Origin of the sequence: Sporosarcina cyprini, from assembly GCF_022048975.1 — a bacterium.
In the GTDB taxonomy this organism is placed as follows: Bacteria; Bacillota; Bacilli; order Bacillales_A; family Planococcaceae; genus Sporosarcina; species Sporosarcina cyprini.
The window spans coordinates 1-57,671 of sequence record NZ_JAKMHX010000025.1 but is presented as its reverse complement, the minus strand read 5'-3'; the positions used below and the strand labels follow the sequence as shown (position 1 = coordinate 57,671).

The 57,671-nt window shown below is 43.9% G+C and carries 63 protein-coding genes, 1 tRNA gene, 1 rRNA gene and 1 pseudogene (1 of these 66 running past the window's edge); 11 read left to right on the top strand and 55 right to left on the bottom strand.

What is annotated here, in order from left to right:
* A protein-coding gene (locus L7D49_RS10575) for a DUF2207 domain-containing protein (protein WP_238080806.1) crosses the window boundary here: on the bottom strand, positions 1-291 show its 5' end (the start). 1,647 nt of this gene lie to the left of the window's left edge; only the first 291 of its 1,938 coding nucleotides appear in the window; it begins with the start codon at positions 289-291; the stop codon falls past the left edge of the window.
* A gap of 349 nt (positions 292-640) precedes the next feature.
* Here L7D49_RS10575 and L7D49_RS10570 point away from each other — a divergent pair, with 349 nt between their 5' ends.
* Complete coding sequence (locus L7D49_RS10570) at positions 641-1,318, top strand: hypothetical protein (RefSeq protein WP_238080805.1); 678 nt, start codon at positions 641-643, stop codon at positions 1,316-1,318.
* 218 nt (positions 1,319-1,536) lie between these two features.
* On the opposite strand, the gene L7D49_RS10565 is transcribed toward L7D49_RS10570, so the two are convergent.
* The 5 genes from L7D49_RS10565 to L7D49_RS10545 form a co-directional block, all read right to left on the bottom strand.
* Entirely contained in the window at positions 1,537-2,814 is a 1,278-nt protein-coding gene (locus L7D49_RS10565; RefSeq protein ID WP_238080804.1) for a DUF4179 domain-containing protein, read from the bottom strand.
* Positions 2,807-3,334, bottom strand: coding sequence for an RNA polymerase sigma factor (locus tag L7D49_RS10560; RefSeq protein WP_238080803.1), 528 nt, complete (start codon positions 3,332-3,334; stop codon positions 2,807-2,809). The genes L7D49_RS10565 and L7D49_RS10560 overlap by 8 nt, the downstream gene beginning before the upstream one ends.
* A 229-nt stretch (positions 3,335-3,563) precedes the next feature.
* Positions 3,564-5,012: an S-layer homology domain-containing protein gene (locus L7D49_RS10555; protein ID WP_238080802.1), complete on the bottom strand. Its 1,449-nt coding sequence runs from the start codon at positions 5,010-5,012 to the stop codon at positions 3,564-3,566.
* 50 nt (positions 5,013-5,062) lie between these two features.
* Complete coding sequence (locus tag L7D49_RS10550) at positions 5,063-6,163, bottom strand: S-layer homology domain-containing protein (protein WP_238080801.1); 1,101 nt, start codon at positions 6,161-6,163, stop codon at positions 5,063-5,065.
* A gap of 164 nt (positions 6,164-6,327) precedes the next feature.
* Positions 6,328-6,816, bottom strand: coding sequence for a hypothetical protein (locus L7D49_RS10545; RefSeq protein ID WP_238080800.1), 489 nt, complete (start codon positions 6,814-6,816; stop codon positions 6,328-6,330).
* Positions 6,817-7,606: 790 nt separating this feature from the next.
* Between L7D49_RS10545 and L7D49_RS10540 the strand changes: the two genes are divergently transcribed.
* Complete coding sequence (locus L7D49_RS10540; RefSeq protein WP_238080799.1) at positions 7,607-8,047, top strand: YybH family protein; 441 nt, start codon at positions 7,607-7,609, stop codon at positions 8,045-8,047.
* Positions 8,048-8,140: 93 nt separating this feature from the next.
* On the opposite strand, the gene L7D49_RS10535 is transcribed toward L7D49_RS10540, so the two are convergent.
* The 17 genes from L7D49_RS10535 to L7D49_RS10455 all read right to left on the bottom strand — a co-directional run bounded on the left by L7D49_RS10535 (position 8,141) and on the right by L7D49_RS10455 (position 25,791).
* Positions 8,141-8,554, bottom strand: coding sequence for a MarR family winged helix-turn-helix transcriptional regulator (locus L7D49_RS10535; RefSeq protein ID WP_238080798.1), 414 nt, complete (start codon positions 8,552-8,554; stop codon positions 8,141-8,143).
* A gap of 202 nt (positions 8,555-8,756) precedes the next feature.
* Positions 8,757-10,022, bottom strand: coding sequence for an MFS transporter (locus tag L7D49_RS10530; RefSeq protein WP_238080797.1), 1,266 nt, complete (start codon positions 10,020-10,022; stop codon positions 8,757-8,759).
* A 740-nt stretch (positions 10,023-10,762) separates the two neighbouring features.
* Positions 10,763-11,848, bottom strand: coding sequence for a LolA family protein (locus L7D49_RS10525; RefSeq protein WP_238080796.1), 1,086 nt, complete (start codon positions 11,846-11,848; stop codon positions 10,763-10,765).
* Complete coding sequence (locus L7D49_RS10520) at positions 11,845-13,299, bottom strand: sensor histidine kinase (protein WP_238080795.1); 1,455 nt, start codon at positions 13,297-13,299, stop codon at positions 11,845-11,847. Before L7D49_RS10520 ends, L7D49_RS10525 begins: the two co-directional genes overlap by 4 nt.
* On the bottom strand, positions 13,296-13,997 hold the full coding sequence (locus L7D49_RS10515; protein ID WP_238080794.1) for a response regulator transcription factor: 702 nt from the start codon (positions 13,995-13,997) through the stop codon (positions 13,296-13,298). The genes L7D49_RS10520 and L7D49_RS10515 overlap by 4 nt, the downstream gene beginning before the upstream one ends.
* A gap of 214 nt (positions 13,998-14,211) precedes the next feature.
* The gene (locus L7D49_RS10510) at positions 14,212-15,510 is read right to left on the bottom strand and encodes a polysaccharide deacetylase family protein (protein ID WP_238080793.1); all 1,299 of its coding nucleotides are present in this window, start codon (positions 15,508-15,510) and stop codon (positions 14,212-14,214) included.
* 280 nt (positions 15,511-15,790) lie between these two features.
* The gene (locus tag L7D49_RS10505) at positions 15,791-16,510 is read right to left on the bottom strand and encodes an ABC transporter permease (protein ID WP_336246389.1); all 720 of its coding nucleotides are present in this window, start codon (positions 16,508-16,510) and stop codon (positions 15,791-15,793) included.
* A 5-nt stretch (positions 16,511-16,515) separates the two neighbouring features.
* On the bottom strand, positions 16,516-17,244 hold the full coding sequence (locus L7D49_RS10500) for an ABC transporter ATP-binding protein (RefSeq protein WP_238080791.1): 729 nt from the start codon (positions 17,242-17,244) through the stop codon (positions 16,516-16,518).
* The gene (locus L7D49_RS10495; protein WP_238080790.1) at positions 17,241-17,675 is read right to left on the bottom strand and encodes a helix-turn-helix domain-containing protein; all 435 of its coding nucleotides are present in this window, start codon (positions 17,673-17,675) and stop codon (positions 17,241-17,243) included. The genes L7D49_RS10500 and L7D49_RS10495 overlap by 4 nt, the downstream gene beginning before the upstream one ends.
* A 473-nt stretch (positions 17,676-18,148) precedes the next feature.
* Positions 18,149-19,408 carry a peptidase U32 family protein gene (locus L7D49_RS10490; RefSeq protein ID WP_238080789.1) on the bottom strand — a complete coding sequence of 420 codons (1,260 nt, stop codon included), beginning with the start codon at positions 19,406-19,408 and terminating at the stop codon, positions 18,149-18,151.
* A gap of 12 nt (positions 19,409-19,420) precedes the next feature.
* A complete protein-coding gene (locus L7D49_RS10485; RefSeq protein WP_418895876.1) occupies positions 19,421-20,332 on the bottom strand; it encodes a peptidase U32 family protein in 912 nt (303 codons plus the stop codon).
* 670 nt (positions 20,333-21,002) lie between these two features.
* Complete coding sequence (locus L7D49_RS10480; protein WP_238080787.1) at positions 21,003-21,563, bottom strand: lysozyme inhibitor LprI family protein; 561 nt, start codon at positions 21,561-21,563, stop codon at positions 21,003-21,005.
* Between the two features lie 121 nt (positions 21,564-21,684).
* Positions 21,685-22,203, bottom strand: coding sequence for a DinB family protein (locus L7D49_RS10475; RefSeq protein ID WP_238080786.1), 519 nt, complete (start codon positions 22,201-22,203; stop codon positions 21,685-21,687).
* Between the two features lie 272 nt (positions 22,204-22,475).
* Positions 22,476-24,095, bottom strand: coding sequence for a M56 family metallopeptidase (locus L7D49_RS10470; RefSeq protein ID WP_238080785.1), 1,620 nt, complete (start codon positions 24,093-24,095; stop codon positions 22,476-22,478).
* Positions 24,092-24,472 carry a BlaI/MecI/CopY family transcriptional regulator gene (locus L7D49_RS10465; RefSeq protein WP_238080784.1) on the bottom strand — a complete coding sequence of 127 codons (381 nt, stop codon included), beginning with the start codon at positions 24,470-24,472 and terminating at the stop codon, positions 24,092-24,094. The genes L7D49_RS10470 and L7D49_RS10465 overlap by 4 nt, the downstream gene beginning before the upstream one ends.
* A gap of 181 nt (positions 24,473-24,653) precedes the next feature.
* Positions 24,654-25,304 (bottom strand): zf-HC2 domain-containing protein, encoded by a 651-nt coding sequence (locus L7D49_RS10460; protein ID WP_238080783.1) that lies wholly within the window; start codon positions 25,302-25,304, stop codon positions 24,654-24,656.
* On the bottom strand, positions 25,285-25,791 hold the full coding sequence (locus L7D49_RS10455) for an RNA polymerase sigma factor (protein ID WP_238080782.1): 507 nt from the start codon (positions 25,789-25,791) through the stop codon (positions 25,285-25,287). Before L7D49_RS10455 ends, L7D49_RS10460 begins: the two co-directional genes overlap by 20 nt.
* 374 nt (positions 25,792-26,165) lie before the next feature.
* On the opposite strand from L7D49_RS10455, the gene L7D49_RS10450 reads away from it, so the two are divergent.
* Genes L7D49_RS10450 through L7D49_RS10430 form a run of 5 tightly spaced genes read left to right on the top strand, consistent with a single transcriptional unit; the run spans position 26,166 to position 30,094 of the window.
* Entirely contained in the window at positions 26,166-26,882 is a 717-nt protein-coding gene (locus L7D49_RS10450) for an SDR family NAD(P)-dependent oxidoreductase (protein ID WP_238080781.1), read from the top strand.
* Positions 26,882-27,910 (top strand): S-adenosylmethionine:tRNA ribosyltransferase-isomerase, encoded by a 1,029-nt coding sequence (locus L7D49_RS10445; protein ID WP_238080780.1) that lies wholly within the window; start codon positions 26,882-26,884, stop codon positions 27,908-27,910. The genes L7D49_RS10450 and L7D49_RS10445 overlap by 1 nt, the downstream gene beginning before the upstream one ends.
* Positions 27,911-27,923: 13 nt before the next feature.
* On the top strand, positions 27,924-28,271 hold the full coding sequence (locus L7D49_RS10440; protein ID WP_238080779.1) for a VOC family protein: 348 nt from the start codon (positions 27,924-27,926) through the stop codon (positions 28,269-28,271).
* Between the two features lie 34 nt (positions 28,272-28,305).
* Positions 28,306-29,424 carry a GAF domain-containing sensor histidine kinase gene (locus L7D49_RS10435; RefSeq protein ID WP_238080778.1) on the top strand — a complete coding sequence of 373 codons (1,119 nt, stop codon included), beginning with the start codon at positions 28,306-28,308 and terminating at the stop codon, positions 29,422-29,424.
* Between the two features lie 28 nt (positions 29,425-29,452).
* Positions 29,453-30,094, top strand: a complete 642-nt coding sequence (locus tag L7D49_RS10430; RefSeq protein WP_238080777.1) for a response regulator — start codon at positions 29,453-29,455, stop codon at positions 30,092-30,094.
* Between the two features lie 52 nt (positions 30,095-30,146).
* On the opposite strand, the gene L7D49_RS10425 is transcribed toward L7D49_RS10430, so the two are convergent.
* From L7D49_RS10425 to L7D49_RS10410, 4 genes are all read right to left on the bottom strand, one after another.
* Positions 30,147-30,701 (bottom strand): biotin transporter BioY, encoded by a 555-nt coding sequence (locus tag L7D49_RS10425; protein ID WP_238080776.1) that lies wholly within the window; start codon positions 30,699-30,701, stop codon positions 30,147-30,149.
* Positions 30,698-32,077 (bottom strand): adenosylmethionine--8-amino-7-oxononanoate transaminase, encoded by a 1,380-nt coding sequence (gene bioA, locus L7D49_RS10420; protein WP_238080775.1) that lies wholly within the window; start codon positions 32,075-32,077, stop codon positions 30,698-30,700. The genes L7D49_RS10425 and bioA overlap by 4 nt, the downstream gene beginning before the upstream one ends.
* Positions 32,074-32,766: a dethiobiotin synthase gene (gene bioD / locus L7D49_RS10415; RefSeq protein ID WP_238080774.1), complete on the bottom strand. Its 693-nt coding sequence runs from the start codon at positions 32,764-32,766 to the stop codon at positions 32,074-32,076. Before bioD ends, bioA begins: the two co-directional genes overlap by 4 nt.
* A gap of 192 nt (positions 32,767-32,958) precedes the next feature.
* Entirely contained in the window at positions 32,959-33,396 is a 438-nt protein-coding gene (locus L7D49_RS10410; protein ID WP_238080773.1) for a cell wall hydrolase, read from the bottom strand.
* A gap of 174 nt (positions 33,397-33,570) precedes the next feature.
* Between L7D49_RS10410 and L7D49_RS10405 the strand changes: the two genes are divergently transcribed.
* Positions 33,571-35,226 carry a transglutaminase domain-containing protein gene (locus L7D49_RS10405; RefSeq protein ID WP_238080772.1) on the top strand — a complete coding sequence of 552 codons (1,656 nt, stop codon included), beginning with the start codon at positions 33,571-33,573 and terminating at the stop codon, positions 35,224-35,226.
* 99 nt (positions 35,227-35,325) lie between these two features.
* Here the strand turns inward: L7D49_RS10405 and L7D49_RS10400 are convergent, their stop codons facing one another.
* From L7D49_RS10400 to groES, 16 genes and pseudogenes are all read right to left on the bottom strand, one after another.
* Positions 35,326-35,835, bottom strand: coding sequence for a GNAT family N-acetyltransferase (locus L7D49_RS10400; RefSeq protein WP_238080771.1), 510 nt, complete (start codon positions 35,833-35,835; stop codon positions 35,326-35,328).
* 72 nt (positions 35,836-35,907) lie between these two features.
* Positions 35,908-36,741, bottom strand: a complete 834-nt coding sequence (locus tag L7D49_RS10395) for an ROK family protein (RefSeq protein ID WP_238080770.1) — start codon at positions 36,739-36,741, stop codon at positions 35,908-35,910.
* A gap of 119 nt (positions 36,742-36,860) precedes the next feature.
* The gene (locus L7D49_RS10390) at positions 36,861-37,295 is read right to left on the bottom strand and encodes an SMI1/KNR4 family protein (RefSeq protein ID WP_418895875.1); all 435 of its coding nucleotides are present in this window, start codon (positions 37,293-37,295) and stop codon (positions 36,861-36,863) included.
* A gap of 42 nt (positions 37,296-37,337) precedes the next feature.
* Positions 37,338-37,538 (bottom strand): hypothetical protein, encoded by a 201-nt coding sequence (locus L7D49_RS10385; protein ID WP_238080768.1) that lies wholly within the window; start codon positions 37,536-37,538, stop codon positions 37,338-37,340.
* Positions 37,539-37,812: 274 nt separating this feature from the next.
* Positions 37,813-38,097: a hypothetical protein gene (locus L7D49_RS20360; RefSeq protein WP_336246386.1), complete on the bottom strand. Its 285-nt coding sequence runs from the start codon at positions 38,095-38,097 to the stop codon at positions 37,813-37,815.
* A gap of 99 nt (positions 38,098-38,196) precedes the next feature.
* Complete coding sequence (locus tag L7D49_RS10375) at positions 38,197-38,613, bottom strand: SMI1/KNR4 family protein (RefSeq protein ID WP_238080767.1); 417 nt, start codon at positions 38,611-38,613, stop codon at positions 38,197-38,199.
* Positions 38,614-38,751: 138 nt separating this feature from the next.
* The gene (locus L7D49_RS10370; protein ID WP_238080766.1) at positions 38,752-39,012 is read right to left on the bottom strand and encodes a hypothetical protein; all 261 of its coding nucleotides are present in this window, start codon (positions 39,010-39,012) and stop codon (positions 38,752-38,754) included.
* A gap of 227 nt (positions 39,013-39,239) precedes the next feature.
* Positions 39,240-39,473, bottom strand: a complete 234-nt coding sequence (locus tag L7D49_RS10365; RefSeq protein ID WP_238080765.1) for a hypothetical protein — start codon at positions 39,471-39,473, stop codon at positions 39,240-39,242.
* A gap of 138 nt (positions 39,474-39,611) precedes the next feature.
* Positions 39,612-39,962: a hypothetical protein gene (locus L7D49_RS10360; protein WP_238080764.1), complete on the bottom strand. Its 351-nt coding sequence runs from the start codon at positions 39,960-39,962 to the stop codon at positions 39,612-39,614.
* Between the two features lie 232 nt (positions 39,963-40,194).
* Positions 40,195-40,611: an immunity 70 family protein gene (locus L7D49_RS10355; RefSeq protein WP_238080763.1), complete on the bottom strand. Its 417-nt coding sequence runs from the start codon at positions 40,609-40,611 to the stop codon at positions 40,195-40,197.
* Between the two features lie 13 nt (positions 40,612-40,624).
* A pseudogene (locus L7D49_RS20440) lies at positions 40,625-40,999 on the bottom strand (hypothetical protein); the annotation flags it as partial.
* Positions 41,000-41,758: 759 nt separating this feature from the next.
* Positions 41,759-42,202: an SMI1/KNR4 family protein gene (locus tag L7D49_RS10345; RefSeq protein ID WP_238080761.1), complete on the bottom strand. Its 444-nt coding sequence runs from the start codon at positions 42,200-42,202 to the stop codon at positions 41,759-41,761.
* 529 nt (positions 42,203-42,731) lie between these two features.
* Complete coding sequence (locus tag L7D49_RS10340; protein WP_238080760.1) at positions 42,732-43,163, bottom strand: YrhA family protein; 432 nt, start codon at positions 43,161-43,163, stop codon at positions 42,732-42,734.
* A 10-nt stretch (positions 43,164-43,173) separates the two neighbouring features.
* Entirely contained in the window at positions 43,174-45,078 is a 1,905-nt protein-coding gene (locus L7D49_RS10335) for a T7SS effector LXG polymorphic toxin (protein ID WP_238080759.1), read from the bottom strand.
* 406 nt (positions 45,079-45,484) lie between these two features.
* Positions 45,485-47,110, bottom strand: coding sequence for a chaperonin GroEL (gene groL, locus L7D49_RS10330; protein ID WP_238080758.1), 1,626 nt, complete (start codon positions 47,108-47,110; stop codon positions 45,485-45,487).
* A 58-nt stretch (positions 47,111-47,168) separates the two neighbouring features.
* Positions 47,169-47,450, bottom strand: a complete 282-nt coding sequence (gene groES / locus L7D49_RS10325; RefSeq protein WP_238080757.1) for a co-chaperone GroES — start codon at positions 47,448-47,450, stop codon at positions 47,169-47,171.
* 178 nt (positions 47,451-47,628) lie between these two features.
* Here groES and L7D49_RS10320 point away from each other — a divergent pair, with 178 nt between their 5' ends.
* A complete protein-coding gene (locus tag L7D49_RS10320) occupies positions 47,629-48,369 on the top strand; it encodes a CPBP family intramembrane glutamic endopeptidase (RefSeq protein ID WP_238080756.1) in 741 nt (246 codons plus the stop codon).
* Between the two features lie 40 nt (positions 48,370-48,409).
* On the opposite strand, the gene L7D49_RS10315 is transcribed toward L7D49_RS10320, so the two are convergent.
* On the bottom strand, positions 48,410-49,018 hold the full coding sequence (locus L7D49_RS10315; RefSeq protein ID WP_238080755.1) for a YIP1 family protein: 609 nt from the start codon (positions 49,016-49,018) through the stop codon (positions 48,410-48,412).
* Between the two features lie 218 nt (positions 49,019-49,236).
* Positions 49,237-49,845 (bottom strand): Yip1 family protein, encoded by a 609-nt coding sequence (locus L7D49_RS10310; protein ID WP_238080754.1) that lies wholly within the window; start codon positions 49,843-49,845, stop codon positions 49,237-49,239.
* Positions 49,846-49,945: 100 nt separating this feature from the next.
* Here L7D49_RS10310 and L7D49_RS10305 point away from each other — a divergent pair, with 100 nt between their 5' ends.
* The gene (locus L7D49_RS10305) at positions 49,946-50,425 is read left to right on the top strand and encodes a metallophosphoesterase family protein (protein WP_238080753.1); all 480 of its coding nucleotides are present in this window, start codon (positions 49,946-49,948) and stop codon (positions 50,423-50,425) included.
* A gap of 42 nt (positions 50,426-50,467) precedes the next feature.
* On the opposite strand, the gene tatC is transcribed toward L7D49_RS10305, so the two are convergent.
* From tatC to L7D49_RS20220, 4 genes are all read right to left on the bottom strand, one after another.
* Positions 50,468-51,262 carry a twin-arginine translocase subunit TatC gene (gene tatC / locus L7D49_RS10300; protein ID WP_238080752.1) on the bottom strand — a complete coding sequence of 265 codons (795 nt, stop codon included), beginning with the start codon at positions 51,260-51,262 and terminating at the stop codon, positions 50,468-50,470.
* Positions 51,263-51,279: 17 nt separating this feature from the next.
* Positions 51,280-51,474: a twin-arginine translocase TatA/TatE family subunit gene (tatA, locus tag L7D49_RS10295; RefSeq protein WP_238080751.1), complete on the bottom strand. Its 195-nt coding sequence runs from the start codon at positions 51,472-51,474 to the stop codon at positions 51,280-51,282.
* Positions 51,475-51,539: 65 nt separating this feature from the next.
* Positions 51,540-52,193: a redox-sensing transcriptional repressor Rex gene (locus L7D49_RS10290; protein ID WP_238080750.1), complete on the bottom strand. Its 654-nt coding sequence runs from the start codon at positions 52,191-52,193 to the stop codon at positions 51,540-51,542.
* A 2-nt stretch (positions 52,194-52,195) separates the two neighbouring features.
* Positions 52,196-52,321: a hypothetical protein gene (locus L7D49_RS20220; RefSeq protein ID WP_269135946.1), complete on the bottom strand. Its 126-nt coding sequence runs from the start codon at positions 52,319-52,321 to the stop codon at positions 52,196-52,198.
* A 51-nt stretch (positions 52,322-52,372) separates the two neighbouring features.
* On the opposite strand from L7D49_RS20220, the gene L7D49_RS10285 reads away from it, so the two are divergent.
* Positions 52,373-54,313, top strand: coding sequence for an ABC-F family ATP-binding cassette domain-containing protein (locus tag L7D49_RS10285; protein WP_238080749.1), 1,941 nt, complete (start codon positions 52,373-52,375; stop codon positions 54,311-54,313).
* 302 nt (positions 54,314-54,615) lie between these two features.
* Here the strand turns inward: L7D49_RS10285 and tsaD are convergent, their stop codons facing one another.
* The 6 genes from tsaD to rrf all read right to left on the bottom strand — a co-directional run.
* Positions 54,616-55,638, bottom strand: coding sequence for a tRNA (adenosine(37)-N6)-threonylcarbamoyltransferase complex transferase subunit TsaD (gene tsaD, locus L7D49_RS10280; RefSeq protein ID WP_238080748.1), 1,023 nt, complete (start codon positions 55,636-55,638; stop codon positions 54,616-54,618).
* A complete protein-coding gene (rimI, locus tag L7D49_RS10275; RefSeq protein WP_238080747.1) occupies positions 55,635-56,087 on the bottom strand; it encodes a ribosomal protein S18-alanine N-acetyltransferase in 453 nt (150 codons plus the stop codon). The genes tsaD and rimI overlap by 4 nt, the downstream gene beginning before the upstream one ends.
* Positions 56,084-56,791, bottom strand: coding sequence for a tRNA (adenosine(37)-N6)-threonylcarbamoyltransferase complex dimerization subunit type 1 TsaB (tsaB, locus tag L7D49_RS10270; protein ID WP_238080746.1), 708 nt, complete (start codon positions 56,789-56,791; stop codon positions 56,084-56,086). Before tsaB ends, rimI begins: the two co-directional genes overlap by 4 nt.
* Positions 56,788-57,240 carry a tRNA (adenosine(37)-N6)-threonylcarbamoyltransferase complex ATPase subunit type 1 TsaE gene (gene tsaE, locus L7D49_RS10265; protein WP_238080745.1) on the bottom strand — a complete coding sequence of 151 codons (453 nt, stop codon included), beginning with the start codon at positions 57,238-57,240 and terminating at the stop codon, positions 56,788-56,790. The genes tsaB and tsaE overlap by 4 nt, the downstream gene beginning before the upstream one ends.
* 160 nt (positions 57,241-57,400) lie before the next feature.
* Positions 57,401-57,476 (bottom strand) — tRNA-Asp (locus L7D49_RS10260).
* A gap of 99 nt (positions 57,477-57,575) precedes the next feature.
* Positions 57,576-57,671: ribosomal RNA gene (gene rrf, locus L7D49_RS10255) — 5S ribosomal RNA — on the bottom strand; the annotation flags it as partial.

The following is a 57,671-nucleotide window of genomic DNA, read 5'->3' as shown; positions in this document are numbered from 1 at the left end:
CGGTGCAAACGTGCTATTGTCATAACGCGTCAGGTCCGTATCCATCGGTACAAGATAGCCTTCGAAATACTGGACGCCCGCGTGGTTTTCGTTCCCGATCGTTCGCGTGGTTCCGTTATATGCGCCTGAAAAGGTATATGTGAATAATTCTTCAACGTACAGATCACCATTATCCAACACATATGCGTTGATATCGACCTGATCGATTGAAAATGATTTCGCGCTTGCAAACGGTGATCGGACGATCGTCAATAAAAGAAGCAGACATAGGACGCTAACTATTTTCTTCAATTCATCCCTCCTCCCTACTTTTTCATACGAGACAACAGGCAACATAGTTTCACTAATCATTGAACACTCTCTACTGCCCGACAAGACAGCTGAGTGGTTCCTTTTCTTATGTACTTTTGCCGGTTAACCACTCGTCAGGAGGCAGGAATCGTATTGTCTTTCATATAGTAAACGTCTAAGATAGAGATATCAGTAAACGTTTCCAATATTTTAAAAAGGGGCGCGGTACATGAAGATCTTCACCTTATTATCCGTTCTTTTCATATGCGTGGGTTGCAGCACAGTTTCAGATAAATCTTCGGAAGTAGCTATAGATATGCTACCGCCTTCAAACATAACTGGAAACTTAGTGAAAGAAGTATCTTTCGAAGATGGCAAGGGGTCTGGTGGAGAGATTACAGATAACGTCAACATTCGTACCATTACGTTAGAAAAAGATGAGCACGTCGAGCATATTCATATCGGTTTTACGCAGCGAAGTGATGCGTCAACTCAGAAACCACAGCTCGTTGCCCCTTATTTCAATGTGAGCGTACAAGAACAACCGTACACCATGTCTTTTACGATGCACGGCGTACGAGCGTTTGACGCTAGGGATTTTTCAGCTTTACAGAAAAGTGATTTGGTTGAAGATGCCTATTGGGTTATGACGCACGATGACTCCGCTTGGCGTTTTGTGATTGTGTTTAGCGCCCCTGTCCATTATCAGATCCGCGAATATGCAGATCCAGCAGAAGTAGTTGTAAGTATTCTGCAGCTACCTGTTGAAGAAGGAAACGATCCTTTCTATACGATTCGGACGGACGCCTATCCACTCGGACATGAACTTGGCAATATGGAAGAGAGGGTCTATGAAGAAGAAGGGATCCGCTACTTGCGTGAAAGCGGTGATCCTTTTAATACAGAGGAGAGCAGCTTTTATATGGAGCTGGGTACTTATGAAACAATTGAAGAGGCTGAAGCAAAGCTTGCTTCCTTCCAAACGATTTTTGAACACGACTTCCCTGTTTTTATTGAAGAAAAATGAATCCCCCAGCTTGCCAGCAGGAAAAGTGCCAGGTTCCTTTGTTTCTTAAGAACCTGGCACTTTTGATGACCGACTTTTCGTTATCGGCCGATTTTCTTAATATCCTCAATCAGTTGTTCAACGTTTTTCCTTATTGCACTCGACTTATTTTCATTAGAATTGGTTGAATATGAATGTTTCTGGCACATGTACCCGCATACAAGCCTACAAGCTTTCTGCTACTCCACCAAAATCTCAACCACCTCATCAACCAACTTCATATGATGCATCCCCTTCACACTCAACGTATCCGGCACGACATCCGTCTCGAACAACAAAGTCCGCTCCTTAACCATCCTTCCATCATCAAGCTCCTTATAATCTTGACGAATCGTCGTTTTCAGAGGAACCTCCCCTCCCTCGCCCTCGATCGTTACGCCGTCCAAGAGGACATCTACATCAGAGGCAATCGTAATGAGAACTCCTTCTTCCGTTTTCTTCACGTCTTTCACCCATAGGTCTTCTCCTTTCAATTGAAAGGCTTGATTTTGAATTGGGTGTAGCGGAATGGTTTCATCGACTTTTGTGTAGCCGACGAATTCCTTGACGACGAGTTCTAAGGAATCGACTTTCTTTGGCAGCGCATCGAAACTAATTTCAAATTTGGTGCCGCCTATGGAAGAGTGTGTTCCGGTACCTATTTGTTGTACTTCTTTTCCGTTGGCACGCAGGACCACTTGTTCAAACGGGAGTTGGACCCGGTCGAGATTTTCTACGTTCACTGATCCTTTGATGATGGTGATGGTCGGGGTGGCAGTGATTGTTTTAAAGGTGATGGTTCCTTTGTCGACTTTCACTTTCTTCATTAACTTTTGTTTGATTTCGGTTTGCATGGCTTGGTTCGGATCATATGGGAATGTGATTGTGCTCGTTACCCATTGGCCGTCATCCGTCGATTTCTCCACTTCCAAGGTCAGTTTCTTCGCAAACGGGCTGACCGGGTCGAAAGAGAGCTGGCCTTTAATTTCAGATTTCTCTTCATTGAAGCTCGACATTCCATTCCCTCTGTTGGAATCCGTTAAGAAACCTGTAATTTTCCCAAAGGAGATGTCGTGCTCCATGTCTTTCACGTTCGAAAGCGTGTAATAGAGAATTAATTGATTAGCGTCTGTCATAATGCCATCGACCTTCAAAGTTGTGCCGTCCTCGAGCTGCACCTGTTCTCCGATCGTCTGCCCCATTCCTTTGTCATTCAGTTCGGCCAATGTGCCGCTCATAAGTTCATCAAATCCTATGATTTTCTTTCCGTAATAGGCCAATCCATTGTAGTTATAGCCAATGAGACAGACGAGCAGGAACGCAGCAACTGCCATAGGCCATTTGGGTTTCGGCTTCTTTTTGACGGGAGCAGGAGCTGCTTCTAATGCCTGCCAGAGCCGTCCTTCCAATTCCGGTGGCGCCGTTACCGATTCCATGCGCTGTCTCTCTTCCTTTAATCGTTTTTCGAATTCATTCATGGGTCTCACCCCTATACTGGTCTCTTATTTTCTTCAACCCTTGAAAGATCCTCGACTTCACGGTTCCAATCGACACATTCGTCATGCCGGCAATTGTTTCGTAGTCCAGGTCATGAAAGTATTTCAACTCGATGGCTTCTTTCTGGTAATCATTCACTAGCAGTAGCATCTCCTGCAGTTCCATATGCTGTTCCTTTTGTTCATACGGATTATGTACATCTGCAGATGCTGGCTCCCATTCATCTATGAGCACTACTTTTTGCTGTTTCTTCAGCATTTGCTTGCAGCGATTCACCAGAATGGTTTTGCTCCAGCTATAGAACGCCTCTTCCTTTTTCAGCTGGCCCATGTTCGCGTATAAGCTGACAATCATCTCTTCCATTGCATCCATGGCGTCATGGGCATTTCCCATATAGGACAGGGCGAGTCGATAATAGTCATCCTGCTGCGCCATAATCAGCTCCAGCAACGCTTTTTTGTTCCCTTTTTTCGCTTTCCTCACTAACTGAACAACCTTCACGATCTCACCTCTCCCCTATAAGAGTCAGCATGTCGCTGAAAAGTTCATTTTTGTTTTGAAATTAATTACGCTGCTTCACATAGTATTTGAATCCTACCAACTTTTATATAAGATGATACAGGAAATGATGGAGCACGGATGGCTTTGCTTATCGAAACTGCTTAAATAGATTTAACTTAAAAAAACACCAGGCACCTATTAACTAGGTACCTGATGTTTTAATTTTTTCTTAATGATCAATCTCCGCATCCCGCTTTACGAACACATTCACAATGGACCCCATCTGCTTGACTCCAACAATTAGACCTGACCAGGCAGAGAAGTAGCACTCCGTATCATCGCACGACTTTTCGGTCAGCCTCTGTTCATAGTCAACGTAGATGGTACCTTCTTTTTTGCCGGTTGCCTTAATGTGAAATGTATTTGTATCCGCGTCAAACGTGATTTCAGCAATATCCGCGGAATTTGCACTAAGTTTGTATTTGCCTTTGTACTCTGCTATTTCTTTGTACACGGCTGACGGTTCTTCCTTGAGTACCGTGATGTCGTAATAGGTTTGTTCTTTCTTCGCTTGTGCTTCAATTCCATATCGGACTTCTTTCCCGTCTTCAAGCTTCAGCGTCGCAATATATTGGCCAGGTTGATCGATCGTTATGGAAACAGTAGAGAATTCTTCTTCCTTAAATGGAACTTGGTCGGACAGTTGTTTCCCTTCCATCGTTGATAAGGCGATTGTTTTGACTTTCCCTTGATGGCCATATAATTTAACTTCCGTCGCTGCCATTTCCTCAGTCTCTTCCAACGTTAGCTGCAGCTCGCCGTTTACCTTTTTCACATGTACATTGTACTTCTTATAATCCTTCACATTAGAACCTTTAATCGGTGTTCCTAGCAAGTTTAATAGGCCAGTCCCTTCTTTCAAGGGGACGAGCTGGATTTTATCCTCGGTATATCCTTCTTTGCCATTCACTTTAAACACTTTGAAGACACCATTACCCGTGTCCGTTTGCCCAACCCGTACGGATGTCCATTTTAAATCACTCGCCTTGAGCGTCAGCATTGACGGTTTCGCCTCTTCCGTTGCTTTCAGCATCTTCGCAGCCTGCCCTCTCGTGATTGGCGCGTTCGGGCTGAACGTAGTTGGAGTAGTTCCCGTCGTAATGCCAAGTGCATAAATGGCCAGGATGTTCTCTCGGTGAGATAGCGAATTATCAATATCAGTAAATGGATTGTTCGTAACGGATTCGCGAGGCAAATCGAATGCTTTAACGAGAATCGATGCCATCTGTCCCCGCTTAATCGGGTCATTCGGTCCAAACTTGCCATCACCGTAGCCGCTAATAATTCCATTCTCCGACAAGGCTGCGATCGCTTTGTATGAACCGTTTGATGTCGTGACATCTTTGAAACCTGGATTTTTGACATTGTCCATGTCTAAATTGGTCATCTTTGCAATGATGGCGGCGGCCTGCCCCCTTGTAATCGGATTGCCCGGCTTAAATGTCCCGTCCGGATAGCCACCAATTATATTGCGGTCTGCAAGATCGTACACGGCTTCTGCAAAATGCTTCGTTGATGGCACATCCGAAAACTGTTTCGTGCTTGCGGCAAAGCTGGCTACAGGCAGGCTTCCTGCGAGCAGAAGTGCACCTGCAATCGTTAGTAGTCGTTTCTTCATCTTTTTAATCTCCTCTCCATTGTGTTTGATTCACATTAAACGCTTTACTCTCACTTCGCCCCCCACTGTTCCCGGTGACGCTGCAAGCCTTCCTCTCCAAACAACGTCCGAACAAAATACTCTTCTGCCCGATTCGTTCGGATATTGTAGTTCCTATCACATATAGTACAGTTGCTGTATTCCTGATTGTAGATGTATTGCAGATCTTCATAATCTTTTATCACTTGCGAGAAATCACCTTGGAGCCATTTATTCAATATAGCTTCTTCCATTGAATCTTTCTTCGCAAATCGTTTTAAGTAGAGGATGTTTTCCTCCGCCATTTGTCCGAAAGAGTTGCCAGCCCAGTACACTTCTCGCCATCCATCCTCCAGCTCGTCAAGAATAAGATAATCTGAAGGACTCATTGTCACCTTTTGATGCAGCATAGACGACATGGCCTCCGCCACCATGGTCGGGTCGCTTTCCAGTTGCTCTGGTGAAAACTTTGCGAGCTGCCCGCGGATTCGTTGCGCCGGTTCAGATGGATCAATCGGATCGTTCATATGCAATAGCCGTTGTAAGAAAACAGCGTAATGCATTCTCGTCACCGGTTTGTCCGGCTCATAGAAACCATAATTCCCTGTTGTGATGCCATTGGAATTAAGCGCATGAATATACTTGCTGGACGGGTGAGTCTTCGGTACGTCCATAAAATCGAGATTCACTTTTACTTTCAGGTCAAAAGCAATCGTCAGCACCTTGGCCATCTCAGCCCGGGTAATCGGTTCATTTGGATTCAAATTGCCTTTTGCATCCGGTTCATAGATACCCGCTTGCTGTAATTTCTTGATGTCATTATAGAAGGCGTTCTTCGGGGAAACGTCCTTGAACGGAACGAACTTCTTCGTGGCAGGCAATTTGACGGCCCGGTTAACGAGCGCAGCCGCATGTTTCCGCGTAATCACTTCAGTCGGCCTAAATTCTCCGTTCTCGTAACCACTAATAATATGACGGTCCCGCATTTCATGGATGAGTTCGTAATACGGGCTGTTTTTGGACACATCTGTAAATGGATTGATTACATCCGCCTCTGCCCGTATCGGAACAATGAGGGCGGGGACTAATATAGCAGCCGCTGCCACCATGCTCACTATCTTGTTTTTCTTCAATGAAAAACCTCCTATCACTACCTCTACTACTATATAAGCACTGTACAGACGGAGATTTTCAAAAATAGTTTCAAAATTTCTTACACAAACTTCCCCAAGAACTCTTTCAAACTGACGAAATCGGCTTCACTCCGTTCGTTTTGATCAGCAACAAAGGCGATTACTTAGAAATCCTTCGTCAACGACATAACATGTTCTTTAACTGCTTCCTTTTCTTCATCCGTCATTGAAGAAGTTAAGCTGAAATATTCTAACACCATCGTATTCTGTGCTTGAAAGTTCTCTACGTCCTTGTCAGTAATCAGTATCGTTGACGGATGCTGAAGCTGCTTGTCGCGAATTTTCGTGTTCCCGGTTTGTGTCACTTTGGATGTCGTAGTGGTTACATGCTTCACTTCGGTATTCAAATAATTCCCCTGTAAATCATAAAAGTCTTCAATTGTTTTACTGTCTGATTTTATATAGTTCTTCCCTTCCTCACTCGTGGTAATCGCATTCACCCTCACATAACCGTTCTTTTCAAATAAACCATTCTTACCTTCTTCGGATGTTTCAGTGAAGAATGCTTCTATATGCTGGATCCTTTCCACTTCACTGCATCCAACTAATAGAAAAATGCTTAAAAGTAGAAAGACTATTATATTTCGTTTCAAATTCATTCCCCCTTCGTGACGGAATGATGGCGCACCATGGAAACATCTCCCGATGCCTCATCTGATCGCCATCGCAAATAACGGCATTTCAACTTCCACCTTGTTCTTTTTTTAGTAATGAATTCCGTTATAACATTCGGAATATAAGTTTAGAATTATCTAACATTATAACTTGAGTGAATAGTAATCTCCAATGTTAACCAACCAATCTTATTCTCCCTATGCATATATATAAGTTTACCTAATTATTTTTCCTGTTCACTTAGTTGATTGGAGTGCAGAGCGGCGACTCCAGCGAACGTCGTTACGAAGAACGACGTTTGCGAGTAAAAGCGTAGCGTTACGAGCAGGAAGTGAAGGCTGCCTTAATTTCTGTAAAAGCAAGAAATACGGCAAATCGAGCCCTTCGTTGTTCGGTTGGCTGAAGCCGTGCCCGCGGAAAGCGTCCGTTCGGAACGGAAATCAACGGTTAGAGGAAGTTATTTATTTCAACTTATATAGAAACAAATTTAAGTTCCCTATACAAGAACTTTGGAAAACGACAGCCGGTACCCATTAAGCTACTGATTGATAGTAAGTATGAATTGGAAAAATAGTTTGAATTAGATGTTCATTTCTCGTATTATAAAACTTACATTAAATTGCTGTAACTGGCGGAATGGAAAATTAGAGGTAATTGCATTTATCAGACAAGCGAAACGGATCGAACTGCCGGCGAATATCATAGGTTTTCTGCTGAACGGATAATTAAGTCTCTGCCAAATCGAAATGAGTAAAGGGGATTAACTTAATGACGAAGAATTTTATTACAATACAGGACGTACTCGACAATTATCAAACAGCGATTCTAGAAAAAGATGTCGAGAAGTTCTTATCCATGTACACTTCTGAAATTCATATTTATGATTGCTGGGGGAACTGGGAGAGCAAGGGTATTTCTTCGTGGAGGGGAAATGTGGAAGAATGGTTTAATGGATTGACTGAGAATGGCGTTTTACTAAAAGTTGAATGGAATGATGTCGTCATTGAGGAAAATTCAAATCTCGCATTTGTTCATTGTGCTGTTACTTTTGCTGCCTACCAAGAAGATTCTGGAGAAAAACTTCGCCAAATGACGAATCGTTTCACATTCGGTTTAAGAAAAGAGAATGACACTTGGGCAATAGCACATGAACATTCCTCCTTACCTATTGACTTGGAAACCGGTAAGGGACTATTCAACTCGAAGTGAGAAATTCTTTGGATGCCAGGTTCTATAAGAGAACCTGGCTCCAATTCAAAGCCCGTTACTTACTCGATACAAACTTCGAAACAACTCACCTATTCATGAATTCAACTTCTTGTAAATCCGAAGCATTTGTTGCTGTTCCTCGGGCGATAATTTTTCGAATAGCTTTTTGCGCAGAACTTGCCCTTCCAGGTTGGCACGTTTCACGATTTCGATCCCAGCGTCTGAGATGGATAAATACACAATGCGGCGGTCCTCCTCATCTGTAGAGCGGACGGCCAGGTTCTTTTTCACAAGCTTTTCTGTCAGATGCGTGACAGTAGGGGGCGTCAGTCCGAGCACTTTCGCGATATCGGAAGGACGGCTTTTCCCGTGTACCATTAAGTGTCCGAGAAGAAGGATATGAGAGACGCCTAACTCCTCATTGAATGTTTTATTCCATTGGATGATTAAGTTATTCGTGAATTTATCCATGTTATGAATGATCTCAAAGATTGTTTCTTCCTTCATACTTCTCCCTGCTTTCCAGATGTAAGTTCCTTTATCATACAGAACTTTCTCTATAAAAATAAGCCCAGTTTAGGAAAAACCTAATGTGGGCTTATTTTCTCTTATCTTAGTTTAATTGATCCGTCTACCATGGTTCTGCCGAGATCGTTCTCCGAATCTGCGGCATGACGCACCCGAATTTTACTTTCCCTATGCTATGCTATTAATTTGTCCAAAGCCCTCGGTCAATCAGCTTCTTTTTATTCGCAAATGCAATGAAGACACAGACGATGTTCACAACGATCATGATGATCAGCGCGTACAGTACAGATGTGTAGCTTCCTGTTGCATCATATACGAACCCGTAGGCCGGCAATGCAATGATGGAGGAAATGGCAAGTCCTAATGAAGCAGTGGAAAAGATTTCACTATACGCCTTCTTGCCAAATAGATCTGTTGCCAGTGCCGGTGCCACAATACCGATGCATGAACTGACCAATCCGAAAATCCCGACAGCTGCTGTAATGACTGTTGTACTGTTGTTTGCAAAGAGAAGCAGACTGATTGCGACAGCACCCGCAACCATGGCAAAAATGGCTGTCATTTTGGATCCCAGTTTATCAACTAAGAAGCCGAGTATAAGTGAGCCAATTAAGATACCAAGCATATAAGTTCCCATTACATTTCCTGCAAACGAAATATCAAATCCTTGATTGATAAGATATTTTGGAATATGCATGGAGAAACTTGCAATTGATGTAATCAGGAAGAAGAAGACCATCAGTGCATAAAGAGCGACTGATTTTTTGGCTGTCGCCAAGTCAATGCCAGCTTCTGCGCCAGCTTGTTGTGGATTGCCTTCTGCTGTTGTCGCTTCCTGTGCACCGTAAGGCAAAATGCCTTTTGCTTGAGGGGAGCGTTTGATGAGCATCATAGCAACCGGCACGACGATCAGAATGGCTGCGACACCAATTATCATATAAGCCGAGCGCCAACCAAGATTTCCAATTAAACTTGCAGTGATTGGCTGGGCAATTGCACCAAGCCCGCCTCCAACCGCACTTAGCACACCTAACGCCAGCCCATTACTTTTCCTGAACCATTGGTTAATGACAACAGGTCCTGCGATAACAGTAATGAATACTCCGCCCATCGCGAGAGGAATGGCCAATAGATACCAGCCCCAAGCGGAACTCATGAAACCGAATAAAGCATATGCTCCTGCCTGCAAGACGATAGCAGCTGACAAGACAAGACGTGTGTCATACTTCGCCATAAGTTTTCCGGCAATCGGCAAGAAGACCATGGTCACGACTGCAGAAATACTGAAGTAGAGGGATAATTTCCCCATCCCGATGCCAAGATCATTGGTTACAGCCGTCAGGAAAAGTCCAGCTGTGTTATTAACAGCTCCTTTACCAATCCCGACGATCAAACTGATCGCAATCAGAATGATCCACGCGTAATGAAATTTCGATGTTTGTTTCATTTATTTTTATCCTTTCTGAACTAACTTTTAATGGCATTGCCTAAAAATCTATTTGCCTCTAAAAGGCAAGGCTGTTTAATTCATTTCTAAAAAACCTTAAATGTTATTTAGATATAACATTGTTTCATTCAAGACTCTATCGTAATTCCCGTGCAACTCTATTACAACGGATATCGTGTTTTCCGTATTACGTACCGAACCATCTCGTAAGCAAACACTCCCGCTTTCAACGAACTAAACAAAAGCTAGTCTTAGCTTTATTTCCAATACTAAATCAATACGATCTATTACAATAACCGAAGGAAAATGATATCACTTACGTTTAGTGTGAAGGAAATAGAGATTCCTACTCCTCCAAATCATTTATACCTTCTAATAATTAGGTACCTAACTGTTTAATACTTTGCTATTGTAATAAAACTATCGATGCTATGCAACCAAAAAAGGCTATTTTGTGACAAAAAAATTTTTTTCTACTCATTTTCACGCATAATTCTTTGACATTTCACCCCATTTTACATAGCACACACGTTGTATAACATGGTGTCTTATAACAAATCATCCGGCTGCCGACATGCAAAATAAAAGTATTCCTGCACAAGTGGAGGAAAGCTTCCTTGCTAGTACCATCTCTTTCTCTACTAGCCACCTAAGCTAGTTCTTCCTTTTTTTACGGACACAAAAAAGAACACACGCCCCCAAGCGTGTGTCCCTGCTCAAGCTTACTATTCAGATCATGCTCACTCCACGACTACCATTTCTTCTAAATAGGCTTCCACTTCTTCAAACCCAATATCAGGGTTTTCCAGTAGGACGACATATTGCAAACCGTCCTCTTCCCAATCCAATGTACGGAATCCTTTGGTATCTATTTTTGAGCCTTTCAGTCCGCGAATCGTGATTTCTTCTTCAGCAGGCAGACCTCCAAAGTCTGTCACATCCGGCGATAGCTTAAAGACGCTAACGGAGAAAGCCGGTTCACCTTCTTTCGAATAGTCGAACGAGAACTCCTGACGTCCTTCAAAGCCATCTTCGACGGTAATACGATCGAGTTGCAAGCCGTCCGTCTCGGAAATTTGAAAGTATGCGCCAAGTTCCTTTTTCACTTCTTCCTGAGTCGTTTCATCTGGAATCATGCTTTCTTCATCAAACGCTTCAATATTCGCGTCTTCCGGAATATCCAACACAAAGAGATCGTCCGTTATTTCCGGCTTGAAATCAATTAGGGTGTACTCTTGCGTCATGGAGACACCATTGCTTTCGGAGAAAGATTTTAGCACAATCCATGTTTCTTTATCGATCCACATTTCATATTTGCCGATTATCGTTTTGTCATCTTTAGGTTCCGCTATAATATGAAACGTGTTGCGTCCAGCGATTTTCTCTTCTTTCCCTACAGAGAGGTCGTGCGTGTCTTTGACAATTTCCAGAAGCATTTCGGCTTGCTCGCGTGGTGATTGATGATTAAAAGTGCGTAAGCTATCTTCGTTCATTTCCATAATCATCGCCGTGTTGCTAGCCTCATCATAGAAGGATAGTTTCTGGCCGTCATTCACAGCAGTCATGACTTCCGCACTTTCACCCGTTTTCATTTCAATACGACGCTTACCTTCTGCTGAAGCCCATTCCTTCGCTTTTATTTCATACTCATTTTCCGAAATCATTACGTATTCCCCATAGTATTCGAGTGGCCCGTTTGCTTCCTTCAACACTTCATTGATGACTTCCTTCGGTGAAAATTGGCCTTCCTCCGAGCTGCATGCCGCGAGCCCGATGGCAAAAAACAGCATGACACCAATAGTTACAGTTGTCTTAATCCAATTCATTTTTCTTCTTCCCCTTTCCTTTCAGGCAGCCAGCAAATGACTGCTGTTCCAATGTTCTGGACAGAGGCCATTCGCACGATGCCTCCATGTTTTTCGATAATTTGTTTCGTAATGCTTAAGCCAAGACCCGTCCCTCGTTCTCCTGCTTTCGTCCTGGCTTGGTCGGCTTGATAGAGCGGCTGGAAGACTTGCTCTATTTCCTGTTGGGACAGTCCCGCTCCTCCGTTTTGGACGATCAAGTACATTCCGTCGTTTTTCTTTAGTTCACTCGTTACAAAGTCCAAGCACCATGCAGGCGTCTTGCCTGCTTGAACCGCAGCAAGGCCAATTGCTCCGCCGGGCTCCGTATGGGCGATGGCATTCGACATCAGGTTGTCGACAACCCGCATCAGTTGCTTGGAATTTACGTTGTAGTCGCCTGATACGTCACATGATACTAGCAAATCAATCCGCTTTTCCGCGCAAAGCGTTTCGTAGCCGGACACAAGCATTTCGAAAAATTCTTCCCCGTCTACAGGCACGAGTTCCATTTCATACGTGTTTGATTGCAGCAAGGTGTACATAAGCAGGTCATCAAGCATCTGTCTCATATAATTTGATTTAGCGATGATGATGTCGTGGTATTCTTGTTGGTCGTGCGTTGAAGACCCTGCCTGCAGTGCTTCTGCATAGGCCCTGATGGATGTCAGGGGCGTCTTCAGATCATGTGAAATACTGGCGATCATGAATTCCCGCTGCTGTTGTTCCGCCGCAAGCCTCCGGTTCGCCTCATCGAGCTCCACCCGCATTGATTCGAAGCTATCGGCCAATTCCCCAATTTCGTCATGGCGCTTCGGTATTGTTTGGACAGGCTCTCCTTTTGCAAATGAATTCATTTGTCCCATCAAAAGATGAAGCGGCCTGTTTAATTTCTGGTTGACGAGCCAGACGACAGCCCCAAACAGCAGGAGGAAAAAGGCTCCAAAGACTGCGGTCACAAACCAAGTCCGCTGTTCCACACCGGCTACCCATTCATCCCGGATCCATATAATCTCATAGACACCTACGATGTTTTTCCCTTCCCAGACAGGTTCCTTATACGAGTATCGGCCGAAGGAGTGCTGAAGCTCATAAAAATCTTTATAGAGCTTTTCTTTGTTATCAATTAACAAATTCCCCTGCTTGAGCGGGTTGGAGGAATAGAGCATTAATCCGGAGTTAGTATACAATGTGATCGAAAGCCGGTCTGTGGCAAGCTTTCCGACCTCCGACCAATCCGCATCCTTCTGATAGAGGGAAGGCTCCCGGACGACAGACTGCACCGCATTCAACTCGATCCAATTATCTACGTGCTCGGCCACATTGCGGTCGTGATGATAGTTGTTAATCCATGCGAAGAGGCCATATGCCGCACCGAGCGGCAAAAGCATGACGATGAAAAAAGAGAGGAGCAGCCATGTCCTGATTTTCATTGCGCTTCACCAATGAAGCGATAGCCTTTGCCCCATATGGTCTGGATAAAATGCGGCGTCTTCACGGGATCGTTCAATTTTTCCCGGAGTGATTTAATATGCACGGTCACAGTATGCAAATCCCCAATTTCAGACTGCTGCCAGACATGACGATACAGTTCATTCTTTGAAAAGATATGCTCGGGATTCCCAGCAAGCAGCTTGAGCAGTTCAAATTCTTTGATTGTCACCAGCACTTCTTCACCGTTCAAAAATACCTGTTCCCGCTTCCAATCTACCTTCAATCCCTTTGCAAACGACGAGTGTTCCATCTCCTGCGCTTGGCCATTGTAGCGCCGCCACCTCCGCAGATGAGAAGCAACGCGGGCTTTTAATTCCGCCAGGCTGAATGGCTTGGCAAGGTAATCATCCGCCCCGGTGTCCAGCCCCTCGACTTTGTCTTCATCTTCCTTCCGAGCACTGATCATAATGATCGGCACATCGCTCTTCCACCGGATGTTTTGGCAAAGCGTAATGCCGTCCATTTCAGGCAGCATCCAATCGACAAGCACTAAGTCGAACGCAGTTCGCTGGAAATCCTCCCATCCTTCCAGCCCGGTCGTTGCCCAAGTTACTGTATAGCCTTCCTGCCGAAGCGTATCCCGGATAATCCGAGCGATTTCCGCATCATCTTCCACTAACAACAGCTGTTCCTCCATCGCCTTACCTCCTGACTCCAATGTATCATCGTTTTTCTATATCTCTCGGAACTTTATAAAAGCTTTATATCTTCCAACTAGTATCCTTGTATCCATCCTACCATTTTTGGGAGAATTAAAAAAAAGACCAGCGTCCGGAGGGGTCGCGAGTCTTTTCATCTTCTCTTTTGTTTGGGTCTGGCCGGAGTTGCGTAGACCCCATCGGAAGGTATCCCTACTCCCACTCCATCTCTCCATTTACATACTGGACAAACTGAGCAAACGACTTCTTCTCTGTTATCCCATAACGGCATACTTCATAATTGGATGCGCGTCGGTCCGCATATCCCTCATTTGTCGTAAAGCCGATGAGCAAACCGGTTTCTTTCGCTGCTTCGAGGAAGGCCTCATCGTAATGGCCAAACGGATAGGCGATCGTGATAGCGGAAGGCAAGTGTTCCTTGTTTTTCTGTAAATCTTCCATAATCCTTTCTTTTGAAAGACCTAGAGCAATACCGACATTCCCTGCCTCTGTCTCCTCCAGTGCATGGAGTTCGTGGGTATGCGCTTCGTATTGGAAAACGTCTCTCATGTCAGCCATCTCTGCTGCAGTCAAAAACTGCAGGGGCCCGTTTGCATCAAATAGCTGCGTTCCCTGTGCCCTATCAGTACGAGAGGAAATGATATGCTGCATCGCTTGGAAACCGTATTGTTTCAAGATAGGGTATGCGTATTCCTTCGACGACAGCAAGCCATCGTCAAACGTGATGACAACAGCACGACTCGGAACGATCAGCCGCCCCTCCAAATAATCATAAAGCTGCTCCGCTGTTAGTGTCTTAAAACTCTGATCCGCTAAATATGATATCTGTTGTTCGAAGGATTCAAGGGAAACCGTACTGGCAGTCGTAGTCATCAATTCACTCGGCAAAATATGGTGATAGACAAGCACAGGCAAGCCTTCATCTGGCACTACGGACTGTTTCGCTATATACCCCGGCCGCTCACCCATTTTGATCACATACCAGTCATCTGTCTCCTGAATCACCGGATACCGGAATCCTTCCTCGATTTGCAAAAAACGCTTACTGTGCTTGTCAGCCCGTTCATACACGTCTGTCCGTTGTACGGTTTTGACAGCAACCAGCTGATCGACATGCGTGGAGACAAGCAATTTCATCGAATCCACCGTGCCGTGCCCCTTGGGAATAAAGGCAATCGTCTTTCCGAACCGTATGGAATAGTACGCTTCGTCTTCCCCTTCAATCGCTACAGGCTGATTCGCTTCCAACTCCCCGATTTGAACGAGTGTTTCCCCTCGCATATAAATCGGCTGGCGTTTTTCCAACGTCAGCACTCGTTCCATTTTCATCTTCTTAACTGAAGCATCACCTTGTATCAATTGTGCAAATGCTTTTCCATGCGATCCACTTAGAAAGGAGAATCGAGTCGATCCGTTAAGCACAAACAAAAATAAACTGCCCAATAAAAGAATAGTAACTAGTATATGCCTGCTATTATATATTTTTCTCATACAACCACCCCCGCCATCATGTAAGCAACCTACAGACGGAGATTATAGGAAAAAGTTTCAAACTTCCTCAACAGAATTTTTTGCGCCAAAAAAGCCCGCTACAATAGCCATGCGGGCGTTCTATTGTGGATTGATTAATAAATGTTATCGATACAACCTGCCCTTTGGATATGTATGGTGAGCCTCTACATTCCACAAAAGCTGGTTACAGGCCTCCAACTTTGATGATTCTCTTTTTAGAAGCCTTTGGACAGGTAGCAACACTCTGTAGATCAGTGTTCTATTCTTTAATTCTTCTTGAAAAAACATAAATAGCAAGCACCGTTATCCCGATACCGTAACCAAGCACCCACCAGAGATGAGGCAAAATACCAGCATTATTACCTTGCATAACGGCTTTCCCCATTTCGACCGAATGGACAAACGGCAAAACATATGCGATTTTCTCAAACCAACCGCCAACAAGTTCTAAACTGAACCATGTCCCCGATAACCAGGCAGTCAGATTGGTGAGCAACGCCCCGCAAATTGCTGCGACCGCTTTTTCATTGAAGAGGCTGCCACATAACAATCCGATCCCTATAAACAGAACAGTAACTGGCAAGATGGTTATGATAGCGATTGGAATCTTCCACGTTAGCTCCATCCCGAGCAGCAGGGAAACACCATAACAAATGACGGTTTGCATAATCGCCATGGGAATGAGGGGCAGCGTGTATCCAGTGATGAAGTCCTTGGCTGTCATGGGGGTCGTGAATAACCGTGTTAATAACTCACTGACTCGATCTTTTGCAATCATTTGTGCAGAGAATAAAGTCATGAAAGACAAGCCAAAGACCGCGATACCAGGCGTTAGATTGGTGATAGAGAAAACAGCGTCCGGGATATTTTGATTAATTAGCGTCAGCAACAGCAAAAGAATTATCGGAAACGCCAAGCCAAAAAACAACGTCAGCGGATCACGGATCATTTCTTTTGTAGTCCGGGAAGCAAACATCATCGTTCTCAAACCGCCACCTCTTCCACTAATGCGACAAAGGCATCATCAAAAGAAGTTGAACCTGTTAGTAATTTTAATTCCTCCGCTGTTCCAGTGGCCTTGACTTCACCGGCCTTCAGAATACAAATGCGGTCTGACAAACTCTCTGCCTCTTCTAAATAATGCGTTGTCAGAATGATAGTGACCTTTCCCTTCAACTCTGAAATCACGCGCCATAGCTCGCGTCTTGCCAAAATATCCAATCCTAATGTCGGCTCATCTAAGAATAAAATTTCCGGTTCGCCAATCAAGGCCATTGCGATGCTTAAGCGTCGCTTCCAGCCGCCCGAAAGCGTCTTGCTCCGCTGCTTCGCATATGGAGAAAGGGAGAATGCTTGCATCATGTCGGCCACTTTTCGCTTACGCTCACTTTTCGAAAAACCATGCACACCCGCCATCAGATCCAAATTTTCATAGACAGATAAATTCGGAGCAATTGCCGTTTCTTGGGGAGAGACCGCGATAACCTGTTTTACTTGATCGGACTCTTTTACAACATCATGTCCTAAAATGACCGCTTTCCCACTAGTCGGCAACAACAATCCGGTCAGCATCTTAATCAGGGTAGATTTTCCGGCTCCGTTAACACCGAGCAGCGAAAACAATTCACCTTTTTCGATCGACAATGACACGTCGCTAATCACAAGTCGACCACCATACTGTTTGGTCAGATGATGCAATTCAATAGCTTTCATTTTTCATCCCCCTCCGGATCAAGAAGGACACCCGGTGGAAAAAATCCTTGCATATATTGTTGCGGCACAATTGCTAATCCCCGGTCCTCATCTCCCACGATAATAAGCGTATCGCCGGCTTCGATTCGGAATAACTCCCGCGCTTTTTTCGGTATGACGATTTGGCCCCGATCACTGACAGTCGTTGCACCGAAGAAATGCTTTCCTTTCGGCGGCACCGCCACGCCCGCCTGTTGCTCGTCATAATTCACGAGATTATCCAGCGTCACATCGTACAATTCTGCAAGCCGGACGCAAAAATGCAAATCAGGCGTCGACTCGCCTCTTTCCCACTTCGCAATGACCTGGCGGGAAACACCCAATTGCTCAGCCAGTTCCTCCTGTGTATACTGATGCTGCTGCCGCAGCCGTTTCAAATTCATACTTATCATATATTTCACACCTCCTTCCTCAGTATGATTAGATTTCTAGCTATCGTCTATCAACAACGTGTAACACCGATGTTCGAATTTGTATACATCCCGACCCTAAAACCTCAAAACGCCTTTTCCCATTTGGACCGCATGGACAAAAGGCAAAGCATATGCGATTTTTCAAACCAACCGCCAATAAGCCGAGATGAACGCCATTAACTCGGGCTGTACGCCATTAAAGCCAGACGAACGCCATTAACTCAGACTGAACGCCAATAAAACCAGACGAACGCCATTAACTCAGACTGAACGCCAATAAAACCAGACGAACGCCATTAACTCAGACTGAACGCCAATAAAACCAGACGAACGCCATTAACTCAGACTGAACGCCAATAAAACCAGACGAACGCCATTAACTCAGACTGAACGCCAATAAAGCCAGACGAACGCCATTAAGTTGGGCTGTACGTCTGGCTATGCCTTTATTCTCAGCGTTGCTTGCGCATCATATCATACGGACGGACAGGCTGCAGCACGCGCAGCTTCACTGTCATCATGGCGTTGGGAGCCCGGTCGATCGGCTCGTCGTCTTCATTCCACATTTCTTCGATCGTCTGCTCGAAATGCGTGAATCCCGGTCCGTAGAACTCGATGGCATCCCCCTGGCCAAACACATTGCGCTGCTGAATGGTCGCTATCTTCGTTTTCTCATCGTACGCTAACACCTGGCCGATGAAGCTGTACGCCGGAATCTTGCGTGGTTTTCCAAAAAGCTGCTCCTCTTCACTCGGTATTCCGTAATAAAACCCGCTCGACAATTCACGCTGGGCGACTTTCCAAAGTTCATCTTCCCATTCCTCGTTGAACACATAATTGTCCGGATCATTACAATAGGCATCGATCGCCTGGCGATATACATTTGCTACTGTCGAGACATAATGGATGGATTTCATACGCCCCTCAATTTTCAAACTGTCAACGCCGTTCTCGACAAGCTCCGGAATATGCCGGATCATCGCCATGTCGACTGCACTCATCGAGAACGCCTCTTCTATCTCGCCTGACTCACCACCACCGAGCAGTGACGTCCGCTCCGCCGCTTCATCCATTTCAAACAAACCGTATTTCCAGCGGCATGATTGCGTGCAGCCCCCGCGGTTCGCATCGCGATCTGCCATATGATTCGATAGCGTGCAGCGGCCCGAATAGGAAATACACATCGCCCCGTGGATAAACGCTTCAATTTCCACGTCGGTCTTCTGGCGAATTTCCTTGATCTCCTCCATGCTCACTTCCCGTGCCAGGACGACACGCTCGAGGCCTTCCGATTTCCAGAAATTCAGCGTTTCGTAATTTGTTGCAGAAGCCTGTGTCGACAAATGGATTGGCAGCCCTTCCGCTTCCATTGCACAGATTTCGATAAGCGCAGGATCCGATACGATGACTGCATCAATGCCGATGTCCCGCAGTGTCCGGAAAAAGTCCCCCGCGCCTGCAGTATCGCCTTCATGCGCAACCATATTGGCAGCGACATACACTTTCGCATGATACTCCCGCGCAAATGCCACACCTTCCGCCATCTCCTCATACGTGAAGTTGCCCGCACGGCTTCTTAACCCGTATGCATTGCCGCCGATAAACACCGCATCCGCCCCATAACGGATTGCCGTCTTTAGTTTCTCCAGCGTCCCCGCAGGCGCCAGCACTTCTGGTTTCTTTGTAATAACTCGCTTAGTCAATGTTGTCATATTGGTTTCTCCTTACGCTATGTCCTCTGGATTTTTCACGAAAAAGCCTTCATCAAGTGACCGTCCGACTGGGTGGTGGAGCTGGATCTCTTTCTGTAGCCGTGCAGCTGCATCCATTGTCCATTGGCCCGCTTCGAGCAGCTTCTTGGCTTCATTGAACTGCTCCGCGATTCGTACGAAAGCATCCCCTTTTGTAAATAAACCATCCAGCTTCCACTTCAGCAATCCCCCTTCATTCAACACATCCAGCTGTCCTGCAAGACTAACGTCATTCGTCGCGAAGATATGCGTACCGTTTCTGTCCTCGTAAATTGAATAATGGGTATCTTCCTTTTTCGGCTCCGACAAAAACAGCGTACGCTCCTGCCCCGATGCACCCTCACCGACATAATTAAAATAGTTCTGCACGAGTGGCCGCTTCGATTGGTGAATGCATGTCGCACCATACACAAGCACTTCCACCGGCACTTCTGCCTTCCTGCCGATCTGCAGCAATTCCTCTTTGGTCAGTTCCCGAGCCAGCACGGCTCCAACCGCTCCCCGCTTCGCCCAAAAATTCACCTGGCTCGCGCTTGTCACCATTGTCTGCGCATCATAGAGATATGGCAAATGAATTCCATGCTGCGCCATCAAGTGAATGACACCGGGATCACCGATTGTCACCGCATCTGCCCCGGCCTCTGCCAGAAACTCCAAATAAGGCAGTACTGCTTGGATCCGGTCATTATGCAGCAGAGCGTTCAACGCCACCGTCACCTTACGCCCCGCATCGTGGGCCAATCCAATCATCTCTTTCTGTTCGTCACGGCTAAAGGAAAACGGCAGCCTTAGCCCGAATTCATCTTCTCCTATGTATAAGGTATCCACATTCTCCAGCAGCTTTTCGGCTTGTCCCATCGATTCAGCTGTTGCAATCAGTTCAATCATCGGTTTGCATCCTTTCGTCCCGCTAGACAGCGGCTGTAATAGATTTATTATATAAAGCCAATGGAGCAAAGGCGTGTCGAAGTCATGACTCTTTTGACTTTAAGCAAAAAAATAGGGAATTCCCTATGTTTTTAAGATGCTCTTTATTTACCTTCTTTTTGTCTTCTTTGCTTATGCACCAGTCAAGGAGTTTGGAGAGTACAGCACAGACGCACCACTCCATTTGTAAGCTAAATTGGTGATGGCAAGGTATGGAATTGATAGAAACAGTAGCTTTCTTAAAGCTCAACATGACAAAGAGCCATGCCTTTGAGGACATGGCCCTTTCTAAATAAATCGTTACTCCCCTGCCTGTTTCGCGGGATTCCACTTTTAGCGGTGTCAAGTGCGGCAATTCCCAAACTCATCTTGAAGTAGCAGGCATGGCCTGAAGCGAAACTGGATGCCAGTGTTCTCCTGACACGCCCAAACAGCCCTTACCTGCATAGTCTATGGATTAGGATAAATAAATCTTTATGACAACCGCCGTCCCGATCGCTCCTGCAATTTGACTGACCGTATTGTTGACGGCTGTACCGTGTGTAACCAGATGCTTCGGTAACGTATTAAGGCTCGCACACATCGACGAGCCCATTCGTCCATTACAGCAATATAGAAATTTGGAAATTTAATTCACATACTTCGCCACTAGCTCATAGCATCTTTCTTTCGTCATGCTTGCTTGCGTCGCCACATATTCCAAGGCTTCCATCGAGCCGCCCTGATAGGCGAGCGAGGCTTTTTTGGCTTTTTCATCACGCTGTTGAATCCATTCCCGCTGCTCTTTTCGTAGCTGCTCCATCTGTTCCGAGCTGAGCTGTTCCTGCAGCAATCCGTAGATATGGTTCAGTTCATTGTTCCATTTTTCAAACCGCTCCGTTTCTTGGTTCTCAAGCTCTACCGTCGTCGTACCCACTTCTCCGTTTCGATCTTCCTCTTCCATCTCATTAAGTTTTACGAGGTACTGTTCTTTTGTCAGCGATGAATTATCCTCGTCAGCCTTCCCAGTGGACGGTTTCGTCTCAGGCTCAACTTCTTCATTGGAAGCGTTAGGGTCGGATTCATTTTGGGTTTGTTTCGAAGAATCATCCGGTTTTGCAGTTGGCTCCTCCGAAGTGTTCCCACATGCCGTAACTATCCCTAGGCTTACTGTCAGCAGTATCATCGAAAAGGTGCGGTTCTTTTTCACTTGCAAAACAACCTTTCTTTTTCTAGGATGAGATCTTGTTTACATTCTAAAGAGTGTGCTTTACAAGTTCAATGATCAGGGTTCATTAAAAAAACGCCATTACAATATGGCGCTTGTCCTACTAGTTCGTTGAATTAATTTCATACAGATAATAAATATAATCCGTCGGGACACCCGCCTCTCCTTGCTGGCGAATCATCGCGGATACATTCCCCCTGTGATATGTACCATGGTTGACGACATGATGAACGAGCTCAGCCAGATTCGTTTCCAGCCGGCCAAACTTGGGATGCTCCGGGAAGACTTCCTTCTGCATATCACCTACTTCAGCGAAATATGCCCGGTATGCAGTAGCCGATTCTCCAAACAGTGATTCTATCGTATCCAATCGCTTATCGCCGATCTTCTCTTGCGCTTCACGCATGGAAGCTTGAATGACATCCATCGCTTTGCCCTGCATGACGCCTAGCCAGATTGTGTCTGTCATGAAAATATGGACCAGCGTATCCGCGATGGACGGAAACACACTTTCAATCTTTCTGTCATAGACCTCCTTCGGCAGTTCCCTCAATCGAGCAAATAGGCGGTTGTTCGCCCACACATGGTAATCATACATTTGTGCAGCAGGGTGCTTTTTCATTACTCATCGCTCCTTCAAAAATGCATTTCTCCTTGTATTATTTCGCATGAATCGGTAGAATCCTTTATTTCCTGCGTAATTTATTCATATTTAAGATGACCCGACAGAGAGGAAGAAGCAGAAAGTATTCACGGACTACTGTAAATTTAAAATAACCACCTCTCTAGTTACAGAGAAATGGTTATTACTTATCAAGCAAATCACCAACAGAATGCCATATAATGCATATTTATATTCCGCCTAGCAGGCTTTGGAATTCAATGTCGCAGCTGCTATTCCTTTAAGTAAAGCGCTGTTCCTTCTTCCATATCTTTTGGAATGTCATTGCTAATAATCGCCGTGCCAGCAATGCCTTCCACTCCTTTTAGTACCTTACCGTCGTTTACACTATTGTATTTCCCATTCTTTGCAGTGAGCTTTACATAATTACCTTCTGCACCCCCACCACTGTTCAACACAACAATCTCCTTGTACCCATTTGTAACTTTATCACTAATAATGATTGGCGTTTGGATAAGCGTCAAATCTTGTTTAAGCTGCAATTCTCCTGTCTCGGTTTCAGAGACAAAGAGTGCTGTACTTCCGCCCGATCCGCTGGAGTATGGGCCCATGACGACTGCCAGAATCTCGTCTTTCCCATTTCCATCTAAGTCCACATAATTATAGTAGTATTTGGTAGTCCCCAGCTCGTCCTCTGGAATCTCAAAATGTTTACTAATCAACTGTTCTAACGCTGCATTCCGTTTGGATTCTGCATAGATACCAACAATATTTCCTAGAGATTCTTTCGAGGGACTTACAGCGGCCCCTCCCTGTGTGTCGACAACACTTACGCTCTGCCCCTGTACATCTTCCAATTTGGAATCCGTTTGGTCATCTGAACCAAAAACGATGAGAGAACTTGAAACCAAGCAACCAATAGAGAATACGGTTAATGACACAATTCCTTTCTTTTTACTTCCACTTAACACGATGTTTTGAAATCTTTTTTTCACAACTTTAATGCCTCCATTATAATTCGACGTGAACAGATTCGATTTACGTGTTTGCTGTTCAACCGAACGTAGAATCGTTTCCATATATCTTTTTTTATACATTTTATCTTTTCCGCTTATGACGGATTCATCACATATTTCCTCAATGGTTTCATTGAATTTCTTTGACATTAGATGCACGAGCGGATTAAACCAGTGAATGGCTCGGACGGCAAATAATACAGATTTAATTTCAATATCATGCCGCTTCAAATGCGTTAACTCATGTTTGAAAATCAAATAGATGTCTGTCTCTGAGTATTCGATATCCGGAATGAGGATCACCGGTTTTCGAATCCCGTATAACAAAGGGCTTTTTTCTACTTTTGAACGCCGTAAAGCAACCTGTCGCGCTATCCCCATGTCCGCTTTCACTCTCTCGAACAAGAGTTGCTGTTCGGGAGTCGCCTCAAGCGACCATCGTTTGCTTTTTCGGATAAAATGAAAATACCCTAGTGCGTGGTAGCATACAAATAATATTGTCCCAGCCAGCCATAAGATGCTCATCATTGAAAGAAATGATAAATTACCAAATGAACTTCCCTTTGTTTCATCTTGTCGTTGAATTTCCGCCGGACTATGTATTCCTTCATTCACTGCTATGTTTGATAAAAAGTCGGCCTGCATTGTAGTAAAATCTTGAAATGCATCACCCTGCTTTATTTGAATTGGAGCATCGGGTAATGAGATCGGAATTGGAATGAGGAGCCGAATTGTAATCCCTAGCCATACAATATATTTCCATTTCGCCACATACTTCTTTTCAACAATGGGCGACATCAAACAAACAAGTAAAATGAGTACTGACGTGATGATTGAAACTTCTACTAGTTGAAGAAATACTTTTTGAACCATCATTTAGAATCCTCCGATGGTAAGTTATCCAGAAACGCCCTCAGTTCCTCAATCTCCTCTTCGTCTACAGCTTTACTATCATTTAAATGGGCTACAAAGTTTTTTACTGAGTTTCCAAAGAACCTTTCTAATACTGTTTTACTTTCATTGTGCGCATACGTTTCATGACTCACAATTGGATAGTAGTAATTTGTCTTCCCTTCCTTTTCAATTCGCAAAAAACCTTTCGACGTCAACCTTGATAAGAATGATAGGATGGTAGTGGGCGCAAGAACTTTAGATTTTTCCAATTGCTCTTGAATATAGCTGCGAGTAACTGCTCCATTGGCTTCCCATATAATTAACATGATTTCCAACTCTGCATCAGGTAATCTTTTCATTTTATCCTCCTTCCTCTACAAATGTAGAATGTTTATATTTATATTCTACATTTGTAGTATGAAAAGTCAATGCTATATTTGATAATTAATTTTTGGCACTAAATGCGTGCCATCTCGCAAAAAAACCACTCCCTACACTGAGAAGTGGTTTAATTTAGTATTCCTCATACACTCAGTACGATTACTTGTTTTGCGGCTTATACAGATCCTTCAATAAAATCTCTTCCGTTCTATCCTTATACTGGATATATAGTTTATCTTTCTCTGTCAGCTTTCTTTCTTTCCCGTTGTGGAGTAACAATGTATTTTCATCCACAAAAGTAAACCTGACATTACTGCCATCCTGCAAAAGATTCGAGGCCTCAGAAAAATCATTCCATTTTTCATAAACCACAATCATATTTGAATCAGCTCCCGAATGTTCAATCGGAATGATAAAACGATTGTCATGTTTCGTGTGAAAAGATAACGTAACCGTTTGATCCTGCTGGGTGACTGCTAGTTTTACATCCTTTTCATTCACAATCCACATATGAACAAATATGATGTACCAGCCAATTCCAATAATCAAGAAAATGGATAGGAGCGATCCCACAATGGTAAGCAACTTCTTCTTATTTCTCGACTTCACCTTTTTAAAATAGTCGATATTTCTCTTCTCTTTTCTTTGCTCCTCCGTACGTTCCACTGATAACTCCTCTTGCATTTCATTCAGATATTCCCGGCAAGCCTCGCACTCCCTCATATGTTCTTCCATTTGCCGATTGGTTTCTTCACTCGTCAGGTTTTCAATATAACTCGGTACCAAATCTCTAAAAACGTGATGATTCATCTGTCCGATCACCCTTTCGTATTTGTTGTTTTGCCCGATAGAATGTGACACGCGCCCAGTTTTCTGTCTCTCCAAAAATAGAGCCGATTTCCTTGAAAGATAAATCCCCTAATAACCGGAGATACAGTATTTCACGTTTCACTTCATCAAGCTGATGCGCCAGTTTGAAGAAATGTATTTTGTCTTCGTTACGAAAATATTCCTCTTCCAACGTATGAGACACGCTATTTTCGCCCTTTAGTGAACCCAGCAGCTGCTGCTTTTTCTTCTGGCGATTCACTTCTTGCAGCCACATGTTTTTGGCGATGGAGCATAACCAGGTGGAAAATTTCGCTTTTCCGTCAGGACGAAAGTTATCAATTGACTTAATGGCCTGGTAAAACGTCTCTTGTGTTAATTCTTCCGCAGCCTCGCTATCCTTTGTAAGGGTCACTAAGTATCGAAAAATAAAGTCTCCGTATTCTTCATAGATCTCTTCTTTTTTCACTATGTACCTCCTCTCACTGTCAGACTTACGTTCAATCTGTTCCTATGAAAAATTGAGACTTTGAAAGTCAAATCATCTATATATCATGAAACCTATCAATTCGTTACAATGTTTTTTTATTTTCCAACAAAAAAGCTGTAACCAAACTCTTTTCATCTAGAGTTTGTTCACAGCCAGTACCTTTCATATAAAAGCAGCTGCTTCATTTTCCAAAAGGACACACATTTATCCAATTCATCATACCACAATAAATCCGCCTCCCCGCCGCGTCTTCTCCATCGAAAGTCGTAGAAAAGTTCAAGCTTTTCTACGAGGGAAAGATTTCTTGCCATCGATATACTGTGGATAGCAAGCACATAAAGGAGAGATTGGATATGAAAAATAAAGTTGTTATGATCACAGGCGCATCAAAAGGGTTAGGCCGAGCATTGACGTTAGCGTTTGCAAAAGCGGGGGCAAAGCTCGCCATCTGTGCTCGAACTCCAGAAAATCTGCAGTTGGTAAAAAAAGAAGCGGAGCTGTTTGGAGCCGAAGTGCTGGCGATTACGGCGGATGTATCGAATGCACGGGATGTGGAACGGTTCGTTGCCACGACGGAACATGCCTACGGCCGGATTGATGTGTTGATCAATAACGCGTCGATTTTGGGACCTAGCCCGATGCCGATGCTTCTCGACTATCCTGAAGAGGATTTCGCCGATGTACTGCGAGTCAATGTCTTGTCCGTATTTTCAGTCACGAGACGCGTCCTGCCTGGCATGCTCGAGCGAAACGAGGGTTCGATCATTAATGTCACTTCGGAAGCTGGCCATACGGGTTATGCCGGCTGGGGAGCATACGGCATTTCCAAATTTGGAGTAGAAGGTCTAACAGAAACATGGGCGGATGAACTGCGCCATACGAATGTGCGCGTCAATATGGTCGACCCTGGAGAAATGAACACTGACATGCATCGGTTAGCCGTTCCTGACTGTGATTATCCATTAGCAAACCCTGAAGATGTCGTGGATGTGTTTCTCCACCTCGCTTCAAGTGACTCAGCCGAAATCCACGGGCAGCGCCTCGAAGCCCAGCCGGAAGGTGAAGCGTGATGGCCGTCAAAGCACTGGATTTCCACCTGCCGGATGAACTAAATGCTTCCCATCCTCCTGAAAAAAGGGGCTTGCGAAGGGATCATGTCAGAATGATGGTGCTGAATCGGACAACGGGAGAAATTCAACACGACCGATTTGATCATGTACTAGATTATCTACAACCAGGCGATCTGGTCATTTTAAATAACAGCCGCACGATACCTGCCGTCTTGCAAGGGAAATGGTCACGGCAGCAAGAGCAATTAGGAGCACAAGTGGAAGTCCGATTGGCACGCCGCCGAAATGAAGATTCATGGGATGCATTGATTATTGCGGGACCTGTTCAACCAGGCGATACCTTGCATTTTTCAGTGGATCTATCGGCTACCGTTATCGAACATCGGGACAATTCCCCGCTAACGACCATTCAGTTTTCCAAAAAGGGATTGGATTTGTTTCAAGACATTTATTCTCTCGGCGAGCCGATACGGTATGAATACATTCAGGAACCATGGCAATTGGATAGCTACCAAACCGTGTTCGGCAGCCATCCAGGGTCGGTTGAAATGCCGTCAGCCGGCCGGGCGTTCAGCTGGGAGCTCCTCTTTTCCTTAATGCAAAGAGGCGTCCAGATTGAGTATATTCAATTGCACACGGGATTGAGCTATTTGCTCGATGACGATTACGAACAGTCGCCGGAGGACAATGAAGAAGAATATCATATTTCCGAGGGTACTATGCAGAAGATTTTACAGGCGAAGGCTACCGGGAACAGAGTGATTGCCGTCGGAACAACCGTCGTGCGAGCTCTTGAAAGTGCTGCCCTGACGAATACATTGTCCGGCGTAACCAATCTGTATATTAACCACCACTACCCTTTGCAGCTGGTCGATGGGATGATAACCGGCCTGCACGAACCAAAGGCCAGCCACTTGGAGATGCTATCCGCATTTGTTTCCGAGGATCATTTACAAGTTGCTTACGCGGAAGCTATCAAATCCCGCTACTTATGGCATGAATTCGGTGACATGAATTTACTCATTTGAAGGGGTTGGTCTAATGCGATTCCATCATTACGGAGTGAACATAAGGAATCTTGAACAATCTACAGCTTTTTATCAAGAGCTCCTCAATCTTGAAATAGAAACCCGCTTCAGTTTTATGGAGGAAAAGATTGTGTTTTTATCCTCAGGTGATTTCAGGCTAGAATTGATAGAAACGGAAGAAGACGAGAATATACTCCATTTTTGTTTTGAAGTCACGGATCTTCAGGTAGTGATGAGCCGGTTGGATAAAATGAAAAAGATCGAAGGACCCTATCTGCTTCACAATGGATGGCAAACCGCTTTTTACGAGGGACCCAATCGAGAAATCATAGAGTTCCTTCAAACGACAAGTACAGTATAATGGAAATATAGTAAGCTGGCTGGAGGGAAATGGAATGTCTGGAGAAGCGACATACGAAGATATCACCGTTTTAAAAGAAATTGCCGAGCTTTTAAATGAAGGAACGGACACGAAGGCGGTACTCTCCGGCGTTCTGCAAAAGCTTCTTCAGGTCACCGGCCTTCAAACCGGCTGGATCTTTTTGATCGATGGACGCGGCAGGCACGAGCTCATTGCAGATGTCGCGTTGCCGCCTGCTTTACTGAATCAAGATAAATTAAGAATGTGCCAGGGGAAGTGCTGGTGCGTCAATCGATATAATAACCATGAATTAAATAAGGCGACCAATATAATTGAATGCAAACGCATTGAGGATGCGATGGCAGATGAGGCTGGCAACACATGCGGACTGACCCATCATGCCACCGTTCCCCTTCGCGCTGGCGAGGAACGGTTCGGTATCTTAAATGTCGGCTCTCCCTATAAAACGCATTTTGAAAAGAATGAACTGGCGCTGCTAGAGGCCGTCGCTTTCCAAATTGGAACGGCCCTCAAGCGCATCAAGCTCACGCACCGTGAACAGGAAACTGCTTTGATTGCCGAGCGGAACCGGCTGGCACGAGATCTTCATGATTCCGTGAACCAGCTGCTATTCTCCTTGAGCCTGACAGCGAGGGCAGGCGTGGAAATGACATCCGAGGAAGAAGTGAAGCAAACCTTCCGCTACATACAAGATTTGACCCAGGAAGCTCTCGGGGAAATGCGGGGGTTAATCTGGCAATTAAAACCGCAAGGACTTGAAAATGGCTTAGTGAGTGCACTCAGCAGTTATGCAGAAATGATAGGCCTTTCCATTGAATCGAAGATGAGTGGGGCCGTCAGCTTACCTGGAAAAGTCGAAGAAGCGCTGTGGCGAATCGGGCAAGAGGCGCTCGCCAATTGTAAAAAGCATGCCGGGACCAATGCAGCCATGCTCTCCTTCCAAGCGGGCGAAAATGAAGTGAAGATGACTATTCAGGATGCCGGATGCGGTTTTCATTATGATGAGAACTCCCCCATCTTATCGCTCGGCTTGCGTAATATGAAAACGAGAACCGAAGCATTGAATGGACAATTTGAAGTAACGAGCAGGCTTGGAAGCGGGACGACAATCCACATTCAGATTCCGTTGTAAGGCCAGGCTATGAGAAGGAGGAAAAGCTATGAGCATCCGTATTTTAGTTGTCGATGACCATCATGTTGTCCGGAAAGGGCTTGTCTTCTTTTTCCGCACCCAGCCGGATTTAGAAATCGTCGGGGAAGCGGCTAATGGAAAGGAAGCCGTTGAGCTCGCCAATTCCCTGAAGCCGGATTTGATTCTCATGGATCTCGTCATGCCTGAGATGGATGGCATCGAAGCGACGAAGCGCATCAAGCAACAACATCCCGACATGAAAATTATGATGCTCACAAGTTTTTCCGACCAAGACCATGTCCTTCCCGCACTCGAAGCCGGCGCCTCCGGGTTTCAATTGAAGGATATCCAGCCGGATGAGCTCGTCACGTCATTGAAGAAAATCATTAACGGCGAAAATCAGTTGCATCCGAAAGCGACCTCCCATCTCATGAACACGTTCACGAATCGAGGCCAACAGGACAAAGGACGTGTCGAGGAATTAACCAAGCGGGAGCTCGATGTCTTACAAGAAATCGCGAGAGGAAAGAGCAATAAAGAAATCGCCGCCTCCCTGTTCATTACAGAAAAGACGGTGAAAACGCATGTATCCAATGTACTTGCCAAGCTTGAGCTTGCCGATCGGACGCAGGCCGCATTGTATGCGGTGAAACATCGGCTGGTGGATTGAGCCGGTTAAGGCGTAAAAGACTGGGCAGTGAAACACACCCAGTCTTACCAGTTCATTTTCTAATAGAAGAAAAAACTTTCCACAATCTCATCGTCAACAATCCTGCCAAAACGGAAATGATTACATCCCCGGCAATGCCATAAACAACTCCCACCATAATTGCTTGTCCCCAGCTAGTGTCAATCCGCATCCACGTATTAAGCGCCATATATAAATAACTGACGCCAACGAGATATACGACTGCTAACCCCGCGAGATTTGCAAGAATGAACTTATAAGCCTTCGGTTTCTTAACACGTTCCGAAATCAACCCAACGACGAACGCAGCCACAACAAATCCGATCAAATAGCCAAACGTAGGCTGCAGGACATAACCGATTCCTCCACCTTGCGTGAAGACGGGAAGCCCTGCCAGACCGGTCACTACGTAAAGAAGCTGACTTTGGCCTCCTCTCCTGCTCCCTAACAGGCTTCCCGCCAGGAACACAAAGAGTGTTTGCAACGTGAACGGAACATAAGGCAATGGGATTTTGATAAACGCCCCGACTGCCGTTAGAGATGCGAACAATGAGACAAGTGCCAATGAATAGGTTAGATTTTTCTTCACTTCTTCAGCACCTTCAATTGGTCCTGTCTTCTCTCAAGGTATTGCTGGATCGATTCATTCGCAATCATGATCATGCTCTGGATTTCCTCTTTGGAAATGACATAGGGCGGCATAAAATAAAGGACATTGCCAAGCGGACGGAGGAGCAGCCCTTTTTCAAGCGCAATTTTATAGATTTGATACCCCACTCGTTCTTCAGATGGAAATGGTTCTTTTGTGGCTTTGTCCTGTATTAATTCAATTGCTCCTACCATTCCGGTTTGGCGATACTCACCGACATGAGGCTGGCCGCTGAAAACTTGTGAAGCAAGTTCCTTCATATACGCTCCTTTGTCCTGAATTTGCTCTATGTACTTCTCATCTTCGAAAATCTGCAACACTTCAAGCGCCACTCTACAGGCCAGCGGATTTCCCGTATAGCTGTGGGAATGCAAAAAGGCTTTCATCGTTTCATATTCATCATAAAAAGCATCGTATATCTCGTCCGTCGTCATGACAACGGACAATGGCAAATAACCTCCCGTCAGTCCTTTGGAAAGGCACATAAAATCTGGCGTGATACCCGCCTGCTCGCACGCAAACATCGTCCCCGTCCGTCCAAAACCGACTGCCACTTCATCCGCAATCAAATGGACATCGTATTGCGAACAAAGCTGCTTCAGCCGACTTACATAACCCGGAGGATACATTTTCATGCCAGCCGCAGCTTGGATTAACGGTTCAATAATAACAGCCGACAGTTCCTCACGATGCCGCTTCAATTTTTCCTCAATGATAGAAATACAAGGCGTATTGCAGCTTTCGGGTCTCTCCTGAAATGGGCATCGAAAGCAATCCGGCCCTTCCGCACGTATTGTTTGCAGCAATAGCGGCTGAAACACTTCATTGTACAGACCGACGCCTCCAACGGAAAGAGCGCCTAATGTTTCGCCATGATACGCATTGGACAATGCTAGAAAACGAGTTTTGTTCGGTTTATTCTTCTGCTTATGGTATTGGAAGCTCATTTTCAGGGCGACTTCAACCGCAGAAGATCCGTTATCCGCAAAAAACACTTTAGTTAAGCCTTCTGGCGTAATTCGAGCTAACTTTTCAGCTAAACGCACCGCAGGCTCATGAGTAAAATTCGCAAAAATGACATGCTCCAACTGTCTAGCCTGTTCGGCAAGGGCATCGCTGATCCGTTCATTGGCGTGGCCGAATAAATTCACCCACCAGGAAGACACCGCGTCTATGTACGCTTTGCCGTTTTCATCATATAAATAAATGCCTTTCCCACTTTTTATTACGATAGGCGGAAACTCTTCATAATCTTTCATCTGGGAACAAGGATGCCACACATGGCGTAAATCCCTTCGTTGCATATCAGAAATCATAGGCTCCGCAACCTTTCAAAAAACTCATCTGCACCCTCCAACTGAATCTCCTTCAAATCAGCTGTGTTTTCCAGCTTCGGAATAAGTATTAAAGGTAACCCTGTAGCCTGACGGATCGTAGTGACATTATCGACTTCAAGTTCAGTCCCCTCAAATGCATTACACACAATTCCTGCAATAGGAATGCCTTTTGCACGCAATGCCTCGATTGTTAATAACGTGTGATTAATGGTACCGAGTGTTGTCCGAGTCACCAGCACGACAGGCATTTGTGTTTCTTTTATGAGGTGGTGGAAATAGTAATTCCGTTTCTCATCTAACGGGACATACAATCCACCCGCTCCTTCACAAATTACATAATCGTATTGAGACTTCAACCTCTCAATATGTTGAAGGATGCGCTTCTCATCAATGGTCGCTCCTTCTAATCTTGCAGCATAATGAGGAGAAGCAGGCTCCTTAAAGGAATAACTGTTGATATTCTGTTCATCCAGTTCCATTTCACTGAAGGACCGATAAAACTGAGTATCGCCGTAATACGTGAGGCCCCCTTCCTCAATGAGCCCTGTCTGAACCGGCTTATAGGGCAGCACCTCCCCTTTGGTTTGGAAATAACGCATCAAAATTGTCGTCGCTATTGTTTTTCCGACATCAGTATCGGTTCCGACTACCCAAAAATAGTTCGCCATAAAAACCCTCCTTAACTTTTGTGTTAACCATAACGAAATATAGGTTAACACAAATTGAGGAGGTTTGTGAATATAGTAAAATAATTTTTTTCGAGATATAAAAAAGTTTCCCACACAAGTGAGAAACTCTTTTTTCGGATATGTGTCTTCATGACCAATCAAAGTAATCCCGTTTGATAAGCTCTCGTTTAACTAACTGTAAACAGCATCACAAGTCCCCGCCGCCGGTTCATAAAAACAATGATTCTTAAATTGTCCTGTAAAAGGTTGCCCATACCACGTCGGTGGACAAGGCGCATACGGGTTAAAGTACCAAAGAGCATATTTTGCCGGGTGGACTCGCCAATAGTCCAAATTCTGTTTGGCTAATCTTCTTTCCGTATCTCTCGCTCGCTGATAAAACATATTACCTTTTTGAACCGCTTCAAACGAATAATTCCCGCCCTGTACCTGGAAAATCACATCCTCAATCGTTCGAACATCTCGAAAGTCTAAGCAATCGGCTACTGCCCGATTCACAATGACATTTCCGACATATAGCATCCCTTGTTTCCCTTCGCCCTCAGCTTCGGCCCGCATCATCCGTGCCATTAAATCAACATCCGCATCACGGTATTTCACTCTCGGCATTCTTTCACCTCCAACTATAGAATATGAAAGCAAAACTCTAATGATACACCTGAACGAGGACCGCATAATACAGGAAGGCCTTTTCTCATACCGATTTAGACAATACTCTGTTTTAAACTATCGCAATAGTGTTATTATTGATATACATTACTTACTAGGGGGAATCTGACATCTATGAAAAAATTTTATATAGCATTTGTCAGTTTGGTGAGTTTATTCGTATTAAGCGCCTGCACGAGCGGGTTTGCTATTACGGAAGAGCAAAAGCAGGGGGCGGCGTATGAGGAGGCCGCAAAAAAGAAGAACGATGAACTGGAAAAGGAACCGGTGGAGCTGTCACCCTATGCCCGGAAATTAGGCGCATCTTTGACACAGCCTATTTACAGGGAAATAGCGGCAAACGGAGTCGTGACAGTCGAAGGGACAATTGAGCAGCATGAAAAATTGAAAGGTGACTATGTAGTAATTGATATTGGCTTTAACGAAGGAAAAGAACTTGGCGATTTGGTCTCTCATTATGTACCTATTAAAGACGGTATGTTCAAACAGGATATTAAGCTGTTCAATGGAGAGGGTGACTATCTGGTAAGTGTCCTGATCCCCAGTACGATCCTCGAAGAATCATTCGATAACATGACTGCTTTCTCTGTCTTTAATGTAAATCCAACTACGGATCATGGAATTGTCTACACCCCGTTCGCGCAAGCTGCGGATCTCTCACTCCAGGCACCTGATAGCAGGTACGTAAAAGGAAACGAAGTCTTTACACTTAAAGGAAAGGTTGATACAGCCGAAAATATTATGCTCGTACTCTTCAAGGGCGAACAATCCTGGTCACATATACTCTCTGTCAAAAATGGTGAATTTTCTTATGACGTGCCATTACCTTACGGAAAAGGAGTTCATGGATTAACAGTTTACCTACCACCAGAAAACCAAGAGAAATATTATCAACAAGGTGCTGTGGTCTATATCGACAATCAATCCGATCTCACATTTGAGCCAATCCAAAATACGACGGATGAGCGTGGAGTCCATTTTGCCTCACCCGCTAAAAGTGGCGAAGAAGCCGGTTTAACTTATCGCATTTCAGGCACCATTGACAAAGATGACCCCCTTGCCAAGGAGACGACACACCTCTTTATTGAGATAGAGAAAGACAACGAACTAGCATATTCCGTTATTCCAATCGACAATTTTACATTCGACGATCAGATCTATCTGAGATTCGGAGCTGGCACATATAATGTGACGGTCAATGTGCCGGAAGCAAGAGGCAAAGAACTGTATTATGTAAATATTGCTGAGTTTTCGGTAGTAAGTAAGGACACTGAAGATCAACGCAATCTCTTGCCATCCAAGGGTGTCCAATCCGATGCGCCGGAAATCATTGCACTGGCAAGGGAACTTATAACCGACGAGATGTCCGATCGTGAGAAAGCGAAAGCCGTTTACGAATATACCGCTAAGAACATTTCTTATGATGTGAAAAAATGGGACGATAAAATTAATGAATGGGATGACAGTGCCTTAAAAACACTTCAGTTGAAGAGTGGGATTTGTGGGGATTATTCGTACCTTGCTATAGCTTTGCTACGTGCGTCCGGAATGGAAGCACGGTATATCGTAGGAACAGCTTTCAATGGTTACACCACGGATTATCATGCCTGGGTGGAAGTGAAAGTGGACGGAAAATGGCTTACGATGGATCCTACATGGGGCTCCGGCTATACTAGTGGGAATGCATTCATTCCGGAGTATACGGAAGATTACTTTGATCCGACTGAGGAACTATTTAAGACGCACACACGGCTGGAAGTCAGATATTAGCACGAAGTGATGGATATGGCAGCACTATTGTGTCAAACGATAAAAAGAGGTCTCTCCTAAATTTCGAGAGACCTTTTTTATGTGAAAGGTTCGTCCAACTCAATCACCAATAAATAAAACCATCAAATCCTCATCAAAATACTGCCCCTTGAATTTCAGCGCATTTCGTTCAACACCATAGACCTCAAATCCCAACGATTTATATAACCTCTTGGCCGATTCATTAGCAGATACGACCGTCAAGTGGATCTGTTCCAACCCTTCGCAGCTTTTCGCCCTTCGAATAAGCTCCACCAGAAGCGCTTTACCCACACCCTGCCCTCGGACTTCTGGAGCAACATACATCCCAAAAATATTCCCTTTATGACTCGTTTTCAGGTTATTGTCGCGCATAAATGTAACAATCCCTACTAGCGAATCGGTTTCATCAAAAGCCCCTAAAACAAATTTGTCTATCGCTGGCTTTATTCGCTCTTCAACAGTTTCGATTGAGAATCTCACTTCTCTCTCATATGTTGACCCGAATGCTTCCTGATTGACTTGTAATGCACGTAATCGTAGTTGTTGGTACTGCTTGGCATCGGATTCTTTCAATACACGTATATTCATGAGCCAGTCCCCTTTATCCCGTTTCAGCTTTCTAAACTAAACTGCGCTGCCTTGCTGTGATTTAGAACACAATCACATCGGCTGTTTTGAACTCGCGAAAAGCATGGCCCCTTGCGCAACCATATAGGGAGCTTCCTGCGCTTTATGGATTGAGCAGGCATCCCAGAGATCTGGAAGAGTATTCGTTTTTGCAACTTGTAACGCTGCCTCGTAATAGCCTTTGTATTGTAGGCTTCCGCCACCTAAAATAATCTTGTTAGGATTCAAGAGGTGAATAATCGTAGAAATGCCTATCCCTAAATATCCACCTGCAGCATGAATGATTTCTTTTATCGTTTCAACCTCTTCTTCCAGCTGCGTATGTACTGTGTTCGCATCGGCCTTGGCTCTCGCGAGAATGCTCGCTCCACTTGCCAGCTCATCTAACTTACGTATGCCCTCATTAGTAGGAATCGGCATACTGCCCAACTCGCCGGCCCACCCTTTACATCCATTGATAAATTGCCCATTCAGCTTCATGCCCATCGCTATACCCGTCCCCACCATCAGAACCACAAGATCGGGGTTGTCATCTAAAGAGGCCTCGCGTACAAGGGCAGCCTTTACATCATTAATCATATAAACATGCTTGTTAGTGAATCGTAGAAAATCAGTATCCATTCCTGCAAGATGCGGGAGAACATCTGACAAAACAACCATGTTCTCATTTTCAACTAATCCGGGAACGGCTATTCCTATACAATCCACGTTAAAAGGCAAATCGTTGAGAAAGCGTTCCATTTCCTTTTGTATCTTCTCGGGTGTGCAGTCTCTACCCGTTGGAACGGTTCTGGAGATCCTTTCACCATTGTATTCAGCTAGCATCAACATTTTTGTACCGCCAATATCAATTCCTATTGCTGTCATCGTTACTAGCCTCCCTTCCACACATTAAATAACTCCATTTCAACTTGCCAGAAAAAAATACTTTTAACTCTTTTCTCACCTACCGACTATTGACTCTTCCCAAAAAGTAAATTCAAGAGTTATTGGCACTCATATAAGACATCCAGAAAATCATTAAAGTTATTTGATAGGAAATACATATTTTCCATTCCGTCATGTTCCTCATCATGAGCCCAATGAAATATTTGTCCAAAATACTCCTCGCTTATTCCAATACATATTTGATTACCGAATAGATCATCTGCGATCGGAATGAATCCTAATTCTAGGATTTCATCAAAAATATCTAACTTCTTCTCTAAATTATCATACATATTACCAATACCATAAAATATATTCAATATACTCTCGCCTAACTCGACAGATATTTTATATGTACCTGGATTAGGATAACCTCCATTATACGCCAGCAAAAAATTTCTATAATATGTTGGAAGTGTGATATTATGATTACTTTCAAAACTCTCTAAATCCCCAATGGTTAAGCTCTCGTGGATATTTTGAATTTCCGGCAAATCCATGCCTCCTATTTTGCAGTCATAGTTAGATAATACTGGTTATGATGAGGGTTCTGTATACGGATGCAAACTGAATCTCCGCATATTTGCGATGTAGTTGGTGTGGATAATCGTGATGGGTGAAACTGCAGATTTAGATAGATCAATGATTGTTGCGTCCCCAAGAACAGGGACCGTCTGAAGATGCTTGTACTCAACTGTCGTTTCAATGAGTTCGGTCCGGCTTTTTCTAAATTTCAACCTCTTTTCAATCTGGCGATAACACTGGACAAAATGTGGCGATTTTAATACAGGCCCTCGTCTGTCCTTCTGTTACGCTGAATGATATAACCCTCTTTTTTCACCTCTTCAAACCAATAATTAAAAATATCATCTGGTAAAAGGTCTTCGTCATTAGAATAGACTAAATCATATCTATATTTTCCTTTTAAACTATTTTGTTTTACATTGTAATGTAACTTCATTTCTGTCGTCATACCTCTTCCATATTCTTTACTTTTTTCGCGGATTTTTTCTAAATACCCGAGACCAATATCAAAAAAGTTTCTTGTCTTTGTTCCGAGGTATCATAAATCAATACTTTCTTATCTATTGTGTTTATGTTATTTACTGCATCGTTGAAGTTATGCTTAAGAACAAATTGTCCATTTATTTTAAAAAACACGTCAAAAGCATACATTTCTGGCTCATAGGAACAGTAAATATAGATGTCCTCTGCACGATTTTTAACGTATTCTAAACAAATACCTACCATATCTGCTTGTAATTCAGAAAAAAAATCTTCATATACTTTACTCAAATCTATCACCCCTAATTTTTCGTCGTATTTTTGAGTTTAATATGAATTTGTTTTAAATAAGATGGACTTCACCGAATCAGTGGTGACCGGTTTAGTGAATTATTTTGAGAACTGTTCTACTAAAAATGTATAAAAATTTTCATATTCATTTATTCCATTCTCATTATCTTGCTCCCAGTCTGTAACGGGACATTCATTGTTGGCTAATCTTGAAGTATCAAGACAATAAACACCGGATCCGTAGTTCTGTATTACAACGAACTCCATTGGTAAACCATATTCTCTCCATTCTTCTGTTTCTCTTACACAAGTTGGGACCTCGCGAAGTCCGCCTCCAAAAATCTCTATCCCAAAAACTCCTCCAGTTCCATATTCCCTCAAAAACCATTTATAACTTTCTGGCAACTTTACATTAAGCCTTTTCTCAATGTCACTAATTTTACTATCCTCTAAAGCCCCAACAAAAAACTTTTTAGGTGCGTTATTTATTAATTCAATGACTGCCTCTTTATTCAAAGCTATCATCCTTCCTTATTTATTTGGATCCTTATTTAGTAAGTATAGTAATTCAATATACTTTTTACTTTGCGAATTATATGCCACTTCTTCAAAAATCTCACTTAAAAATGAAAGTTCTGTTTTTGAAAGGCTACTTTACTTATCTCTATTAGCTATGTGAGATTCGACAGCCTCTTCTAAACTCATTGCTTTTTCTAAATCATCATCCACAAGTATAAGTAAAGGGCCCTCTAAAATATCCCCTTCTGAAGTTCTAACTTCAAAAGTAGCAGCCCAATATTTTGGAGAAATTTTAGATATTTCCACACCTATTAGTTCTAATTTGAAGTTTTCATTCCTATCTTTATTTACATATTCAAGCGCCAGTTGTTCTGCTCTTTCTCTCGATAACTTCATTATCGAATACCTCCATATTGTGTTATATACCAGTTAGCATGTAGTTGCTCAGCTTCGTTTAAGGAATTCCATCTTTTTGGGTTATTTGATAACATATCATAAACAAATTGCTCAGGAGCATTGAATTTTGTTAAATCATTTATTGGAACTGGTCCGCTAGTACGAGGCAAATTTGAATAAGCCTCTTTCCCGATTTGTTTATATTGAATATAGTGTGACAATTCATGCTAAACTTCATATTGTGTGGGGTTACTTTTCAATACCAGTTCCCCAGTATTATAGTTAAAGCCTCCTCCTTTTCCTGGTGGCAAAAACTCATCTCCAACCTTGAGTGTTACTCCTCTTTTTTCAAGATAATTGCCTAAAAGTCTCAAGTCTTTTTCAAGATAGTGTTTACCACCAAGGCGACCTGTTTCTTCCACATAATCAATCTTACCCGTACCCTTAGACTCAACATCCACACTCTTCTTCGTATCAACCTTAACATCACTAACTCCACTTTTACTAGACGCAGAAATATCCGTTTTTACTAACGGCTTATTGAATGTAAAGTTATTCGGCGTGCTGAATTGATATCCATTTGCAGTTAATGGATTAAATTAATGTGGAGATTTGCCCATATTGAATGCAACGTTATCTAGCTTTCCTAATTGGTAATAATTATTAGACAATAAATCAAGGTGACTCTGAGATTTACTTAGCGGACTGTTGATGACATCTTGGTAGATTGGCGTATAGATGGACTTCATCTTATCTGTGCTTACCACATTTCTAACTTCATATACATTATTTATTCTTTTGCCCATCCTTGCACCTGTGCTTGCCGTTCCTACAACAGGAAGCATTGAACCGAGAGAAAGGGTCGCATTTACTGTATCCCCTCTCATTTTTCCTTTATATAACAAGACTCCATAATGGTTTACCATCATGGAGTCACTAGCTAATTCCATATTCTTATTCACTAAAGCTACTTAGTTCTTCCTCCCAAGAAGCCCCCACGGTTACAGAGATCTCTTCAGTTTAATGAAGTTCGTTAGAAATCCAATCTATCAAATCCTTAGTCGCATTTTTCAAGATATGCTCTTCTTCCATTTACATCCTACTGTTCTACAAATATAGTCGTCTATTGTGCACTCCGTATCATAAAAAACAATGGGGAAGTTATCCATGTTTTAAACACAGTTATAGTTTATGAAGTTTTATATCACATTTATCTTCTTTTGCTACCTCAAGCGCTGTAAGTATTACTTCAAAAAATGTTTTCCCATCAGCGGTTGCAAAATAATTAGCAAGGCTAGTGACTTTTGGACTTATTTTCTCCCCCCAAGGTGGTTTTTTTGATATATCATCAATATCCCATACAATTAGCTCTGGCGAGTACTTTGATAATTCCTGTTCAATTTCAATTAAATTAGCTTTTGCAACAGTGACATCATCCCAGCTTAATTTGTTATTATACAACTCATTCATCAACAACGGGTATTTCGCCCCCCATCCGTCTTTTTCTAGATGATATGAGATTGTCGAAAAGAATGAATGTACAAAATCGCTATGCCCTAATTCGTAATAAAAACAATCTACTAATATTCCTACTGCCATCTAAATTACACCTCTAATCCATTTTAAAAATAATTTCCGATACACCATTTGTTCTGTCATTTATTTTTTGTTTAACATCCCTCAAAACATCCCTTGAGACATTTTGTCCTCTAATATCAATAATAACCGTTTGTTTAGTTTTTTCAGGTAAATCACTTATCCGTTTATTTACTTGCTTTGAAACATTTCTAATTAAGTTACTTCTCCCAGAAGAAGTAGTTAAGTTATAATTCTTAACTTCTATACTATGACCGTTTGTATAAAAATCTGGTCTCGAACTATTTTTAGTGCCATGACTTACTTCTTGACCGTCCTTATATGATACTTGGTCACGATATCCAGGATATTCTTTTCCTACATCAATTTCAGACTGTCTCCAAGATGGTCTAGGTTTATCTATACCCTTCGTCTCAACCTCAACACTCTTCTTCATATCAACCTTAACATCACTAACTCCACTTGTACTAGACGCAGAAATATCCGTTTTTACTAACGGCTTATTGAATGTAATGTTGTTCGGCGTGCTATAATGGTAACCGTTTGCCACTAATAATTCATATTGAGGTTGAACTTTGCCTATATCCATTGGCAAGTCATCCATCTTTCCTAAATGGAATTGTGTTTTGCTAAGCGGGTTGTTGATGACATCTTGGTAAACTGGCATATAGATGGACTTCATCGCATCTGTACTGACCACATTTTTAACTTGTTTTACATTGGTTGTTGATTTATAGACCCATTTCCCGCCAGAGCTGAACCATCCTGCAACAGGAATCATCCCCCCAACAGAAAGGGCCGCATTTACTGTATCCCCTCGCGCGGCATAGATAATTGCATTTAATCCATCCGCCGGTTCACCAATTACGGGGACAAGCCCTGCCAGATCTAAGACAAGTTGAAGACCATCCACCCAGTTGTTTTCTTCGGTTACGGTAGCTGTAACAATCTCTTCTTCCTTATACTCTACATGGGGCACAACCTCATAGAAAACGCTTGAGCCCAACATATACTCCTAAAATCAACACTCTTAAATGCTAGGCAATCTTTTATGCTGGATCAACAAAAATTGGCTGGCATGAGACCGGTAATATACCGTCTCACACCAGCCAAACAGCTGCGTAAAAAAACTCTAACTATCAGGAAAATGTTAGAATTGTATATTTAATTCTTCACGGATTGCTTTTTCTAAGTATTCCTCAAAAGTCTTTGCTATTACTTCTTTACCGCCGAGATTAAAGTCAATTGTTATGATTTCTGTATTCGGAGAATTAAATCCTATTGGATTTCCTGCACCATCTATACCAATTGTAATAAAATTCTCATATCCTTTAGGTAATACCTCCCTAAAGTGCTTGGATTTCTCTATAAACGATGGTGTCGCTACAAACTCTGCCTCTTTCAGCCCTAATATTATAGCCTCACCAACGGCTCCAGAACCATATCTCAAAAGAAATTCAATAAAATCTTCAGGCAACTTTATATTTAGTTCATCTTCTGCTTGGGTTACTTCCTCAATGTTAAGAGATCCTCCAAAGGCTGCTGGGCACATTTCGTACTCTGCATCTATGGCATTTATTAATGCTACCTTCATTCAATACCCCCTTTTTATCATTTCATTTGCATATCTTGCCTTCCAATATTCTTTACGCCACTTATTAAATTCTATTCTAGCTTCTCCACTACCGAATCAACCAGAACGCTAAAGACTACCATGTTTCTGAAAATATCTCTCTTAGATAAGAAATGATTTTTTCACTAGGTATTACTCAATGTTGTATTAAATAAAAAATGGCTGGTAGGAGACCGGTACAATACCGTCTTCGCCACCAGCCAATCAGTTGCATAATAAACCCATTTTTAAATTTAATCTTCTTGGTAATGAACCATATCATATGGATAGTAAGGAACATTCTTTAATATAAGGTTATCTAATTCTAATATTTTTGCAATAGCACCAGTTCAAAGCTCCAATAGACATTGTAGATATCTTCATTAATTTTTATGTGTATAATACCAACCATTATCTATATGTCCATGATGGCACAATCTTATGCTTTATAATAGATTAAATAGTTCATTGTGTCTTATATACAAGCTTATTTGTTTGTTACGTCCAAAACTTACAATACACTTTTAATTGCTTCCGTAATCATTTCTTCAAAATTGTTATATTCTTCTATGACATCTCCGCTTGGTTTATCTAATTCAAGAAACACATGACTTTCTAAATCTATACAGTACCATGAAATGCTTGAATCTCCAAAAAACAAATAATTACTATCCCATACATTATCTCTCCAAATTTCATTCGCACTAATAAAACCATTATTTTCATCATCAGATTTCGCATTGTAAATAACTAATCCATTAAAATCTAAACCATTTACTTTTTTTAAGAAATCTCCATATTCATTAATCCATAGGTTACTACGAACATTACTTGAAATCCACTCTTTTAAGGATTGAATATCTTTATCACTTGCAGGTACCATTATTGTCTTACCGTCTTCTTTTTTAATTTTTTCTATCTCAACCAGTAATTCTAATACCATAATCTCACCTCTATTTTTTTGAGTCTGGATATATAAATCCATCTGGAATCGGCCACTTAATATTAATTGAATCCCCAACTTCCAAACCTTTTGTTAAATTTTTTTGAGAATTAGTAAGAACTTTGTGGTATGGATCATTTTTTATTAAGATTAAATTGTTATAATCATTTGTTCCCCCATCATCTAAAGGCAACTTATGATGTACCTGATATTCTTCTGGTACCAATCCTTTTTTTAGTTTGTTAATATCCGAACTTGTTAAACCTGCATCTTTAAGTTGTTTAATTTTTGTCTCATCACTAGTTAAGTCTATTAAAAATTTTTTTCTGACAGAACTATTAAAAGTATTTCTTAATTTTTTAAACTCTTCTCGATCTCGCTTAGTGTAGGTAATTTCCTTCTCAAAGATGCCCTTTAAGAGCACCTCTTCACCTTTCAATTTACCTACATGCTCAGCATTTTTCGCAGTACCCTTATTAGCACCGACATCCACATTCTTCGTATCAACCTTAACATCACTAACTCCACTTGTACTAGGCGCTGAAACATCCTTCACTACATATGGTTTATTGAATGTAAAGTTACTTGGCGTGCTGTAATGGTAACCGTTTGCCACTAATAACTCATATTGAGGTTGAACTTTGCCTATATCCATTGGCAAGTTATCCATCTTTCCTAAATGGAATTGCGTTTTGCTAAGCGGGTTGTTGATGACGTCTTGGTAAACTGGCGTATAGATCGACTTCATCGCATCTGTGCTGACCACATTTTTAACTTGTTTTACATTAGTTGTTGATTTATAAACCAACTTCCCACCAGTGCTGAACCATCCTGCAACAGGAATCATTCCCCCAACAGAAAGGGCCGCGTTTACTGTATCCCCTCGCGCGGCATAGATAATTGCATTTAATCCATCCGCTGGTTCACCAATTACAGGGATAAGCCCTACCAGATCTAATCCAAACTGAAGATCATCCACCCAGCTGTTTTCTTCGGCTACGGTAGCTGTAATGATCTCTTCTTCCTTATACTCTACATGGGGAACAACCTCATAGAAAACGCTTGAGCCTACCATATACTCTTTAATAAGCAAACCGTTATTATAGACATGGTATTTCACATTTTCGTCCACATTCTGATCGATCGTGTTTACTTTCTTCCCTTCCAGAGTTTTAAAAGTAGCGGCAGTAAGCATCGTGCCGAGCAGCTTCTCATGCTCGTTCCCCCAAGGGTCTAAGAACACTTTTGGGAATAGTTCCGTCCTGATTTCACTTCCGAACGTTAACACATTCCATTGGCTCGACTGGAAGTTTATATCTTGCACTCCTGATTGGAAAAGTCCCTCGATAGTCGCAAGCCAATTATCCATTGCCAGCAAGTCATGTTCAATGGCATTCAGTGCGAAAGTCTGCGCTGCATCAAATTCATAAAGTTGGGCGATGGTATCATCACGTTTCCGTTTGGAGTGAATGACCCCCTCCTGTACTTCACTATCATCTAAAGGGGGCAGGCCGACAATATCACTTACTTTGTCCATGATACTGTTTGCCTCATCCGTCAAACTAGCCGTGAGACGGCCAATTAGCGTAAGTCCGTGTTCTATCTCTCCCTCAAGGAATTGTTCATCTATGTACCCGGATGGATCGGGTTCGAGAGAATGAAGTGCAGCTTCCATCTGAAGAAGTACTTGTTTAAACCGATTTGAAAACATCCGAAAGAAAAGAAGAAAGGGTAAATGACATTCCCGGTAAAAGGAACGAATCGCACTGCCTCCCATTCCTTTCAGCTGTTCCTCCATTTCAACGAGATCGCGCACGGCACGGTCAATCGTTTCCATTTCCGTGCTTAGCCTGTCTATCATTGTTATGTTCCGTTGAAGCCCCTCTTGAAATGGACTGACACTCAATATTTTCATTGGCTCCGCCTCATCGAGCGGTTAGAAAGAGACACGCTATAATTCTTTTTATTATACAATAATTCACTATAGGTGAACATTTTCTTCCCCTCCAGTCTTCAATTATATTACCAGTAATAATACTCCATTTTTTACAAGAAGATAATGAATATAGTTGTAAAAATCCGAAAATAACCCATACGGACTAACATGCCTATCTCTTGAATGTGACGCAAATACTATTAGATAAGTAATAAAGTTATAGTTTACTCAGGTTCTAATAATAGAGCCTGACACTCTCCATATATGGATCTTCTTGTTTCGGTATTGGGGAAGAAAAATAATGAAACGAAAAAGAGGTCTCTCATTAATTCAACGAATTAATGAGAGACCTCTTGAGTTGGCATAAAAGGGGTTAGCGTTCCCCTTACATCATGCCGCCCATTCCACCCATGTCAGGCATGCCTGCTGCTGGTGGTTCTGGGATATCGGCAACGACTGCTTCTGTTGTCAAGAACATAGCCGCCACAGATGCTGCGTTTTGAAGTGCAGAACGTGTAACTTTAGTTGGGTCTACGATACCTGCTTGCATCATGTTGACCCACTCGCCTTCAGCTGCGTTGAAGCCGATGCCGACTTCTTCGCGCTTGAGGCGATCGACAACGATGGAGCCTTCAAGGCCAGCGTTTGTTGCGATTTGGCGAACTGGTTCTTCAAGTGCGCGAAGGACGATTTTCACGCCAGTTGCGACGTCGCCTTCTACAGATTCCAGCAATGTTTCCACTTTGTTGTAAACGTTGACGAGGGCTGTACCACCACCGGATACGATACCTTCTTCAACAGCTGCACGTGTGGAGTTGAGTGCGTCTTCGATGCGAAGTTTGCGCTCTTTCAATTCTGTTTCTGTTGCAGCACCGACTTTGATGACGGCTACGCCGCCTGCAAGTTTTGCAAGACGTTCTTGTAGTTTTTCTTTATCAAACTCAGAAGTTGTTTCTTCGAGTTGTGCACGGATTTGGCCGACGCGAGCTGTGATTGCGTCTGTTTCGCCAGCTCCTTCTACGATTGTTGTGTTGTCTTTTGTGACAACGACTTTAGCAGCGCGTCCAAGCTGGCTGATGTCAGCAGATTTTAGGTCAAGACCTAGATCTTCTGTAATCACTTGGCCGCCAGTTAGGATTGCGATGTCTTCGAGCATAGCTTTACGACGATCGCCGAAGCCAGGTGCTTTGACTGCTACCGCATTGAATGTTCCGCGAAGCTTGTTCACAACTAGAGTCGCAAGCGCTTCCCCTTCCACGTCTTCCGCAATTAGAAGCAATGGCTTGCCTTGTTGAACGACTTGTTCAAGGACAGGAAGGATTTCCTGAATGTTTGTAATCTTCTTATCTGTAATCAAAATGAATGGGTTGTCAAGAACCGCTTCCATTTTGTCAGTGTTTGTCGCCATGTATGCAGATGCATAACCACGGTCGAATTGCATACCTTCTACTACGTCAAGCTCTGTAGTGAAGCCTTTGGATTCTTCGATTGTGATGACGCCGTCGTTGCCAACGCGCTCCATCGCTTCAGCGATCAATTCGCCGACTTCTTCGTCGCCTGAAGAAATAGCAGCTACTTGCGCGATTTCTTGCTTGCTTTCGATTTCATCGGAAATGCCTTGTAGTTCTTCAATCGCAGTCGCAACCGCTTTTTCGATTCCTTTACGGATACCGACAGGGTTTGCGCCAGCTGTTACGTTTTTCAAACCTTCACGGATCATCGCTTGAGCAAGAACCGTTGCAGTTGTCGTACCGTCACCTGCGATTTCGTTTGTTTTGGAAGCGACTTCTGCTACGAGCTTCGCACCCATGTTTTCAAACGGATCTTCAAGTTCGATTTCCTTTGCAATTGTCACACCGTCGTTTGTGATGAGCGGTGAACCGAATTTCTTCTCAAGAACGACGTTGCGTCCTTTTGGTCCAAGCGTCACTTTAACAGCGTCTGCTAGTATATCTACACCACGAAGCATTGCGCTGCGTGCGTCTTCATTGAATTTCAATTGTTTAGCCATTTTATGAATTCCCTCCTGATTTTACTCGTACATTTGTCTATGTGCCATTCATGATTGTTTAGATGATAGCTAAAATGTCGCTTTCACGCAGGATCAAATATTCATTGCCTTCATATTTTACTTCAGTTCCAGCATACTTGGAGAAGATGATTCGGTCGCCATCTTTCACTTCCAGTTCAACGCGCTGGCCGTTTTCAAGAACGCGTCCAGTACCGACTGCAACAACTTTTCCTTCTTGCGGTTTCTCTTTTGCGGAATCTGGTAGTACGATACCGCTTTGTGTTTTTTCTTCCGCTTCGATTAGTTCGATTACGATACGGTCACCTAATGGTTTCAACAAGTGAAACAACCTCCTCGACATAATATCTTCTTTTTAGCACTCAGTAAGCATGAGTGCTAATACATTTATTATCATAATAAAGTTGCCCAAGATTTGCAAGTAAAATACTCGTATTCTTTTCTCTTTGCCATTCAACTACGAAAAAGTTAAAATGGACGGAGTAGAAAGGACGAGATGAATGAAAAACTGGAAGATTTACTTGCTTATACTTCTTACATATATTCTCATGCAGTTTGGCAGTGTTCCGCTCAGCAAATGGCTGATCACCTACTTCCAAGAAGGCGGCATGACAGAGAAACAGGCTTCTTTCCAAGGCGTTGCCTGGGGATTGTTCATTTCAAACTTGATTGCCGCTCCGATAATTCTGTGGCTTACGACGCTTAATAAAAAGTTCTGGGATATTAGCAAAGGAACTAAAAAGAAGGCATCCATCGGAGGAGTGATTCTCTGGGGTGTTCTTGGATTTTTCATGGCCATGGCGGGCCAAATGATTGCCGCCATCATCGAAACAGCGTTTGGCGTGGCGCCGGGTTCAGAAAATACAGCCCTGTTGGGTGAAATCGCAAAGGCTTCACCAATTATCATCCTCTCCATTGTAGTTTTTGCCCCTCTACTGGAGGAAATTGTTTTCCGAAGAGTGGTGTTCGGCGGAATCTATCTTAAAACAAACTTCTGGATTGCCGGGATTTTGAGCGGAGTCATCTTCTCCCTTGTTCACGGAGAGCCGCAACATTTACTCATCTACCTGGCACCTGGTCTCATCTTTGCCTTCCTCTATTCCCATACAGGACGGATTTGGACTTCGATGCTAGCGCACTTGCTCATGAATGGCTTTGTGACGATCTTGCAATTTAATATCGATAAACTTGAAAAACTACAGGACATGAAGAACGCGTTCATTCATCTCCTTCCATACTGATAAACCGGCTCGCACTGTATTTTTTGCGAGCCGGTTTTCGTTACATCGGGGACAATATAAAAAATGCTGCGAATAAGGACAAGATCAAGAAGATAATGAACAGCAGTCCAGCTATGATCATGGTGACGCTAAATCCTCGCCACACTGAGAACCGATGAACAATTTCAAGTCCCTTGCTTGCTATGAATATACTGTAAACCCATACCCCCGTCGTGATCGCCCCTACTATAAGTGAGGTAATCATAATCGCCCACAATCCACCTACCGCAACATCCGACCCTAGTGTATTCTTAATCAGGTACATTATATTATTGACAGGCGCCAACCATATATGTGGTATTGAAGCTGCAGGAAGAACCCACAATACATCCTTATAGCTGCCGCTTCCCTTTAGCATGCGGCCAACTACGTAAAATAAGCCAGCACAAATGGGCCAACCAATGAGGAAAAATAAGAATGAAATGACGTTCATAATCAAAAGCGCGTTGCCTGGTTGCACCTCAAACATTTGCTGTACATTTAACGCAGTAGTCGGCGCATTGCTAATCGCCATCAGCAACCAAATAAGCAATGCTAATTTAATGGACCTTTTTTCAAGTAAATAATGAATTGTTTTTGTCGGCTTTGTCCAAATCCACAATAAAGGCAATACAATCCCCCCTACCATTTCCTATATCTTACATCATCTCCCGTTTAGTTCCCATACTCCATTTGTTACAATTATCCATTATAAAGCTGTAGGCTTCCTTTCACAGACATTACACTTCTGCGGATCAGCATTCATCTCTTCCATAGCGATTGATCCATCACAAACGTGACAAAAAACCGACTCACATATGTAGAATGCGAGCCGGTTTTATCGATTCATTAATATGGTGTAAACACGAAGAACATTAAGAAAAATACCAGAGCAAAGATGAACACAAATAAAATCACCATGAAAATCGCAATCACACCAAAACCGCGCCATGCCGAGAAACGGTGGACAATGCCAAGTCCCATGCTTGTGACAACGATGCTATATATTCCAACTCCTATAGTAATCAAGTTGCCGATTATGAAAGGTAAATAAGGCGTCAATGATTCGTCTAACATGAAATTCGGCTGCTGCCCGCCGGTGATGGCAAATACGATATAATTGACTGGTGCCACCCAAATGAGCGGCAATGTCGCCACAGGTACGAGCCATAGAAGTTCATCATAACGGCCGGTCCCCCCGAGCATCCGTCCAATCCCATAATAGACACCCGCATTGATGAACCACCCGATGAGCATGCTGATGAACGAAAGGAATAAGGAAATGATAAGTGCGGTACTTGCTTGTAATTCAAATAATTGAAGCAGATTCGGTACAACGGTCGGGGCATTCGTGACCGCGGCAAGAAACCATATAAGAATCGTCAGTTTCACAGATCGCTTTTCCAGTAAATAATGAATTGTCTTCGTCGGCTGTGTCCAAATTGACAAAAACGGCAATGAGATCCCCACCCTTCTCTTTTCCTATATCTTACATCATCCCCCGTTTCATTCCTATGCCCCATTTGTTACAATTACCCATATGAAAGGCGGTGGACTTTTGAAAATCGTAATCCTTTCCGATACTCACGCCAAAGCGCTCCCTCCCCGTCTGCTGGAGGAGTGTTCATCAACTGACCTCATTCTTCATGCAGGCGACTGGGGGAATCTCGACATACAAGAGCAACTGGAGGCCTTCGCGGAAGTGATTGGCGTTCACGGTAATATCGATAGCCCTGCCATTCAATCTATGTTTCCAAACAAGCAGATCATCCATGCCGGGAAGTTCAAGATCGGTATAGTCCATGGCCATGGTGATAAAGGAACTACGGAAAAGCGGGCCTTCGATGCTTTTGAAGATGAAACCCTGGATGCCATTGTTTTCGGGCATTCTCACATCCCGCTCATCCGCTATGCAAAACGCACGTTGTTGCTGAACCCCGGTTCGCCGACAGACAAGCGCAGGGTTCCTTACTATTCCTTCATTATATTGCATGTGGGAGAGGTCTTGCGCCCCGAGCTGATTTTATTCGAACAATAAATAAATCCCGCCACCTGCGTAAAAACAGGTTGCGGGATTTTTCTATTTCTCCAAGTTACCCATCACTTCATCGATTTGCCGCTGTTGTTCTGCCTTTACTTCATCCAGTTGCCGCTGTTTCTCCGCCTTCAAGTATTTCTTATAACCAAAGCGGGAGATGATGACACTGAATTCATATAAAATGAATAGCGGAACCGAGGTAAATAAATGCGAAACAATATCAGGCGGCGTAATGAAAGCGGCAAGGACGAACAGGACAAAGTAGGCGACCTTTCGGATTTTCACTAAGTACTTCGGATTTAAAATGCCGAGCCGCGATAAAAACAGCATGACAATCGGCAATTGGAATACAATGCCGAACGGGATGATAATTTGGAAAAGGAACGTGAAGTATTGATTAATACCAAACGTCGAAGCGATTCCCAAGTCTTCCGACAAATTCATCATGAACTTCATCACATACGGAACGAGAATGAAGTACGAAAAAGAGACGCCGGCAAGGAACAGCAGAAAAGTGAAGGGAATGTAACTCAGTGTCACTTTTCGTTCTGTCTCATGCAATCCTGGCGAAACGAAAGACCAGAACTGGTACATGATGATCGGGGATATGATCACAACCGCCAGAAATACGACGACCTTCAAATAAACGATGATCGGGTCGGCGACATTGAATGCGTTGAACGTCTGTTCAGGTGCCTGCGCTTGGAGAAACTTAATGACCGGCTTGGCCATGATAAAACTGCCGATCACTGCAATAACAAAGAAAACGACGATTACCATCAGCCGTTTTCGAATTTCATCTATATGTTCAATGACAGTTAAGTTTTTTTCTTTCATCGGACAGACATCCTTACTTATTGCACGTCGTTTTTCTTGTCTTCCACTTTCTTCACCGTGTCGTCATCATCGGATGTGAGACCTTTAGTTGCATTCTTGAATTCACGTAATGAAGCACCGAATGCCTTCCCGATTTCAGGCAATTTCTTCGGTCCGAAAATAAGCAATGCCACGACTGCGATTAATAGTAAACTTCCTATACCTGGGGCCATTTCGGGCACCTCCTTCGTAATATGTCTATTTTACACGAAAATCGTCACTAATACCACGGAACGCATCATTCCAATTGTGAATCTTTTACGTCATTTTTAATGAAATAAATGAGTGTCTGCAGCTCGACAGACAAATCGATCGTATGAACGCGCATCCACTCTGGCACAGCCAGCCGGACTGGCGTAAAATTCAGAATTCCTTTCACGCCAATAGCCGCAAGTCGATCGGTCACTTCCTGCGCCGCCCTAGATGGCACGGTGAGGATGACGAGATTGATGCCAAGCTCCTGTATCTTCTCTTCGAGCCGGCTTGGCGGAAATACTGGGATGCCATTTAGCGTTTTCCCGTCTTTCGGAGCTTTCGGGTCGAACGCGACGACAATCCGTGTATTATGGTTCTTCTGAAAGTTATATTTTAAAAATGCATTCCCTAGACTTCCGACACCGATCAAGGCAACGTCCGTTTCCTCGTCCTGGTCGAGCGTTCGGCGGAAGAAGTTCACGAGGTAGTTTACATCATAGCCATAGCCTTTCCGTCCTAACGCACCGAAATGCGAAAAATCCCGGCGGATCGTGGCGGCATCGATTTTCATCGCTTCGCTTAATTCACTGGAAGAAACACGTTTCTTGCCGGCGTTCGCAAAGTTTTGCAGGAATCTATAATAGAGCGGCAACCGCTTGGATGTCGCCTGTGGAATTTTCGGAATTTCGCCAGCCATTTTCAACCTCCTGAATATCCAATCGTCTCCTTGGAGGCAATCGATACCCTTGATGCTAGTCTTCCATTCAAATAAACGGAAGCCGATTCTATCGTACAGTAGTTGGCTTCTGTTGTAAAGCCGACCATTGCGCCCTTCCTCCCATTCCATTACACTTAAGTGGAATAGAGGTGTTTTCAATGATCATTTTACAAGTAAACGGGCTGACCAAGTCGTTTTCTGGAACCGATATATTGAACAACGTCCGGCTGGAAGTCCAGCATCGGGACAGGGTGGCGCTAGTAGGCCGCAATGGAGCCGGCAAGTCGACTCTTTTAAAGATCATTGCCGGTGAAATGAGTGCGGATTCGGGTGATATTATCATTCCGAAAGGCGTGCGGATCGGCTACTTGGAACAGCATGCTGGAATTGATTCAGAACGGACGGTCTGGGACGAAATGATGACCGTTTATGAACCGCTGCGGAAATTGGAAGGCCGGCTGCGTGAATTGGAAATGCAGATGGCAGATCCAGCTGTTTACGAAAATAGTGTGGAATACGAACGGGTCATGAAGGAATACGATGCGTTGCAAATCGAATTTAAGGATTCAGGCGGCTACCAATATGAATCCGATTGCCGCTCTGTACTCCATGGGATGCGTTTTTATCCGGAGGATTATGAGAAAAGCGTCCATTTGCTTTCGGGAGGTCAGAAGACAAGACTGGCTCTCGCGAAAATGCTTTTGAGCAAGCCTGACCTGTTGATCCTCGATGAGCCGACAAACCATCTTGACATCGAGACGCTCGGATGGTTGGAAAAGTATTTGGTTTCGTATGAGGGCGCCATACTGATCGTGTCCCATGACCGATATTTCCTTGACCAGATCGTTACCGTCGTCTACGAAGTCTCCAGAAGAAAAGTGACGAAGTACGCCGGGAACTACAGTGCCTATTTGGATGAAAAAGCGAAGAACTATGAACGGGATCGTAAGCTGTTTGAACGGGAAGCGAGCGAACGGGCAAAGCTTGAGGATTTTATTCAGCGCAATATCGCCCGAGCTTCTACATCCAAAATGGCGAAAAGCCGGCGAAAGCAGCTGGAGCGTACGGAGTGGATGGATGCGCCTGAGGGCAATGAAAAGTCCGCTGCCTTTTCGTTCGATATTGACCGTCAGAGCGGCAACGATGTGCTCGCTTTGCAGGACGTATCGATCGGCTATGGCGACCACTCCGTCTCGCGCCATATCAATTTGCACGTTTATAAAGAAGATCGGATTGCTATTATCGGGCCGAATGGCATCGGGAAATCCACCCTGCTGAAAACGATTGTTAAGAAACAGCCGTCTTTAGACGGTGAAATCCGTTACGGTACGAATGTCCAATTCGGTTATTATGACCAAAACCAGGCGACCATCATTGGCACAGGGACCGTTCTGCAGGAAATTTGGGACGAATGGCCGCTTTTGAATGAAAAAGATGTCCGCTCTTTGCTCGGCCGTTTCTTATTCTCCGGTGAGGATGTGGATAAACCGGTTTCTTCGTTATCGGGAGGCGAAAAGGCAAGGTTATCCCTAGCCAAGCTCATGCTCGAAAAATCGAATACACTCGTATTGGATGAGCCGACGAACCATTTGGACTTGGATAGCAAGGAAGTGCTTGAAAACGCATTAGACGATTTTCCAGGCACCATCATCTTCGTGTCGCATGACCGGTATTTCATTAATCGACTTGCGACTAAAGTGATTGATGTGAATGAATCTGGGGCGACGGAGTATCTCGGCGATTACGATTACTTCCTCGAAAAGAAGGCGGAGCAGGCTGAACTGCTGGCGGAAGGTCAGGCAACCACAGCGACTCCGCTTACGGGACAATCGAATGGCGGCCGCAGCGAGTCAGATAAGGAATTAAAGCGACAAGAGCGTAAGCTGACACGGAACATTGAGGAAGCGGAGAAAAAGATGGCTTCATTAGATGAGGAAATCGCTCATTTGCAAGAAGAATTGCTCATTCCGGAGTTTGCGGACGATCACGTTAAGCTGATGGACTTGCAAGCAAGAATTGACCAGCTTCAGGAAGAGCATGATTTGCTGGCAGAGCAATGGCTTGTATGGCAAGAAGAACTCGAAGCACTATATTCCTAAAAAGAGCGTCGTTTCGATTATCCTGTCGAAACGGCGTTTTCATTTTCCACAATCTTTTCCACATGAGAAATATTGATTTTATAGGATATGAACATAGTTATCCACGTTATCCACAGAAAAATGTTTTATTACCCACAAAGTTATCCAAAACGGTGTGCTTAATCTTTTGCTATTTTCTAAGTTATGAACAAGTTGTCCACAAAGTGTGCATAAGTACGAACGTTCCCTCTTGACAACTTTAAAAACCGTCCTACCAAAAAAACACGGAAATCGCCACATTCGGACAATTTCCGTGCTTATTTTCAAGAATTCCATGATGTTAATGGCATGCCCGGACGTCCGTTCATTTCCATATTCCCGCGAATGCCCGCTTCAAACATGGAAGATCCTGCCGCAGCAATCATCGCTGCGTTATCCGTGCATAATGAAATCGGCGGAACATAAAATGGAATGCCTTCCTTTTCAAACGTAGCTTCCAAAGACGAGCGCAAACCTTTATTGGCTGCCACTCCACCCGCCGCAATCACTTGCTTCACTTTATATTGACGTGCGGCTTTCAGCGTCTTTGCCGTCAGCACCTCCACGACACTCTCCTGGAAACCTGCAGCGACGTGGTGCGGGTCAATTGTCTCGCCACGCTGCTCGAGGTTATGCCGATAATTAATGACAGCCGATTTAAGGCCACTGAAACTGAAATCATAGGAATCCGGCTCCAGCCACGCACGCGGGAATTCTACCGCACTGTCACTCTCAAGAGCCAAACGGTCGATATGCGGTCCGCCTGGATACGGCAAGCCCAGCACACGCGCGACTTTATCATAGGCTTCTCCGGCTGCATCGTCCCGGGTTTCCCCGATAAGTTCAAAATGGCCATGTTCCTTCATGACAACCAGCTCGGTATGCCCACCTGACACGATGAGCGCGAGAAGCGGAAATTCCATCGGCTGCATTAATTGGTTCGCATACACATGCCCCGCAATATGATGGACACCGATAATCGGCAGCCCATTCGCAAAGGCGAACGCTTTGGCGGCATTGATGCCGATCAATAGAGCACCGACCAGGCCGGGCCCTTCTGTGACTGCCACGGCATCTAAGTCTGCAGGTGTTAGTCCGGCTTCCCGCAGTGCTTCTTCCAGGACAAGTGTAATTTGTTCGACGTGATGGCGCGACGCAATTTCAGGTACGACGCCGCCAAATCGTTTCTGGCTCTGGATTTGAGAAGCGACTACGTTGGACACGATTTCATGGCCATTTTTCACAATGGAAGCCGCCGTCTCGTCACAACTTGTTTCTATTCCCAATATATAAAGGTCTTTGTTCATTCGAATTCCACCCACATGACGAGCGCATCTTCATGGTCGTCGGTATAGTAATTTTTTCGGATGCCCCCGTCTTGAAAGCCGAGTTTCCGGTACAAATTTTGAGCTGTTTCATTGCTGACCCGCACTTCCAACGTCATCAGCCTGACTTCATTTGCCTTACATAATGCAATTGCCTTTCGCATGAGTCCTTCTCCAATTCCGCGACCCCGGTGCTGCTTGCGGACCGCTACATTGGTAATATGGCATTCATCCAACACAATCCACATGCCGCAATGACCGATGACCTGACCCTCTTCTTCGGCAACAATATAATGTGCATAGGCATTGCCCGTCATTTCATGCTCAAAGACTTCCTCTGTCCAAGGCGTGGAAAAGGACTCTTCCTCGATTTCCACAACAGACGGAATATCCTCCCGTGTCATTTTACGATAAGCTACTGTATTGATCACGGCTGCGTCCCCTTCTTTTGCTGCGCCAGCCAATTGGCCTCCGCTTCAGCAACTCGGCGATACTCCGGCACAAAGGCATGCAGATCAGCTTCCTGTTCTTCCTGCTCTGCCAAATGGATCAAAAGAGAGGCACGTGGCAGCTGAAATGGCTGGGGGGCAAAAGAAGCTAGCTCACCAAGTGTCGTTTCAATCTCCTCTTTATACAACTTGACGTCTGTACCGACAAAAAGGACGGGCCGATTTATCGTCTTAATGGATTCTAGCAAGGTTTCAATGGCATAATGGCCATCTTCTTTTACTTGTTGCAGTCCAGTTCCATCCGACTCGTACAAAGCAGAGTAAACATGCCGTCTGCGCGCATCGACCAATGGACAAATCAGCTCTCCATAGTAGAGGGCATTGCAAGCCATCACACGCAGACTGGATATGCCGACAAGCGGTTTGCCCAGTGTCCAAGCCAAAGTCTTTGCGATGGTCACGCCGATACGGACACCTGTATAAGAGCCAGGACCCTCAGAAACAGCTATGGCATCGATCGCTTGGGGCGTCAAATCCGTCTTTTCAAATAGTTCTTCAATCGCTTTCATGGCGCGAAGCGAATGGTTCAGTGCCATAGAAGATGTATATTCCGCCAAAAGGGCTCCGTCTCTCACAAGAGCCACAGAAAGCGGGGTATTCGCTGTATCGATTCCTAACCAAATCATATCGCTATCGCCTCACAAATCTCTTCAAAATGCGTACCGAACGGTTGGATGACGAATTGTCTCGAATCGCCGCCCAAATGACGAATCGTAATGGCCAGACGCTCTTTCGGCAAATCGTTTTCAATCAAGTGCGCCCACTCGACTACCGAAATGGCATCTCCATAGAAGAGCTCATCCCAGCCCAAATCCTCGTCACTGTCAGCCAATCGGTATACATCCAAATGATTAAAAGGATAACGGCCTTCATATTGCTTAATAATCGTGAACGTTGGGCTATTCACGGTACGTGTCACGCCAAGTGCTTTGGCAAGAGCTTGAGTAAATGTCGTTTTTCCTGCTCCGAGATCACCTTCTAAGGTGACCACATCAGGAGGGGTCAGATGAGAAGCCAAAGCGGCAGCCAGACGAACGGTCTCCTGCGGGCCTTGAACTACAATTTCCTTCAGCATATTCAAATTCCTTTCTCGGAACGTTACATATAGTGTACAGACGAAAGTGGCAAGAAAGCAAGAAAAGCCAATTTCCGTCTGAAGTATGATGGAGCAAAGATAAAATACAAAAAACCGATTCCGGGATAACTCCGCGGAATCGGGTACGTTTATAGGTAAATGGCGGTCCCGACCGGGATCGAACCGGCGATCTCCTGCGTGACAGGCAGGCATGTTAACCGCTACACCACGGGACCTTTTATGTATGACTTTACGTCTCTTGAAACTAGTTCAGGAACTGCTAGTAAATGAAAGGTAATCAATTCTAACCATTTCAAAAACCGTAAAGCGGTTGAGCCCGGCGACGTCCTACTCTCACAGGGGGAAGCCCCCTACTACCATCGGCGCTGAAGAACTTAACTTCCGTGTTCGGGATGGGAACGGGTGTGACC

Excerpts from the sequence above, each read along its gene's own strand:
- L7D49_RS10565 (WP_238080804.1), bottom strand. The coding sequence starts at position 2,814 with ATGAATGAATTCGAAAAACGATTAAAGGAAGAGAGACAGCGCATGGAA.
- L7D49_RS10555 (WP_238080802.1), bottom strand. The coding sequence starts at position 5,012 with ATGAAGAAACGACTACTAACGATTGCAGGTGCACTTCTGCTCGCAGGA.
- L7D49_RS10540 (WP_238080799.1), top strand. The coding sequence starts at position 7,607 with ATGACGAAGAATTTTATTACAATACAGGACGTACTCGACAATTATCAA.
- L7D49_RS10535 (WP_238080798.1), bottom strand. The coding sequence starts at position 8,554 with ATGAAGGAAGAAACAATCTTTGAGATCATTCATAACATGGATAAATTC.
- L7D49_RS10530 (WP_238080797.1), bottom strand. The coding sequence starts at position 10,022 with ATGAAACAAACATCGAAATTTCATTACGCGTGGATCATTCTGATTGCG.
- L7D49_RS10525 (WP_238080796.1), bottom strand. The coding sequence starts at position 11,848 with ATGAATTGGATTAAGACAACTGTAACTATTGGTGTCATGCTGTTTTTT.
- L7D49_RS10520 (WP_238080795.1), bottom strand. The coding sequence starts at position 13,299 with ATGAAAATCAGGACATGGCTGCTCCTCTCTTTTTTCATCGTCATGCTT.
- L7D49_RS10515 (WP_238080794.1), bottom strand. The coding sequence starts at position 13,997 with ATGGAGGAACAGCTGTTGTTAGTGGAAGATGATGCGGAAATCGCTCGG.
- L7D49_RS10510 (WP_238080793.1), bottom strand. The coding sequence starts at position 15,510 with ATGAGAAAAATATATAATAGCAGGCATATACTAGTTACTATTCTTTTA.
- L7D49_RS10505 (WP_336246389.1), bottom strand. The coding sequence starts at position 16,510 with ATGATGTTTGCTTCCCGGACTACAAAAGAAATGATCCGTGATCCGCTG.
- L7D49_RS10500 (WP_238080791.1), bottom strand. The coding sequence starts at position 17,244 with ATGAAAGCTATTGAATTGCATCATCTGACCAAACAGTATGGTGGTCGA.
- L7D49_RS10495 (WP_238080790.1), bottom strand. The coding sequence starts at position 17,675 with ATGATAAGTATGAATTTGAAACGGCTGCGGCAGCAGCATCAGTATACA.
- L7D49_RS10490 (WP_238080789.1), bottom strand. The coding sequence starts at position 19,408 with ATGACAACATTGACTAAGCGAGTTATTACAAAGAAACCAGAAGTGCTG.
- L7D49_RS10475 (WP_238080786.1), bottom strand. The coding sequence starts at position 22,203 with ATGAAAAAGCACCCTGCTGCACAAATGTATGATTACCATGTGTGGGCG.
- L7D49_RS10470 (WP_238080785.1), bottom strand. The coding sequence starts at position 24,095 with ATGATGGTTCAAAAAGTATTTCTTCAACTAGTAGAAGTTTCAATCATC.
- L7D49_RS10465 (WP_238080784.1), bottom strand. The coding sequence starts at position 24,472 with ATGAAAAGATTACCTGATGCAGAGTTGGAAATCATGTTAATTATATGG.
- L7D49_RS10460 (WP_238080783.1), bottom strand. The coding sequence starts at position 25,304 with ATGAATCATCACGTTTTTAGAGATTTGGTACCGAGTTATATTGAAAAC.
- L7D49_RS10450 (WP_238080781.1), top strand. The coding sequence starts at position 26,166 with ATGAAAAATAAAGTTGTTATGATCACAGGCGCATCAAAAGGGTTAGGC.
- L7D49_RS10445 (WP_238080780.1), top strand. The coding sequence starts at position 26,882 with ATGGCCGTCAAAGCACTGGATTTCCACCTGCCGGATGAACTAAATGCT.
- L7D49_RS10440 (WP_238080779.1), top strand. The coding sequence starts at position 27,924 with ATGCGATTCCATCATTACGGAGTGAACATAAGGAATCTTGAACAATCT.
- L7D49_RS10435 (WP_238080778.1), top strand. The coding sequence starts at position 28,306 with ATGTCTGGAGAAGCGACATACGAAGATATCACCGTTTTAAAAGAAATT.
- L7D49_RS10430 (WP_238080777.1), top strand. The coding sequence starts at position 29,453 with ATGAGCATCCGTATTTTAGTTGTCGATGACCATCATGTTGTCCGGAAA.
- bioA (WP_238080775.1), bottom strand. The coding sequence starts at position 32,077 with ATGATTTCTGATATGCAACGAAGGGATTTACGCCATGTGTGGCATCCT.
- bioD (WP_238080774.1), bottom strand. The coding sequence starts at position 32,766 with ATGGCGAACTATTTTTGGGTAGTCGGAACCGATACTGATGTCGGAAAA.
- L7D49_RS10410 (WP_238080773.1), bottom strand. The coding sequence starts at position 33,396 with ATGCCGAGAGTGAAATACCGTGATGCGGATGTTGATTTAATGGCACGG.
- L7D49_RS10405 (WP_238080772.1), top strand. The coding sequence starts at position 33,571 with ATGAAAAAATTTTATATAGCATTTGTCAGTTTGGTGAGTTTATTCGTA.
- L7D49_RS10400 (WP_238080771.1), bottom strand. The coding sequence starts at position 35,835 with ATGAATATACGTGTATTGAAAGAATCCGATGCCAAGCAGTACCAACAA.
- L7D49_RS10395 (WP_238080770.1), bottom strand. The coding sequence starts at position 36,741 with ATGACAGCAATAGGAATTGATATTGGCGGTACAAAAATGTTGATGCTA.
- L7D49_RS10370 (WP_238080766.1), bottom strand. The coding sequence starts at position 39,012 with ATGAAGTTATCGAGAGAAAGAGCAGAACAACTGGCGCTTGAATATGTA.
- L7D49_RS10360 (WP_238080764.1), bottom strand. The coding sequence starts at position 39,962 with ATGGAATTAGCTAGTGACTCCATGATGGTAAACCATTATGGAGTCTTG.
- L7D49_RS10355 (WP_238080763.1), bottom strand. The coding sequence starts at position 40,611 with ATGGCAGTAGGAATATTAGTAGATTGTTTTTATTACGAATTAGGGCAT.
- L7D49_RS10345 (WP_238080761.1), bottom strand. The coding sequence starts at position 42,202 with ATGAAGGTAGCATTAATAAATGCCATAGATGCAGAGTACGAAATGTGC.
- L7D49_RS10340 (WP_238080760.1), bottom strand. The coding sequence starts at position 43,163 with ATGGTATTAGAATTACTGGTTGAGATAGAAAAAATTAAAAAAGAAGAC.
- L7D49_RS10335 (WP_238080759.1), bottom strand. The coding sequence starts at position 45,078 with ATGAAAATATTGAGTGTCAGTCCATTTCAAGAGGGGCTTCAACGGAAC.
- groL (WP_238080758.1), bottom strand. The coding sequence starts at position 47,110 with ATGGCTAAACAATTGAAATTCAATGAAGACGCACGCAGCGCAATGCTT.
- L7D49_RS10320 (WP_238080756.1), top strand. The coding sequence starts at position 47,629 with ATGAAAAACTGGAAGATTTACTTGCTTATACTTCTTACATATATTCTC.
- tatC (WP_238080752.1), bottom strand. The coding sequence starts at position 51,262 with ATGAAAGAAAAAAACTTAACTGTCATTGAACATATAGATGAAATTCGA.
- tatA (WP_238080751.1), bottom strand. The coding sequence starts at position 51,474 with ATGGCCCCAGGTATAGGAAGTTTACTATTAATCGCAGTCGTGGCATTG.
- L7D49_RS10290 (WP_238080750.1), bottom strand. The coding sequence starts at position 52,193 with ATGGCTGGCGAAATTCCGAAAATTCCACAGGCGACATCCAAGCGGTTG.
- L7D49_RS20220 (WP_269135946.1), bottom strand. The coding sequence starts at position 52,321 with ATGGTCGGCTTTACAACAGAAGCCAACTACTGTACGATAGAATCGGCT.
- L7D49_RS10285 (WP_238080749.1), top strand. The coding sequence starts at position 52,373 with ATGATCATTTTACAAGTAAACGGGCTGACCAAGTCGTTTTCTGGAACC.
- tsaD (WP_238080748.1), bottom strand. The coding sequence starts at position 55,638 with ATGAACAAAGACCTTTATATATTGGGAATAGAAACAAGTTGTGACGAG.
- tsaB (WP_238080746.1), bottom strand. The coding sequence starts at position 56,791 with ATGATTTGGTTAGGAATCGATACAGCGAATACCCCGCTTTCTGTGGCT.
- tsaE (WP_238080745.1), bottom strand. The coding sequence starts at position 57,240 with ATGCTGAAGGAAATTGTAGTTCAAGGCCCGCAGGAGACCGTTCGTCTG.